Genomic DNA, 57,671 nt, shown 5'->3' with positions numbered 1-57,671 from the left:
TCGGCGTCCACGCCGAAGGTGTTCCGGATGATCTGCGGGTAGGACTCGGCGGTGACCGGGTTGCCCGAGGCGTCGTACTGGATGCTGACGATCATCCGCATCTCGTCGCGGTTGTTGCCCCACAGCATCGGCACGCGGTTGAACTTGCCCTGCCGGAAGGCGTCGATCGGCTGCAGCGGTTGTTCGCTGCCGCCGACCACGGGCCCCTGCGGCAACGGCGGCCACGCCTGCATCAGCGCCTTGACGTCGGTCTTGCCGCGCAGGCAGTCCGCGGCCGCGGCGGCGTCGGCGCAGCCGAACTGCGTGGCCACGGTCGTGCCCATGGTCTCGGCGGCGTCCTTGGTGAGCAGCGGGGAGCCGCAGCTGTAGGTCTCGCCGATCGCGCGCTGGAACAACCCGGCCGAGGCCGGCGAGGCGAGGTGGATGCACGCGGCACCGGCGCCGGCGGACTGGCCGCCGATGGTGATGTTGCCGGGGTTGCCGCCAAAGCCGGCGATGTTGCGCTGCACCCACTTCAGCGACGCGCGCTGGTCCTGGATGCCGAAGTTGCCGGACTGCACGCCGGGCGTCTCGCCGTCGAGGGACGGCAGCGCGAGGAAGCCCAGCACGCCGACCCGGTAGTTGACGGTGACGACCACGACGTCGCCCTGCACGGCCAGGCGGGCGGCGTCGTAGGTGCTGCTGGTGCCGTTCTGGAACCCGCCGCCGTAGAACCACACGACGACCGGCTTGACCCCGGACGTCTTCGGCGCGAAGACGTTGAGGTAGAGGCAGTTCTCCTCGTAGGACTCGATGATCCCGCCGAGCCCGCCGAGCTGCGCGCACTGGCTGCGGAAGTTCGTGGCGTCGAGGACGCCGTCCCACGCCTTCGCGGGCTGCGGCGCCCGCCAGCGCAGCGGCCCGACCGGCGGGGCGGCGTAGGGCACGCCCTTGAACGTCACCAGGTCGGTGGCCGCGGTCCCGCGGACCACACCGGTCTCGGTGAGCGCCAGCTCGCCGACGTACTTCGCCTCGGCGGCGGCCGCCGGTGCGGCGACCCCCGGCACCACGAGCGCCACCACGGCACCGGCCGCGGCGATGGCTCTACCCCATCTCATCAAAAGCTCCGAAGTTCTCTCGCCGGCAAGGACGAACCGGACGCTAAGCGCGCCCACTTCCATTCCGCTTCCCCAAAGCCGTGAAGGCCTCCTTACCGGCTTTTATGACCGGGAAGGAGGCCTTCACGGCGGGTCAGAGGCGGGACAGCACCTCGCGGGCGCGGGTCTGGAGCGTTGGCAGGCCGGTCGCGTGCGCGAGACCTTCCTGGCAGAGGCGGCGTGCCTCTTCGCGTCGTCCCTGACCCGCGTGGGCTCCGGCCAGCGCCAGCAGGCAGCGCACCTCGATCAGCCGCAGACCGCCGCCGCGGGCCAGCTCGAGGGCTTCCGCGCCGACCAGCAGGACCTCCTCGTGGTCGCCGCGGGCGCCGTGGACGGACGCCATGCCGCTCAGCGCTTCCGCGACGTGCCACGGCGAACCCCAGTGCCGGGCCACCGCGACCGCTTCCCGCTGGTGGCGGACCGCCGAGCAGGTCTCCCCCAGCGCCGCCTCCGCCTTGGCCAGCGCGTTGAGCGCGCCGACTTCGGTCTCGCGGTTCTGCTCCTGCCGGGCGATCTCCAGCCCCTGCACGGCTTGCGCGCGGCCCTGCTCGTACTCGCCGAGGTCGATCGACACCAGGCTCAGCCCGCACAGCGCCGACCCCTGGCCGTACGGGTGGGAGTGCGCCTTGTGCAGGTCGAACGCCCGGGTCAGCGACCGCCGCGCGCCCGGCAGGTCGCCCTGCAGCCGCTGGACGACGCCGATGCCGACGAGCACGACCGCTTCGCCGAGCTGGTAGCCCTCGGCGACGGCGAGCTCCAGCGCCTCGTCGAGGCACGCGCGGGCCGCGTCGAGCAGGCAGCGCTGCCGGTGCACCGAGGCCAGGTTGTTGAGCACGCTCACCTGGCCCAGCCGGTAGCCGCACTGGCGCTGCAGGTCCAGCGCCAGCTCGAACTGCGCCGCCGCCTCCTCGAACCGGCCGGCCACCCGCAGCGCGATGGCGGACGCGTTGAGCGCGGCGGCCTTGCCCTCGGGCCAGTCCACGCGCTCGAACACGCGCAGCGCTTCGGTCATCCACTCGACGGCCTGCTCGTGCCGTTCCCGGTGGACGAACGCCAGCCCGATGCTCTGCGCGGTGACCGCCTCCACCGCGGGCACGTCGAGGCGGCGCGCGGCGGCCAGGACCGTGGTCGCGATGTCGACCCACTCGACCCGCCGTCCCCGGTGGTAGAACGCCGAACGCACGGCGTCGGCGAGGTACCAGGCGATCGGGTACGGCCCGTCGGTGACCGCCTGCGTGACGACCGCGCACAGGTTCTCGTGCTCGGCGTCGAGCCAGGCCGCGGCCTCGGCGGAGTCGGCGAAGGAGATGGGGTTCGCCGGCACCACCGCGGGTTCGCGCGGCAGCCGCGGGTCGTGCCGCCTGCCGAAGATCCGCTCCGCCGCGTCCGCGCCGGAGAGGTACAGCTCGACGAACCGGCGCCACGCCCGGGCTCGCGCGGCCGGGGCTTCGTGCGCGCCGGCCTGGCGCAGCGCGTACGCCCGCAGCAGGTCGTGCAGCCGGTAGCGGCCGGCCACGTGCTGTTCGACCAGGTGCGCCGCGGCGAGCAGCCGCAGCTGCCGCGTCACCGCGTCGACCGGGTCACCGGTGAGCGCGGCGGCACCCCGGGCTGTGAAGTCCGGGCACGAGGCCAGGCCGAGCAGCCGGAACAGCCGCCGCAGCTCCGGGGCGAGCGCCTCGTAGGAGACGGCGAACGCCCGCGTCACGGCGCTTTCGTCGGACCCGTCCACGACGAGCTGCTTGAGCCGGTCGCCCTTGGCGAGGTCGGCGGCCATCGCGGCGACCGTGGTGTCCGGGCCGGTGGCGATGTTCGCGGCGGCGATCCGCAGCGCCAGCGGCAGGTGCCCGCACAGCTCGGCCAGTTCCCCGGCCGCCGCCGGCTCGGCCGCCACCCGGCCTTCGCCGAGCACGCCGCCGAGCAGCGCCCGCGAGTCGGACTCGGTGAGCGCGCCGAGGCCGAGGGAGAACGCGCCGAACTCGGCGACCAGCCTGCCGAGCCGGTGGCGGCTGGTGATCAGCACGGTCCCGGTCGGCGGCAGCAGCGGCAGGACCTGCTCGGCGTCGCGGGCGTTGTCGAGCACCAGCAGCACCTGGCGGTCGGCGAGCAGCGAGCGGTAGAGCCCGGCCTGCGCGTCGACCTCCTCGGGGATCCGGCGCGGGTCGGCGCCGAGCGCGCGCAGCAGCTGGGCCAGCGCGACGGCCGGCTCCATCGGCTCGCGGTCGGCGTCGAACCCGCGCAGGTTCACGTACAGCTGCCCGTCCGGGAACCGCTCGCGGACGCGGTGCGCCCAGTGCAGCGCGAGCGCGGTCTTCCCGACGCCGGGGATGCCGTGCACGATCCAGACGTCCGACGCGTACGCGCCGGCCCGCGCGGCGAGCTGCCGGTCCAGCTGCGCCAGCTGCTCGGTCCGCCCGGCGAAGCCCCGCACGTCCCGGGGCAGCTCGGCCGGCCGCGCCGGCACGACGACCTCGCCCACCGGCGCCGGCGGCTCGGGCGGCTCGTCGGCCTCGCCCTTGAGGACCTGCAGGTGCATCGCCCGCAGCCGCTCCCCGGGTTCGACGCCCAGCTCGGCGTCGAGGCGTTCGCGGGTCGCGGTGTAGACCTCCAGCGCCTCCGGCGTCCGGCCGGACCGCTGCAGCGCGAGCATCAGCTGTTCCTGCAGCCGTTCGCCGAAGGGGTACTCGTCGACGAAGTGGCGCAGCTCCCGCACCACGTGCGTGTGCCGGCCGGTGGCGAGCTCGGCGTCGAAAAGCACCTCGAGCGCGGTCATCCGCTGCTCGGCGAGGATCTGGCCGCTGCGCCGCACGAGCACGTCGGTGACGCCGCCCAGCGGCGGTCCCTGCCAGAGTTCGAGGACCGCGCGCAGGCGCTCGACGCCCCGGCGCGGCTCGCCGCCCTCGATGAGCCGCCGGGCGTCCTTGGCGACGTCGTCGAAGAGCTCGGTGTCCAGTTCGCCGGGCCCGACCTCGATCAGGTACCCGGGTTCGCGGCGCACGATCACTTCGCGGCCCAGCAGCTTGCGCAGCTCCCAGACGCGCACCTGCAGCTGCCCGCGCGCGCTGGCCGGCGGGCGGTCTTCCCACAGCAGTTCGATCAGCTGGTCTTCGGAGACGACCTGGTTGGCGTTGAGCAGCAACGCGGCCAGGACGGTCCGCTGCTTCGGGCCGCCGAGCCGGGCGGGCCCGTCGACGCCGACCGCGGAAACCGGGCCCAGCAGCCGGTATTTCAGGTCCGTGAACGCCGGGAGCGTCAGCACGGGTGCCGGCCGGGTCCGCACCGGCGCGGCGCGGTACGAGACTTCGTCGGCCGTCATCGGCGACCGCCGGCGCGCCGGAGGATCCGCGCTCTGCGTGCGTCGTTCGTCATGCGGGAGTCCGCCTTCCCCAGTAAAGTTCAGCCCCAGTGACGGAATGTGTTCAGATCGTCACCGCGTCATCCCCCAGCCGGGTGACGGCACTCTCCGTCGAGCCGAACGTGCCAGCGGCGCGCGAGCAGCGTCAACCGGGTTGAAATCGTTTCGCGCCAGCCCGAAACGTCCACCCGGGACCCGGATCGCGGAACCTCTGTGACGTCGGGCCCGTGCCAGCGAAAACCCGCTCCACCAGGGCTATCCTCAGCCGGGAGAGGAGCGGTCGGCGTTGTTGAAAATTCACTTCACGGAAGCGGACCTGGCGCGGGTGACCATCGCCGAGGACGCCGACCCGATGTGGGAACTGCTGATGAGCAGCTACCGGATCCGGCGCCCGGAAGGCGAGCCGCTGTTCGGCCGCTGGCGCCGGGGGTCACGCTCCGCAGTCCCCGAGTCCGGCCGGTTGCTCATGTCGGCGGTCCCCCCGTACGGCTACTGCCCCGACTTCCTGACCCCGGCGGGCACCCGCACCATCGGCGAAGGCGTCTCGGCGGTCCTCGAAACGCCGTCGCCGGTGCTGGCCGCCGACGTCGCCGAGCTGGCGGCGCAGGGCACCCGCGTCCCGCCGTGGCTGCGCCGCCTCGCCGAGGGCGAGCCCCGCGAACTGCGGCGCCTGGGCACGGCCCTGCACGACTACTACCGCCAGTGCGTGGCCCCGGACTGGCCGTCGGTGCGCCGCGCGGTCGCCCGCGACCGCCGCCGCCTCCAGTCCAGCCTCGACCGCGGCGGCCCGCAGCTGCTGCTCTCGACCTTGCACCCGGACATCACGTGGACCCCGCCGGTGCTGCGGGTCCGCTTCCCGATCGACCAGGAACTGCACCTGGACGGCCGCGGTCTCCGGCTGATCCCGACGTTCTTCGCGCACGGCATGCCGACGACGTACAAGGACCCGGGCCTGCCGCCGGTGCTGGTGTACTCGATCAGCCACACGCGGTTCGAGAGCGACGCGGAGCCGGGGCCGTCGCTGGCGGCGTTGCTGGGGCACACGCGGGCGCGGGTGCTGATGACGGTGGCGATCACGCGGTGCAACACGAGCGAGCTGGCGGAGCTGACGGGGATTTCGCTGGCTACGGCGAGTCAGCACGCGTCGGTGCTGCGGGCCAGCGGGTTGATCACGAGCGCGCGGTCGGGGAAGTCGCAGATCCACGAGATCACGCCGCTGGGGCTCGGGGTGATCCGGGCCAGCTGACCCCGGCGGCCCGCGCCGGCCGCCCTCGGTCCGACCCCACTGGCGCCGGGCGGCCCTGCGGTGTCTTGAATGAGTCATTCAGGACCTCCGAAGACCTGAATGAGTCATTCAAGACACCGGCGAAACCGCCGCCGGGCAAGCCGCCGCGACTTTGCCGGAGCCCTGGCGCCGGACGACATGAAAGAGTCGTTCATGACATCCCGGCCCCCCGGCTCACCCGGTCGTGGCTTGCCCTCTCGGGCCCGGCCCGTGTTAGCCTGTCGCCGTGCAGCGCCCGACGATGTTCACGCGACTCGTAGCCCGGCGCGCCGGCTGAACCCAGGTCGCCGGCGCGCAGCCTTGGCGATCGCGGATTCCGCGGCACCTCTTTCGGGACCTGGCCCCGATCCCATCCGCACTTCCCCGTGGAGATCACGCCATGTCCAGCCCCACCACGTTCGCCACCCGTCCGGCCATGCTGCTGCGGCGCCGCATCGCCACCTACTTCACCGGTGGTGCCGAAGAAATCCCCGCTCTCGTCCGCGCGCTCGACGGCACGCCGGTGCACGAGCTGTCCGTCGACATCAAGGACGGCGTCCGGGAGAGCAGCATGGTCTGCGCCGTTCTGCTGGGCACCGACGAGATCGACGCGCTGCTCGGCCGGCTCCGCGCGCTGCCCGCGGTCGTCTCGGCCGAGCCGGCCTGACGCACCGCGTTCGCGACCATCGCCACGCCCGACTCGGTGAACAGCGACTCCGGGTGGAACTGGACGCCCTCGATCGGGAACTCGCGGTGCCGGACGCCCATGATCTCGCCGGTGTCCGACCACGCCGTCACCACCAGTTCGGCCGGGAGGGACGCCGGGTCGAGCACCAGCGAGTGGTAGCGCGCCACCGTCAGCGGGTTCGGCAGGCCCGCGAAGACGCCGGAGCCGTCGTGGGCGAGGGCGGAGCACTTGCCGTGCATCGGCTCGGCCGCGTGCACCACCTTTGCGCCGAAGGCCGCGCCGATCGCCTGGTGGCCCAGGCACACTCCGAACACCGGCACGCGCCCGGCCAGCCGGCGGACCAGCTCGATCGAGATGCCCGCGTCCGCCGGGTCGCCGGGACCGGGTGAGATCAGCACCAGCTCCGGGCCGAGCGCGACGACGTCCTCGACGGACACCTCGTCGTTGCGGTGGACCTGGCACGTCTCGCCGAGGTCGCCCAGGTACTGCACCAGGTTGTAGACGAACGAGTCGTAGTTGTCGAGCACGCAGATCACGCGGCCGTCCCTTCCACCGTCACGCCGAGCGCGCGGGCGCCCGAGCCGAGCTTCGCCAGGCATTCCGCGTACTCCTCGGCCGGGTCCGAGTCGTGGACGATGCCGCCGCCCGCCTGCAGCCGGATTTCGCCGTCGCACCAGACCACGCTGCGGATCGTCAGGTACAGGTCCACATGGGACACCCCGAACGAACCCACCGCGCCGGAGTAGAGCCAGCGCCGCGACGGCTCGAGCGCGTCGATGATCTCCATCGCGCGCACCTTCGGCGTGCCGGTCATCGTGCCCGCGGGGAAGGTGGCGCGGATCAGCTCGTCCGTGCCCCGCTCCAGCGCCGGCTCACCCCACACGTCGGACGTCAGGTGCATCACGTGCGAGTACCGCTCGACCGCCATCAGCCGTTCGACCGAGACACTGCCGGGGCGGCACACGCGGCCGAGGTCGTTGCGGGCCAGGTCGACGAGCATCCGGTGCTCGGCCAGCTCCTTCACCGACGAGCGCAGGTCGTCCTCGGCGAGCCGGTCGGCGCGGCCGTCGCGGCCGCGGGGGCGGGTGCCGGCGAGCGGGCGGATCAGCGCGCGACCGCCGGACAGCGTCAAGCACGGTTCCGGGGACGCGCCGACGGCCTCGAACCCCGGTCCGCCGTACCAGAAGTGGTACGGGGACGGGTTGATCTCCGTCAGTCTCCGGTAGACGCTCAACCCGTCCACAGTGGCCGGTGCGGTCCAGGCGTTGGACAGCACCAGCTGGAAGACGTCGCCGTCGAGGATGTGCTGCTGCGCGCGCCGTACCGCGTCGACGTACTCGTCGTAGGCGAAGCCGAACCGGCCGGTGCCCACGGCGACCGTCCCCAGTGGAGCGACGACGAGCCGGTCCAGCGTCCGGGCGACCTGCTCGGCCGCCGTGCGCGCGGCCGCGGGCGTGGTGCCCCGGCCGATCACGCGGCCGTCGGCGACCAGCACCTCGGGCAGGAAGAACTCGTACGACGGCCGGCCGGACGCCGGGTGCCGGCTCGGCAGGCGTTCGAAGTCCCGCGCCGCGTCGTAGGCGAGGAACCCGAACCAGGCCGCCTCCGCGTCGGTGCCGTCCGGTGGCAAGTCCAGGCCGCGCACCAGGTCCACGGCGGCGGTCAAGGGGGCACCGCCGCCGGGGTGCGAGAGGACGGCCAGTTCCCCGACGGCCAGCACCGGGGACGAGCCACCGGACCCCGCGGTCAGCATGACCCGCCCGGCGGGCCGCAAGGCCGCCGCGGCCGCCACCGGATCGACCGCCGTGGCCAGGGGAACCACGTGACGGTACAGCCGATCGCCCGGTGCCAGCGAAGTCGTGATCATCGCACGCCCGCCGGCACCCGGAACTGCGTCCGCTCGTGGTCGCCGACCGGCTTTCCCATGGCGTAGCGGAACGCGGCCAGCTGGATCGCCCGCGGCGGGCAGCCTTCGACGAAGATCCCGAGGTCCCGGCTCTCGTACAGGCAGTTGCCGACGAGCACCACTTCCCCGCGCAACGGCGGCAGCTCCACCTGCGGCCCCGAGATGACCGTCATTTCCCCCTCCCACTCGCACAGCTCGCCGGCGAGCGCCTTCATCGCCCCGGCGACGAACCGGCTGCACGCCGGGCACGCGTTCTCGGCGTAGACGTGGATGCCGTCCCGCGGCACGACGATCTCGACCGGCGCCTTGACCATGTCGAAGGCCACTTCGGACAGTGGCGTGCCCAGCAGCTCGATCTCCCCCAGCGACAACGGTCCCATGCCCCGCGCGTGCGCGTCCCGCAGGTACGCCACGCTGTCCGGGTCGAACCCGGCCAGCGTGCCGACGGCGACGTCGAGCGCGACGGCGTTGCGGCTCGCCGCGAGGAACCCGGCCTCCCGCGCGCGGCCGTCCATCGGGTAGTTGCCCTCGATGACCGTGGTCCCGTCGCACACCACGAGGTCCTGCGGCCGCATCACGTTCAGGTCCACAGTGGACTCGTCGACGCCCGCCATGTGCACGATCCTCGTGGTGTACCCGGGCAGCAGCCCGACGAGGTTCTTCATCGCGTTCGAGTAGACGACGCTCGCGTGCGTGCGCAGCTGCGGGACGCCGATGAAGAAGTCGCAGTCGAGGATCAGCTCGGGGACGGCGATCGGCACCCGCAGCGACGTCGCGCCCGGGATGCCGGTGATCCGCAGCGGCAGGTCGTCGAAGCTGACGATCCGGGCGTACTTCGCGGCTTCGTGGTCGTTCAGCAGCTCGTAGATCGCGTGCGTGCGCTCGGCGATGACGGGCCGGGCGCCGTGCTCGGCGACGACGCGGGCGATCGCCGCCAGCAGCGCCGGGCTGACGTGGAACCCCGGCCTGGTCTGGAACAGGTTCGGCTTGATCAGCACCTCGTCGCCGGCCCGCAGCCCGGCCAGCGGCGCGCCGAGCAGGTCGAGCAGCCGGTCCAGGCCGTCCGGCACCCCGGCGTCGCCGCCGACCGCCGTGAGGGCGACCTGCTCAGTCATCCGTCTCCTCCATCGCGATCACCCGCGCCGGCGCGGCCTCGGCACCGGCCACCTTGGTCGGCAGCGCGAACAGCCGGACGACCTGCCGGGTCAGCTCGTGCATGTTGGTGACGTACTCCAGCAGCGGGATCCCGGCGGCCAGCAGCGCGTGGTGCACGGGCGACTCCGCGTCGCCGGGGCGTTCGGTGAGGCAGTCGAGGCCGAACAGGCTCGCGCCGTTGTCGATGGCCCACTCCGCGGCCGACGGCGTCAGGTACGGCGGGCGGTCCCAGTAGTCGGGCCGGCCCCAGTTGTGCCGCAGGTAGTCGGTGCGCACGAGCAGCCGGTCGCCCGGCTGCCACACCGGCCGCAGCGTCTTCTCCAGGTCCTCGCCGGTCACCGGGTCCAGCTCGCCCTTGTAGGACAGGTCGGCGACGCAGGCGCGACCGATCAACGTCTCCAGCGGCACCTCGTCGATGCCTTCGGTGCCGGGGAAGAAGTGCAGCCGGTACTCCATGTGCGTCCCGTTGTGCGGGAAGACGTGCAGGTACGAGAACGTGCGCTCGGTGCCGTACGGGTCCGTCTCCGGCGTCATCGAGCGCTCGCTGACGAACTTCGGGAACCAGTCGGCGGGGTAGGACGGCATTCCGTCGTAGAAGCCGTGCGTCAGGTCGACGAGTCGGGAAGCCACGGGGTTCTCCTTGCTCAGCAGGTGAAGAGGCAGGTGTTGCGGACGTTCGCGTTGTTGATCATCGTGATCACCGTCGTCCCGCCGGGCGGGATGGCGCGGATCCCGCCGCCGGACAAGCCGGACGGCGTCATGAAGGCGGCCCAGAGGGCGTACCACTCGCTGCGCTCGCCGGTCTCGGGGTCGATCACGGTTTCGACGTTCGGCGGCACGATCTCCTGGACGAGCGACCCGGCGCGCGAGCCCGCTTCAAGGGTTTCCCGCCACGTCGCCGCGTCGACCTCCTGGCCGATGACGACCCCTTGGCCGCCGTACAGCCCGGCCGGCTTGAACACCAGCTGGTCCTTCCGCGCCACGCAGTCCTCGATGCGCCGGGTGTCCGGGCCGGCGCCGGGGCGCCCGAGCATCCGGCACCACGGCAGCACGCGCTCGATCACCGCGCGTTCGTCCACTGTGAACAGTTCCGCGAACTCCGACAACATGGCCAGGGTTCCCTTGTTGCTGAACACGTTCGTCGGCGTCCACACCACGACCTGACCGGCTTCGTGGGCGCGGAAGACCGGCTCCAGCAGCTCGTCGCAGTCGGGCTGTTCGAGCATTTCCTCGAGCCCGTAGTACCGCAGGACCACGTCGACGCCGGTGCCGTGGAGGTGCGGCTTGCCGTGGCGGAACTTCAGGTCGCCGATCTCCCCCACGAGGCAGTCGATCTCGTTCTCCGCCAGGAGTTCCGCGATCGCGCGGCGCTGGTGGCCGTAGCGCGCCATCCCGCCGGGTCCTTCGAGGATCGCGACCACCGGCTCGCCCGCCCCGATCGTCTTTCCCGCGCCCCGCAACGCCTCGGCGAGGTCCGAACCCATGTCGAGGAAGCCGAGGCCGTGCTCGGCGGCGAACTCCGCGACCGACGGCACCTTCAGGTACGCCTTGGGCAGCGTGCCCACCATGTCCAGGCCGCCGAGCGCGCTGCCGATGTTGTATTCGAGCAGCTTGAACGCCGAGCCGTCGAAGTAGACGTCCGCGCGGCCGTACAGCGGCGGCGGTCCTTCGCCGAGCAGGCGGCACATCAGCGCCGCGTGCCGGTCGTCGATGCCCAGCGCGGTGCGGAACCGGTCGAAGTCGCCGCCGTACATCCGTTGCGGCAAACCGGTGACGAGCTCGTAGATCGTGACCAGGTCCCGGCCGAACGCCCGGTACTCGGCTTCGTCGACGAAGATCGGCCGGGGCAGCAAACGCGGCCAGGACAGGCGTTTCGTTTCCGAGAGCTCCAGGCTCGCCCGCGCGTGGCGGAGCGGGCCGTCCGGCGCCTCGCACCCGGCGAGGTAGGCCTCGGTGATCCGATCGGACCGTGCCGACATGGTTACCTTCCCAGGGTTTCGGGGACGGGGACGGCCGCGGGCGTCGCGCGGCGGGCCAGGATCACCCGGTACTGCAGGATGACCACGAGGCCGAAGAGCAGGTAGATCGCGGCCATCCCCTGCGTGGCGAGCACCGCGCTCAGGCTGACCAGCACCGAGTTGACGACCTGGCCGAACCGGATGTGCAGGTAGTACGCGGCCAGGTAGCGCGGCCGGCCCTCCTCCGGCGCCAGCTCCGCGAGCAGCGCCTGCTGCACCGGCAGGTTCATCAGCTCGCCGACGGTCAGCACGACGACGGCGGCCAGCAGCAGCCAGGCGTCGTCGGTGACCGCGAGTACCGCGAACCCGCCCGCGTACAGCGCGATGCCCGCGTAGAGCCGGGCCCGGTCGGGCATCCGGCGCAGCAGCGTGTTGACGACCAGCGCGAAGACGACGACCAGGACGGTGTTCACGGCCTTGAGCACGCCGAGCATCTGCACCCCGGTGACGGCCCCGAACGGGACCACCTCCTGCGTCGGGAAGTCCGTGGCAAGCCGGATCCCGATCGCCGTGCTCAGCTGGCCTTCGAGGGTGAGGATCAGGGTGGCGGCGATGATCAGCCGCCGGAACGTCGAGTCGGCGAGCACCACGCGGTAGCCCTCGGCGAACTGCGCGAGCCCGGTCAGCTTCGCCGGCGGGCGCGGGGTGTCCGGTTTGGTCTCGGCCACGAGCGTGACCGTGATGGTGAGCGCGAACGCCATCCCGATGGCACCGCCGAGGATCACGGCGCCGAAGTGCTCGCTGTACAGGAAAGCCCCGAGCAGGGCGCCGGTGCCGAGCGCGATGTTGATGACCCAGTAGTTGACCGTGTAGACGAACTTGCGTTGCCCGGGCGGAGTGACGTCGATGATCGTCGCGTCGTTGGCGGGCAGCGCGAGGTTCGTCCCGAACTTCACGATCGCGTAGCTGAAGTAAACGGCGAGCGCGCCCCAGCCGGCGTAGTAGGCGACCGCCATCAGCGCGAGGAAGGCCGTGCCCACGAGGTCGCCGGCCACGAGCACCGGCCGGCGTCCCCAGCGTTCGGACAGGTGCCCGCCCGCCAGCATGCCGACCACGGCGAAGGCGGCGAACACGAGGATCAGCGCGCCGGCGACGGCGACACCGACGTGCGCGGCGAGGTAGATGGCGATGAACGTGAGGATCATCGCGTCGATCAGCTTGTGGACGAACGCCAGCCCGATCCGGAGCCGGACGTTGCGGTGCAGTGCGAAGAAGTTCCTCATCGGACCTCCACCTCGATCAGGTCCCGGACGCGGGCGGCGCGGGCGTGGGCTTGCGCGGTGTCTTCGGAGCCGGTGAGGATGACGAAGCCGTGCCGGGTCTTGGAGCTCACCGTCTCGGGGAGCACGTCACCGGGCTCGAACGGGAAACTGAGGGTGTCCACGAAGTCCAGTGCTCTCGCTTCGTCCACACCGGACACCTTCCGCAGTTCTCCCGGCGGGAAGCCGAAGTACGCGATGTGGCCCACCTTCCGGGTCGGCCCCGGCAGCGAGGTCCGGCCGGCGAGGGCGGCGAACATCGCGCGCTTGACGTCGAAGTCCCGGGCGTGCTCGATCAGGTTCGGGATCTTGTCCCCGCCGAGCCGGGCCTGCGACTCGACGATCCGCGGCCCGTCGTCGGTCAGGATGACCTCGGTGTGCGCGGGGCCGCAGTGGTACCCGGCGGCGTCGAGCAGTTCCACGGCGAGCGCGGCGACCTGCCGGGTTTCGGGGGTCTCGGGTTCGCCGTGGACGTGCCCCCGCTCGACGAAGTGCGGCAGCGGGCCGAGCAGCTTCCGCGTCACGCCGATGACGTGGTGCTCCCCGCGGACGGTCATCGTCTCGACGCTGAACTCGGTGCCCCGCAAGTACTCCTCGACCAGCAGCGGTCCTTCGTAGCCGTCGAGTTCGCGGTGCCACCGGGGCAGCTCGGCCGGGTCGGTGAGCAGGAAGACCCCGCGGCTGGCGGACAGCCGGGTCGGCTTCACCACCACGGGCAGCGTGAAGTCGTCGAGCAGCGCGGGGATTTCGGTCCAGTGGTCCGCCGTGGCGAACCGGACCGCCGAGATCCCCTTGTCCCGCAGGAGGGTGCGCATCGCGAGCTTGTCGTTGAGCAGGGCGACCGAGCGGGGCGAGTTGACGGCCTTGCCGAGTTCATCGGCGACCTCGTAGGCGAGCTGCATGCTCTCCTCGCTGCCCACGTGCCAGACGAAGTCGGCGTCGGCCGCCGCGTCGCGGATCGTCTGCGCGTAGGCCGCGGAATCGGTGAAGTCGGTGAGGTGGAAGCCGTCGGCCTGGGCCTCGACCTCGCGGAGGTACTCGGGGGCCTGGGCGCCGAACAGCCGCCCGGCTTCGGCCGGGTCCCAGATCGCGGTGATCCGGAAGCCCTCGTCCTGCGCCTTCCGGAGGTACGCCTGGTACGGCATCACCATGACCAGGTTCGGCATGTCGGTTCTCCTGTCCGGGGTTCGGTGGGTCCAGCTTGGCCGCCGCGGCCATCGGCGGGACATCGAACGAGCATCGGTCACGACGGGCGGGTGGTGACCACGATCTGCTGCGCCGCCGCCTCGGCGATCCGGCCCGCCAGGTACGGGTCCGGCGCGGTCGCCAGCACGTGCCCGACCCGGTCTTCGTTGACCCGCAACGCGTCGACGTGCCCGCCGGGAGCGACCGCGACCACCGCTTCGAGCACCCCGGGCACCGCGGCCGCGATCTCCACCCCGCTCACGCTCGCCACCACCCCCGGGGCCGCGGTCAGGTACCGGATCGCGGCGCCGCCGGCCGGCACCGGCGCGGCCGGGACCGGCTCGCCGAGGTACTGGCGGATCAGCAGTTCCATCGTCGAGAGCCCCAAGCTCCGGTCCATCAGCTCGGTGATCCGGTCGCCCGCCGGCCGCGGGTTGATCTCGATCAGCTTCGGGCCGTCGGCGGTGTACTTGAGCTCGACGTGGGCGATCCCCAGGTCGAAGCCCACGGCGGTGGTCGCCGCCACCGCGGCCGCCTCCAGCGACGAGCGCACGTCGGCCGGGAGCGCCGTCGGGAAGCTGTGGCCCAGCTCGACGAAGCGGTTGCCGCCGCCGAGGATCTTGTCGGTCACCCCGAGCACGCGGACGCCGCCGGCCGACGCCAGGATCTCCACGCTCACCTCGAAACCGACCAGGCACTCCTCGACCAGCACTTCCGCCGCCCGGGGCTGGCCGCGGCGGTTGGCCGGCTCCGCGCGAATGGCCTCGAACGTCGAGCGCACCTCGGCCGGGCTCGCGCACCGGACGACGTGGGTGCCGCTGGTCTCGTCCACCGCCTTCACCACGCACGGGAAGCCGATCGCCGAAGCCGCCGCCACCGCGTCCGCGGCCGTCGTCACGACGCGGAACGCGGGGATCGGCACCCCGGCCGCGGCCCACCGGCGTCGTTGCAACGCCTTGTTGCGGGCCATCCGGATCGCCGCCGGGTCCGGGCCGGGGAGGCCGAGCTGGCGGGCCGCCTCCGCGGTCTGGACCACCTCGTACTCGGCCACCGACAGCAGCGCGTCGAGCGGCGCGGACGCGTCGACCGCCTTGACCGCTTCGAGCAGCGGCTCCAGCTCGTGGGTCGGGCACAGCACGATCTCGTCGACGCAGCCGTCGAGGACCTCGGTACCGCCCGGGGTCGCGTGGTAGCGGTCCAGCCCGCTGCTGAAGAACGTGACGTGCAGCCCCAGCGCGCGGGCCGCGCGCAGGGTGTCGAACCCGGACCCGGAGCGGTTCGACTCGACGATCCCGATGCGTTTCATGACCGTTCCCTCACTCGTAGTCCAGGCCGGGCGTGCGTGCCCGCTTCAGCTCGAAGAAGTGCGGGTTGCGCGCGAGCGCCACCGCCCCGTCGAACAGGCTCACCGCCTCCTCGCCCCGCGGGATCGCGTTCAGGACCGGGCCGAAGAAGCCCACGCCGTCGAGGTGGATCGCCGGGGTGCCGAGGTCCGCGCCGACCGGGGCCAGCGCCTCGGCGTGGCTCTTGCGGAGGGCCTCGTCGTAGTCACCGCTCGACGCCGCGTCCGCGAGCGACGCCGGGAGCCCGACCTCGGCCAGCGCCTGCGCGACGACGTCCGGGTAGTCCTTGTTCCGTCCGTGGTGGATCCGGGTGCCAAGCGCGGTGTAGAGGTCCCGCAGCACCTCTTCACCGTGGTGCTGGGCCGCGGCCACGCAGACCCGCACCGGGCCCCACGCGCGGTCGCAGAACTCGCGGTACCACGGCTCGAGCTCGCGGTCCTCGTTGAGCACCGCGAGGCTCATCACGCGGAAGCTCAAGGTGATGTCCCGCCGCTGCTCCACCTCGAGGATCCACCGCGAGGTGATCCAGGCGAACGGGCAGGCGGGGTCGAAGTAGAAGTCGACCTTCACGGATTTCCCTTCTCAGACGGCGTGGAGCCAGCGGAACTCGTCGGGTGCCTGGCCGTGCTGGACGTCCAGCAGCGCGCCCAGCACGCGGCGGGTGACCGGGCCGGTCGTGCCGTCGCCGACCGTCCACTCGCGACCCGGGGTGGCGGCGGACCCGACCGGCGCGACGGCGCGGGCGGTGCCGCAGGCGAACGTCTCGGTGATGCGCCCGGACCGGCAGCCGCGCTCCCAGTCGTCGATCGTGACCGGCTCCTCCACGACCTCCAGGCCGAGCCGCGGGGCCAGCGCCAGGATCGAGTCGCGGGTGACGCCGGCCAGCAGCGTGCCGCTCAACGGCGGCGTGACCAGCCGGCCCGCCTCGACGAAGAACAGGTTCGAGCCGCCGACCTCTTCGACGTACCGGCGTTCGCGCGCGTCGAGCCAGACGACCTGGTCGCAGCCGTGCTCGGCGGCTTCCCGCTGGGCCAGGTAGGACCCGCCGTAGTTGCCGCCGCACTTGACCGTGCCGGTGCCGCCGTCGACCGCGCGGACGTAGTCGGGCGAGGCCCACAGCCGGATCGGCGCCGGTTCGGCGGCGGGCCGGGCGGGACTGCCGATGACGGCGAAGAGGTACTCCTCGGCCGGCCGGTTCGACAGGTGCGTCTCCGCGGCGATCATGAACGGCCGCAGGTAGAAGCTGTGCCCGCGGGTTCGAGGCACCCAGTCGCGGTCCACGCGCACGAGCGCCGTGACGGCGGCCAGGAAGTCCACTTCGGACAGTTCGGGCATGGCCATCCGCCGGGCCGAGCGCGCGAACCGGCGGGCGTGGTCGCCGGGGCGGAAGAGCGCGTGCCGGCCGTCGGCTCGCCAGAACGCTTTCAGGCCTTCGAAGATCGTCTGTCCGTAGTGGAACGCCATGGTGGCCGGGTGCAGCGAGAACGCGGCGAGCGGGCCGGTGCGGGCGTCGTGCCAGCCGTGCTCGGCGTCCCACCGCGCGGTCACCATGTGGTCGGAGTAGAGCGAGCCGAACCCGGGCATCCGCAGCAGGGCCTCCCGCTGCTCGGCCGGCATCGGGTCGATCCGCTCGGGGGTGAACTCCAGGGTCGTCATCGGTGCCTCTCACGTTCGAAACGGGCCAGCGCCCGGTCGGCCAGCGGGCCGGACAGCCCGAGGTAGCCCGCCGGGTCCAGCAGGTCGGGGGGAACGTCGACGTCGAGCACGTCGACCAGGTCGGCGCCGGTCCGCTCGGCTTCGGCGGCCGCCGCGGCGAGCAGCCGCTTGGCCGCGCCTTTGCCCAGCACCGGCGCCAGCACGGCGTTGACGCGCTCGGAGACGATCGCGCCCCTGGTCAGCCGCAGGTTCGCGGCCATCGCTTCGGGCGAGACGCGCAGCGACGCGGTGAGCCGGGCCGCGTTGGCGGCGGCCCCCGCCGCGGTGCGCAGGCACTCCCGCAGCGGCTGCCACTCGGCGTGCCAGCCGCCGGCGGACCGCTCGTCTTCGGCGGTCATCGACTGGAACAGCACGACGGCGAGCGGCGGCAGCTGCCGGGCCGCGGTCGCCACCAGCGTCGCGAACACGGGGTTGTGCTTCTGCGGCATGGCCGAGGACGCGCCCCGCCCCGGCGCCCGCTCTTCGGTGACCTCGCCGATTTCGGTGCGGGACAGCACGAGGACGTCGTTGGCGATCTTGCCGAGGGCACCGGTGGTGACGAGCAGCGCCGAAGCGACGTCGGCGATCGGCGTGCGGATCCCGTGCCACGGCGCCACTTGCGGCGCGAGCCCGAGCTTCGCGGCCACCCGATCGGGCAGCGCCGAGCCCGCACTTTCACGTGAAAGTGCGGCCTCGGCGTACTCGTGGTAGGCGGCCAGGGTGCCGGCCGCGCCGCCCAGTGAGACCGGCAGGGCGGCGCGGGTCCGGCGCACCCGCTCGACCGCGTCGAGCACGCCGTGCAGCCAGGTCGCCGCCTTGAGCCCGAAGGTGACCGGGACGGCGTGCTGGGTCAGGGTGCGCCCGGCCATCGGCGTGTCCCGGTGCGCCTCGACCAGCCCGGCCAGGCTTTCCGCGGTGGCCAGGAGGTCGGCTTCGACGCGGTCGAACGCGGCCGCGCACAACAGCACCAGCGCCGTGTCGAGGATGTCCTGGCTGGTGCTGCCGCGGTGCACGTACTCCGCGGCGCTCTCGTCGACCGCCGCCGTGAGCTGGGCGACGAACGCCACCACCGGGTTCGCCGTCTCGCGCACGCCGTCGGCCACCGCGGCCACGTCGAGGCGCTCCGGCACGGCCGCGGCCCGGATGGCCTTCGCCGCTTCTTCGGGGATCACGCCCAGTTCGGCCTGCGCCTCGGCGAGCGCGACCTCGGTGGCGAGCATCGCGGTCAGCAGCGCGTGGTCGTCGACGAGCGCGCCCGCGCCCGTCCCCGCCCACGCCGCGGCGAGCAGCTCGGTCACGCGGTCCTCCCCAGGTCGTCCCGTTCCGCGGCGAGCCGCAGGCACGAGCGCGCGATCGCGTCGGCGTCGCCGAGGATCACGGAGTTGACGCCGGGCCGGATGCCCGCGGCGGTCACCCAGTGCACGGCTTCGGTCGGCACGCCGAACGCGAACCGCCGCGGGTGCGGCCGGTCGGCGGCGTCGAGCAGGTGGTACGGCCGCCGGCTGACGGCCAGGCCGCCGGTGACGTACTCGCCGATGCGGTACGGGCGGCACTCGCCGCGCGCGAGCAGCGCCCGCAGCAGCGGGTCGGTCGTGCGCCGCAGGTCGGTCTCCGGCAGGCGGGCCTCGATCAGGGTGCCGGCCCGCACGGTGACGTCGGGGCAGGCCGCCGACCACGCGGTGAACCGGCCGCCGTCGCCTTCGACCCGCAGGTCCGGGCCCAGCACTTCGAGCACACCCGCGTCCAGCAGCGCGGCGAACTGCTCGACGCGTTCGGCGGGCGGACCGATCGACAGGTACGCGTTGAGCGGCATGTACCAGCGCCGCAGGTCGTCCCGGTAGGACGCACCGGACAGACCGCGGTGGTCGACGACCAGCCGGATCTCGTTGCGCAGGTCGCGCAGGACGTCCGTGGCCGCCTTGAGCGGCCCGCTCACGTTGCCGCGGCGGGCCTCCGCCAGCTCCTCGTCCACATAGGACCGCAGCCACCCGCGGAACGCCTCCGTCGAAGCGAGCGCGGCGGCGGGGTACGGCGTGGCGACCCGGCGCCAGTCCCAGGTCTCCTCGACGCCGAACTTGGCCAGCACGATCCGCTGCGCCTCGGTTTCCCGCACCGCCAGGGGGTTTCCGGTGAACTCGGCGAACCCGGCGGCCGCGAACGTCTCGGTGAACTCCTCGACGTCGCAGGCGCAGCCCCGCGCGCGCACCACGGCCGCGTAGAAGACCGTCCGGACCTCCTGGTCGATCAGCGGCCAGACGTCCCGGCGGAAGTCGGCACCGCCCAGGGCGCGCAGCCGCGCGATCACCTCGGGCGTGAGGTACTGCGGCTCGTGCCGGCCGGACGCGCCCTTTTCGTTGCGGGCGCGGGCCTGGTACGGCACCCCGCGCCGCGAGCCGGCGATCAGCTTCGGCTCCCGGCCGGACGGCACGTAGGCGAGCGTGCCGTCCGGGGACCGGGTGAACTCGCCGCCGCGGCCGAGCGTGAGCAGGGCCAGGTGGTCGAAGAAGTTCAGGCCCATCCCGCGCAGCAGCACCGGCTCGCCCGCGGGGACGTCGGCCAGCGCGACGTCGGCCGGGTTGTCCGGCGCGAAGTACCGCAGGCCGTGCCGCTCGGCGTACCGGCCCAGGTCCGCCTCGGCCGGGCCGGGCTCGTGCGGCAGGTGCCCCAGCGAGAGGACGACGGCGGCCAGGCCGCCGATGCTCGTGCCGTCGTCCAGCACGACTTCCTGCCGCCCGCCGCCGGTGTCGCGGACGTCGACCGCGCGCGCCGGGTGCGTCACGAACTCGAGCGACGGCGGCGCGAGCCGGGTGATCCGCCGCCGCGTCCACCGCAGGTAGCTGCCGTAGAACGCCCGTGACGGGTAGTCGTCCGGCCCCAGCGCGGCGGCCTCGGCGCGGACGGCGTCCGGCACGTCCGGGCTGCCGAGCAGCGCGATCGACCGCGCCCACTCGTAGAGGCTCGGGCCGCGCACCACCGGGCCTTCGCAGTCGACAGTCTCGTCGACGAACATGGTCACCTGGGCGGCGACGGTGTTCATCAGCAGCAGGCGGTCCTGCGTGCTCCGCCACACCTGGCCGCCGTCGGCCACGCGCGGGTCGACGAGGTGGACGACGAGCCGTCGTCCCGGTGGCACGAGCGCTCCGGCGTTGGCGCCCAACCGCTCCGCCACCGACAGCCCGCGCGGGCCGAGCCCGACCACGGCGATCTCCGACGTCTCCCCGAACACGTTCTTCCCACTCCTCAGGTCAATACCGCTGCAAGGTGCGGCCGAGGCCGGCCGCGGTGGCGGCCAGCCGGGTCATCAGCCCGGCGAACCGCGCCGGCCGGATGGCCTGGTTGCCGTCGCAGAGCGCCTGCTCCGGCTGGACGTGGACGTCGATCAGCAGCGCGTCCGCGCCCGCCGCGACCGCGGCCAGCGACAGCGGCTCCACCAGCTCCGGCCGGCCGCCCGAATGGCTCGGGTCGACGATCACCGGCAGGTGCGTCCGCTGCTTCCACAGCGCCACCGCCGTCAGGTCGAGCGTGAACCGCGCCGACGGCTCGAACGTCCGGATGCCGCGCTCGCACAGCACGACCTGGTCGTTGCCCTCCAGCAGCAGGTACTCGCCCGCGGCCAGGGTTTCCTCGACCGTGCACCCGAACCCGCGCTTGAGCACCACCGGCAGCCCGCTCTGGCCCACCGCGCTCAGCAGCGCGAAGTTCTGCATGTTCCGGGCCCCGATCTGGAACCCGTCGACGACCTCGGCCAGCCGCTTGACGTGCTCGGGGTCGACGACCTCGGTGACGAACGGCAGCCCGGTCCGCTTCCGGGCCTCGACGAGCAGCTCGAGCCCGGTGAACCCGAGACCCTGGAACGAATGCGGCGACGTGCGCGGCTTGAAGACCCCGCCCCGCAGGGCGACCGCGCCGTGCTCGGCGACGACCGCCGCCGTCGCCAGCATCTGCTCCGGTGTCTCGACCGCGCACGGCCCGGCGATGACCGCGACCGAGCCGTCGCCGATCGTGGCCGGCCCGATGCGCACCTCGGTCCCGGCGGGCCGCAGCTCCCGGCGGCCCAGCCACGCTTCCCCGCCGCGCGGCACGTGCCGGCTCGGCAGCGGCAGGTCCGCCGCCGCGGCGAGCAGCTCGGGGTTGTCCACTCCGGACACCGGGAGCACGTGGCTGCCGCCGAGCCGGTACATCTGCGTCGGCGCCCCCGCGGATTCGAGGTAGCGCAGCCAGCCGTCGACCCCGGCGCGGGTCACGGTCTCGTCGAACACGAGCAGCAGGTCTTGGTCGGTCACGGCGATCGTCTCTTCTCGGCTGGTCACGCGAGCGCGTCGCTCGTCGCGAGGTTCTTGCCCCGGCGGTCACGGACGTAGACGGCGAGGTCCTTGTACTTGTCGCGCAGGAAGCGCTTCAGCGACTTGCCCGTGACGCCGAGCGGGAAGTCCCCGTCGGCGGTGGCCACCTCGACCACGGACAGCTCGGGTTTCCCGTGCGCGCGCAGGGTTTCGTTGGCGGCGAACAGCACCTTCTCCGGGTCGACGCCCTCCCCGGTCACGACGGCGACGGCGACCTTCTCGTCCCCGAAGCCCCCGGCCACGACCGTGCAGTCGTCGACGCCGCCGACCTCGTTGAGGATCAGCTCCTCCATCTGCACGGAGTAGCCCGGCCCGCTCGTCGTGTGCACCACGTCGACGGCGCGGTCGACCTGGTAGAAGTTGCCGTCCTCGTCGCGGTAGGCGACGTCGCCGGTGAGCCAGTAGCCGGCCAGCTTGCTGCGGTAGTACGTGTCCTGGTTGCCCCAGTACCCGACGGTCATCGACGGCGGTTTCGCGCCGAGGAAGCCGATTTCGCCGGGCTCGGCGAGCGTGCCGTTCTCCCGGACGACGGCGACTTCGGCGTACCCGACGGACTTGCCGACGCAGCGGTCGTCGCGCTCGGTCGCGAGGGTGCGCGGCTTCATGAGCACGCCCCAGCCGAGTTCCGTGGTGCCGAGCCGGTCGAGGAACGCGGCCGGCGGCAGCTCCGGCGACCGGCGGCCCAGGATGTCCTTGAGGTGCCGCTCGTGGATGGCGTCCGCCATGGACACCCAGATGTTCACCGAGTCCAGCGCGCCCTTCGGCGTCTCGATCGCGGAGAGCTCCGGGTAGGCGTGCCCGAAGGCCATCACCATGGTCGGCTGGTGCTCCTGGACGGCGCGCGCCAGCTCGGCGCCGGAGACGTCCCGCCAGACCACCATCGGCTGCCCGCCCAGCACGGCGTAGGCGTTGAACGAGACGCAGCCCTGGTGGGACTGCGGAAGCGCGTTCAGGATGACGGCGTCCGGCTCTTCCTGGTAGTTGACCGCACGCCACTTCGGACCGTCCAAAAGGGTCTTGTGCGTGTGGATGACCGGCTTCGGCAGCCCGGTGGTGCCCGAGGAGTGCATCAGGCCGACCGGGTCGTCCGGGTGGTGCCGGAACCGGTTCGCGTCCGGCAGGACGGCGGACGGCGGTCCACTTTGGTCGGTGTGGACCCAGCTCAGGTCCAGCCGGTCGAGGTCCGGGGTGAGGCGGCCGAGCCGCGTTTCGTCGGTGTAGAGGGCGGTGGCGCCGCTGCGTTCGATCAGCGCGGCGGCGCTTTCCCGGGGCGCGTTGCTGTTGATCAGCATGGCGATCGCGCCGATCTGCGCCAGCGCCGAGAGGTGGATGAAGTACTGGATGGAGTCCGGCGGGAAGACCGCGACCCGGTCGTGCGGCCGCACCCCGCGCTCGAGGTACCACACCGACCAGCTCTGCACGAGGTGGTCCAGGTCGCGCAGGCTGAACCAGTGCCGCGTTTCCCCGTCGGTGTACGGGATCGGCGTCAGCGAATGAATGAACGGCTCGTCCGGGCGGGGGTTGAGCGCCAGCATGGCGGGCAGCAGGTTCCCGCCCCCGATGGCCGGGTCGTCGAGAACCCGCGCCCGCAGCTCGGGGCTCAGTACGGTCTGGTGCGTGAACTCCATGGCATCACTTTCCGGTGCAGGCCCAAGGATCCGCGGTCCGGACCCGAAGACGAGCTTGCCGGATCCCGCCATCGGCCCGGCCTTCCCGGCGCATCGGCCGTGCATCGGCCCGGAAACCCGTTCCGGGCACGAAAAAACCGGCTCCCGCACGGGAAGCCGGTTCGCGCGCCGGTTCAGCCGAAGCTGCACTCCAGTTCGGTCACCGCGGGCAACGTCGTCCGCCCGAACGTCTTGAGCAGCGCGTCGTCGAGATCCGGCTCCTCCGCCTTCGCCCGCGCGTGCTCCTGGACCAGCTCGTGGAAGTGGTACTGCCCCGCGGTCCGCTGGCGGAGCAGGTGCGCGTCGAAGAGCTCCTCCAGTGCCCGCTCGGCCTCCGCCGCCTGCTGGTTGACCAGCAGGGCCGCCGTCCCCGCGTCGAACTCTTCGCCCGGGTGCGCGGTCGCGCCGAGGATCCGGAACAGCCGGCGCTGCCCGGCCGTCAGCTTCCGGTACGACACTTCGAACTGCGAAGCCACGCTGCGGTCGCCCAGCCTCAGCTCGGTGAGCCGCTTCGCCGGGTCGCGCAGGCGGAACACCAGGTCGTCGAGCGACCACGCCTGGCGGTTGTGGAAGCGCCACGCGGCGATCCCGACCGCCAGCGGCAGGTTCCCGCACCGGGCCACCACTTCGGCGACCGCGTCCGGCCGGTGCGCGGTGCGCTCCGGGCCCGCGATGCGCGTGAACAACGCCGCCGCGTCCGCCGCCGGGAAGACGTCGAGCGAGCGGGACGTCACCCCGTCGAGGCCCGCGAGGCGGCGCCGGCTGGTGAGGATCACCTGCGCCTTGCCCGTGCCCGGCAGCAGCGGGCGGACCTGCTGGGCGTCGAGCGCGTTGTCCAGCACGACGAGCACGCGCCGCTCGGCGACCACGGCCCGCCAGCGCGCGGCTCGCTGGTCGGCTTCGCGCGGGATCTGCTCCGGCGGGAGGCCGAAGTCCAGCAGCAGCCGTTCCAGCGCCGCGGCGGGTTCGAGGGGTTCCTGCCCCGCGGTGTGCCCCTGCAGGTCGAGGAACAGGTGCCCGTCGGGGAACCCCTGCGCCAGCTGGTGGGCGAGCCGCACGGCCAGCGTCGTCTTGCCGACGCCCGCCATGCCGTCGATGGCGAGGATGCTCAGCGCGGTCCCGGCCGATCGGCTGGCGGCCAGGAACCGCAGCTCCTCGGCGCGGCCGGTGAAGTGCGCGGTGTCGTACGGCAGGAAGGATCGGCTCGGGGCCGGCGCGGCCTCGGCCGGCTCGGCGGGCGGCTCCGGCAGGTCGTCCCGCAGGATCCGCTCGTACAGCTCGCGCAGGCTCGCCCCCGGGTCGACGCCCAGCTCGTCGCGCAGCAGCCGCCTGCCCTGCTCGTACGCGTTGAGCGCGTCGGCCGTGCGGCCGCACCGGTGCAGCGCGAGCATCAGCAGCTTGCGGGTCTCCTCCCGCAGCGGGTGCCGCGAGACGAGCTCACCCAGCTGCGGCACCACGGCGGCCGCTTCGCCGCCGTCCAGCCGCAGCCCGATGAGCCGTTCGGTCGCGGTCAGCCGGTTCTCCTCGAACCGCGCCGCGACGATCTCGAAGACCGGGCTGTTCAGCCCGGAAAGCGCGGGCCCGTCCCACAGGGCGAGCGCCGCCTCCAGGTGTTCCGCGGCCGCCGCGGTGCGCCCGACGGCGGCGGCCGCGGAAGCCGCGGCGACCATCCCGGTGAAGCGGTGGGCGTCGACGTCCTGGGCGTCCACGGTGACACGGTAGCCGGGACCGTCCTTGACGACGATGTGCTTGGCCGCGCCGAGGCTGCGTCTCAGCGCGGCGACGGCGTTGTGCAGCTGTCTTCGCGCGGTCACCGGCGGTTCGCCGTCCCACATCGCCTCGAGCAACCGGTCGGCGCTGACCACCTTGCCGGCGTTGAGCAGCAGCATCACCAGGAGCCGCTGCTGGCGCAGCCCGCCGAGGTCCACCCGCTCCCCGTCGTGCTGGACCCGCAAGGTGCCGAGCAACTTGAAGTACACTTTCGATCCTCCCCCGCCGTCTCACCGGAACATAGCGAAAAAATGCGCGCGGCAAAACGGAAAAAGCAGCACGGTGTTTTGGGCGACCGCGCTCCGCGACGAAGGTGAATCACCTGTCGCCGGTCCGCGCGGTCGAAAGTTTTTCCCGGACCCGATCGGCGGCGGCACAATTCACCGCACGCCGGAAAAGCGCGGTCAGCCCGGCGGTGCGAGCGCCGGCGCGCGGTAGACCGAAAGCTCCCCGGTACCGGCCAAGCCCAGCCCGGCCAGTTCCGCGACCACGGCCGCGGCGAGCCCGGGCCGCGCTTCGACGGCCTCGTGCGAAGGGGTATCCACCTCCACCCGGAATCCCCGGCCGAGGAGCCGGACGCGCAGGTCGCGGGGGCGGATGCCCGCCTCGGCCAACCGCGCGCCCACGGCGATCTCGGCGCGTTCCACCAGTCCCAACCTCCGTAAAGAGACCGGCACGCCGACCTGGATACGTGACGCGAGACACGGAGTCGACGGCTTGTCGGACACGGACAGTGACCAGGCGGCCGCGAGCGCGCGAACGTCGTGTTTCCCCAGGCCGGCGTCGGCCAGCGGCTCGGCGACATGCAGCTCTCGCGCGGCCCGCAGGCCGGGCCGGTGCAACGCTCGGTGGTCGTCCGCGTGCGTCCCGGTGGCCACGTGCGCGAACCCCCGCCGGGAAGCGAGCGCGCCGATCGCGCCCAGCACGGTCTGCTTGCAGAAGTAGCAGCGGTCGCCGGCGTTGGCCCGGTAGCCCGGCGACGCCAGTTCGGCGACCGGGACCTCGGCCAGCTCCGCGCCGATCCCCGCCGCGAACTCCCGCGCGGCCGCGAGCTCGGCCCGCGCCAGGCTCGGCGAGTCGGCGATCGCCGCCAGCACGCGCTCCCCCGGCAGTGCCCGCACGGCCGCGGCCAGCACCAGCGCCGAGTCGACCCCGCCGGAAAAAGCCACCACCACACTCCCCAGCTCCCGCACCCCGCGCAGCAGCCGATCTTCGATTCCGGCGGTCATCGCCGCATTTCCCCTGGTCGCGCCGACCCGGTGATCAATTGTCCAAAAGAAAGGCGCACCTGTTCCCCCGATCAAGGCATTGGTTCGCGCCGCGAACTCCCCTCGGCGCAGTTTACACAGGGAGCGGAAGAACACTAACGTGTCGAACGTGGAATCGACAGAGGCAATCGCGGATCTCGGCTTTGCCCGGCTGGACCTGGACCGGGCCGTCCGAACGGGGGATCCGGAAGTGGTGTTCGGCGCGGGGAAGACGCCCGAACAGATCAGCGCGGCGCTCGCGCGGTTGTGTCAAGCCCATCCCACCCGCGCCGTGCTCGCCACCCGCGTCGGCGAGGAAGCGCGGGCCCGGTGTCGGGAAACCTTGCCGGGCGCGGACATCGACGACGTCGGGCGCACGGTGACGCTCGGCCCGCTGCCCGCACCGCGCGGCCGGGTCGCGGTCGTCTGCGCGGGCACCTCCGACCTGCCGGTCGCGCGGGAGTGCGCGACGACGGTGGCGGTCTTCGGCGCGGAACCGGACCTCGTCGTCGATGTCGGGGTGGCCGGGCTGCACCGGCTGCTGGCCGAACGCGACCGGATCGCCGCCGCCGACGCCGTGATCGCGATCGCCGGGATGGAGGCCGCGCTGCCGACCGTCCTCGGTGGACTGTGCGGGGCGCCGTTGATCGCCCTGCCGACGAGCGTCGGCTACGGCTGGCATCTCGACGGGCTGACCGCGTTCCTCACCATGGTCAACAGCTGCGCCCCCGGCGTGGTGACGGTCAACATCGACAACGGCTTCGGCGCGGGCGTGGCCGCCGCGCGCGTGGCCCGGCAGTCGGTGCGGTCATGACGGTCGCGTGGATCGACGCCGGCAACGGGTGCGCCGGCGACATGCTGCTGGCCGCGCTGGTCGACGCGGGCGCGGACTTCGACGGGATCCTCGCCGGCCTGTCGCGGCTGCCGGTCGGCGACGTCGCGCTGCGCACGGAAGTGGTGCGGCGGCACGGGTTGCGCGCGCGGCGGGTGGTCGTCGACGCGCCGGAGACGCGACATGCCCGGCACCTGCCGGAAATCCTCGAGCTGATCGCCGCCGCCGGGCTGCCCGCCGCCGCGGAAGGCTTTGCCACCAAGGTGTTCGGCAGGCTGGCCGAAGCGGAGGCCGCCGTGCACGGCATCGAGCCGGCGCGCGTGCACTTCCACGAGGTCGGCGCGCTGGACGCGATCGTCGACATCGTCGGCTGCGCGCTCGGCCTGGAAATGCTGGGGCTGCTGGGAGCGACCGTCACGGTGTCGCCGATCGCGGTGGGCGGCGGCACGGTGACCGCGGCGCACGGCAGGCTGACGGTGCCCCCGCCGGCGGTGCTCGCGCTGCTCACCGGCGTTCCCGTCGCGGCCCACCCGGCCGCCCGCGAGCTGTGCACCCCGACCGGCGCCGCCCTGCTCGTGACGCTGGCCGACGCGTACGGCCCGATGCCGGCGTGCGTCCCGCGGCAGGTCGGCGTCGGCGCGGGCACGGCCGACCCGCCCGGGCACGCGAACATCGTCCGCGTGGTCGTGGGCGAAGAGTCGGCGCCGGCGCCGTCGTGGGTGCGCTCGACGATGACCGTCGTCGAGACGACCGTCGACGACCTCGATCCCCGCCTCTGGCCCGAAGTGCTGGCGGCCCTGCGCGGCGCGGGCGCGGCGGACGCGTGGTGCACCCCGGTGACCGCCCCGAAGGGCCGGCCCGGCGTGGTGCTCACGACGCTGGCGCCCGACGACCGCGTCGACGGCGTCTGCGCGGCGATCTTCGCGCACACGTCGACCCTGGGCCTGCGCCTGTCCCCGGTCGAGCGGCGTTCCCTGCCGCGCGACAGCGTCACGGTCGACTACCGGGGCACGCCGGTGAGCGTGAAGCGCGGCTACCTCGACGGGGTGGTGGTCACGGCGCAGCCGGAGTACGAGGAGGTCCGGGCCGCGGCGGAGGCGACCGGGCAACCGCTGCGGCGGGTGCTGGAGGAGGTGCGCGCACTGGCGCCGGTTGCCGAGGCCACCGCGGGGTAGCCGGACCGCATGGCGGACGTGCGAGTTCGACGCAGTACCGCCCGGACGGCCGCGCTGCTGTTCGGGGTCGCGTTCCTGGTGGTGGGGGTGCTGGCCGCGCGCGCCAACGCCGCTTCCCGGGCGTTCCAGATGTTCGGCGGCGGGGTCTACGTGCTGCTGTGGGTGTTCGGCCTGGCGATGGACCACGACAGCCCGGCCGACTTCCTGCCCGTGGACAACGCGGACCTCAGCCGGGCTCCGTCCGGGGACCGGCTCACGGCTTCCGGCCCACCCCCGTGGCGATCTCGCGCAGCCGGTGGCGGTCCGGGGCCAGCGGCGCCGTGTCCCCGCCCGCGCCTTCGCGCAGGCCGGCGAAGAACTCCTTCAGCGTGGCCTCCGCGTCGTGCCGCGGCCGCCAGTCCAATTCGGACTCCGCGCGGCCGGTGTCCATGACCGGGAGCCGCAGCACCGCGTCGAACAGGCCCGGGGTCGCCGGGACCGCGTGCAGGCGCCAGGCCGCGTCCACCGCCGCGCGGGCCACGCGCGCGGGGACCGGGATCGTGCGGGCGCCCAGCAGCGAAGCCACGAACCGCGGATCCACCACCGGCCCGGTCGCGATGTTGAACGGCCCGCGCACCGGCCGCGTCACCGCGCGGCGGACGGCGTCGCCCAGGTCGGCCGTGTGCACCACCTGGAAGCGGAGCCCGCGGACGTCCGGCACCACCGGGAGCAGCCCCGGCCGCACCAGGGAACCCGGCACGAACGGACCACCGAACAACCGCCGCTGCTCGGTGGCCGCGCGGCGCTGGAACACGAAGCCCGGCCGCATCCGGACGACGTCGACGGCCGGGTGGCGGGCCTCGAACGCGTCGAGGTAACGCTCCAAATAGGACTTTTCCCGCGGGTAGGCCGCTCCCGGCCAGCCGTGCGTCGGCCAGTCCTCGGTGACCGGCTCGTCGTCCGCACGCGGCGAGTACGCCCCGATCGAAGACGTGTGGACGAGCTTGGGCACGCCGGCGGCGGCCACCGCCTCGAACACCCGCATCGAGCCGAGGACGTTCGCGCGCCAGGTGCGTTCCGGCCGGCGGGCCGGCTGGAACAGCCACGCCAGGTGCACGACCGCGTCGGCGCCGTGGAAGAGCGGCGCGAGGTCGGCGCGCTCGACGTCGGCCACGACGATCCCGTCGGCGGGCCGTCGCGCCAGCCCGACGACGCTGTCGACCTGCGGGTCGGCGCTCAAGGCGCCGACCACGCCGGTCCCGATGTTGCCGGTCGCCCCGGTGACCACGATGCGCATCCGGGGCGGTTACCCGGCGCCCGGGCGATCAACCCTGCTATGTTCGGGGTGTGGCAGGTGACCTCGACATCTCCGGATAGCTCCGGAGCAGCAGGCCCCCGGCAGTGCCGGCGCGGGCCGCTTTCGTCGACCATTTTTCCCGCCACACACCGCAAAGGTCTCCAGCGTGTCCGAAATCGTCCTGTCCGGCCTGTCCTTCTCCTGGCCGGACGACACCCCCGTCTTCGACCACCTCTCCGCCACCATCCCCGCCGGCCGCACCGGGCTCGTCGCGCCGAACGGGTCCGGTAAGACGACGCTGCTCAAGCTGGTCGCCGGGGTGCTGCGGCCGACGGCGGGCAGTGCCACCGCCGACGGCGTCCTCGGCTACCTGCCGCAGGACCTGCCCCTGTCCGGCGAGCCCTCCGTCGCCGAAGTCCTCGGCGTCGCACCGGTCCTGCGCGCCATCGCCGCCGTCGAGGCCGGGGACGCCGCCGAGGAGCACTTCACCACCATCGGCACCGACTGGGACGTCGAGGAACGCACCCGCGCCCAGCTCGACCGGCTCGGCCTCGACGTCGCACTCGACCGGTCGCTGAGCACGCTGTCCGGCGGACAGATCGTCTCGCTCGGCCTGGCCGCGCAGCTGCTGAAGCGCCCCGACGTGCTGCTGCTCGACGAACCCACGAACAACCTCGACCTGGCCGCGCGGCACAAGCTGTACAGCGTGCTCGACGACTGGTCCGGCTGCCTGCTCGTGGTCAGCCACGACCGCGCGCTGCTCGACCGGGTGGACCGGATCGCCGAGCTCGACCGCGGCGAAATCCGGTTCTACGGCGGGAACTTCACGGCGTACGAAGCCGCCGTCCGAGCCGCGCGCGAGGTCGCGGAGAAGAACATCCGCAGTGCCGAACAGGAAGTCAAGCGCGAGAAGCGGGAGATGCAGCAGGCGCGGGAACGGGCCGCGCGCCGGGCGAGCACGGCGTCGCGCAACCTCGGCAACGCCGGGCTGCCCAAGATCTTCGCCGGCACCATGAAGCGCAACGCCCAGGAGTCCGCGGCCAAGGCGGACGGCACGCACGCGGCGCGCGTCGGCGCCGCGAAGGCCAAGCTCGACCAGGCCGAGCGCGAACTGCGCACCGAGCAGAAGCTCAGCCTGGAGCTGCCGCAGACGGTGGTCCCGGCGGGCCGGACGCTGTTCGTGGGCGAGGGCCTGCGGGTACGCGACCTCTTCGGCGACGGCGTCGACCTGGCGATCCGCGGCCCCGAGCGGATCGCGCTCACCGGCCCGAACGGCGCCGGGAAGTCCACGCTGCTGCGGATCCTGCGCGGCGACCTCGAGCCCGACGGCGGTTCGGTGACCCGCGCCGACGGCCGGATCGCGTTCCTCTCGCAGCGGCTCGACCTCCTGGACGACGACCGTTCCGTGGCCGAGAACCTGGCCGCGGCCGCACCCGCGTTGCCGACGGCGCAGCGGATGAACCTGCTGGCGCGCTTCCTGTTCCGCGGCTCCCGCGTGCACCTGCCGGTCGGCGTGCTCTCCGGCGGGGAACGGCTGCGCGCCACGCTGGCCTGCGTCCTGTTCGCCGAACCGGCGCCGCAGCTGCTGCTGCTCGACGAGCCGACGAACAACCTCGACCTGCTCAGCACCGGGCAGCTGGAGAGCGCGCTGACCGCGTTCCGGGGCGCGTTCGTCGTCGTCAGCCACGACGAACGGTTCCTGGCCGCGATCGGCGCCGATCGGTGGCTGCGGCTGGAAAACGGTGACTTACACGGGTGACGTCGGGCGACGGTCGCCGCGGCGGCGGCCGGATTCCTAGCGTGGTGGCGTCACCCGCTGAAAGGAACACCATGTCCGAAGTGACCTACACCGCCGTCGCCACCTCCACCGCGGAGGGCCGCAACGGCGGCCGCGCGACCTCCGACGACGGCGCGCTCGACGTCACCCTCGCCGTCCCGAAGGCGTTCGGCGGCGCGGGCGACGGCACCAACCCGGAGCAGCTGTTCGCGGCGGGCTGGGCGTCCTGCTTCGTCGGCGCGGTGCGCCGGGTCGCGGGCGCGAAGAAGGTGCCGCTGAACGACCTCGCCGTGGTCGCGGAGGTCACCCTCCACCACGACACGGACGCCGGCGAGTTCCGGCTCAGCGCCGTGCTGCACCTGGAGGCGACCGGCATCGACCAGGCCACGGCCGACGAGCTCGTCAACGGCGCGCACCAGGTGTGCCCGTACTCGAAGGCGACGCGCGGCAACATCGAGGTCACCCTCGACGCGACGGTGGCGTGATGAAGCGCGCGCTCGGTGCCCTGGGCGTCGCGGCGGTCGTCGGGGCGGGCGTGCTCACCGCCGCCACCCCCGGCGCCGCCGTGACGTCGCACCCGAAACCGACGGTCGTGCTGGTGCACGGCGCGTTCGAGGACGCGTCGGCGTGGGCCCCGGTGACCCGGCGGCTGCTGGCCGAGCACTACCCGGTGCTCGTGCCGGCGGTCCCGCTGCGCGGCGTCGCGGCGGATGTGGCGTCGCTGCAAGGGGTTCTGGACGCGGTGCCCGGGCCCAAGATCCTCGTCGGGCACTCGTACGGCGGCTTGCTGATCAGCGAGCTGGCGGGCTCGACGCGTGAGGTGAAGGCTCTGGTCTACGCGGCGGCGTTCATCCCGGAGGCGGGTGAGACGGCGGGGCAGCTGAACGCCCAGTTCCCGGGTTCGCTGATCGGCCCGTCGACGACGCACGCGGTCGGCCCGGAGCTGTTCGTGAACGCGGCGAGCTACCCCTCGCTGTTCGCCGCGGGACTCCCGGCCCTGGACACCGCGGTCGCCGCGGCGGGCCAGCGCCCGATCCTGGCGGCGGCGTTCGACGAAAAGATCCTCGCCACGGCGCCCGCGGGCATCCGGAAGTACGCACTGGTGGCGACGCGCGACAACGCGATTCCCCCGGCGGCGGAACGCTTCGAAGCCCGGCGCGCGCACGCGTCGATCACCGAGGTGGACTCCCCGCACGCGATCGCGTCGGCGGCTCCCGACGCCGTCGTCGACGTCATCCACCGCGCGACCCGCTGAAAAGGGGCCCGGTCTTCCGGGCCCCTTTCTCACATCCGGTCGGCGTCCAGGATCGCCTGGGCGAACGGCCGCGGCGCTTCCTGCGGCACGTTGTGCCCGATGCCGTCGAAGACGCGGTGTTCGTACTTGCCGGTGAACTTCGCGCGGTACGCCTTGCCGTCCTTGGCCGCGCCGTCGAAGTCGCTGCCGATCGTGATCGACGGGACGCCGATGGTCGCTCCCGCGGCCAGTTTCTGTTCGTACGCCTCGTACTGCGGCTCGCCCGGAGCGAGGCTCAGGCGCCAGCGGTAGTTGTGGATGACGATGGCGACGTGGTCCGGGTTGTCGAACGCCGCCGCGCTGCGGTCGTACGTCGCGTCGTCGAAGTGCCAGGCTGGGGACGCCGTCTTCCAGATCAGCTTGTTGAAGTCGTGGCGGTTCGCCGCGTAGCCCGCCCGGCCGCGCTCGGTCGCGAAGTAGTACTGGTACCACCAGCCGAGTTCCGCCTGCGGCGCCAGGGGTTTCTGGTTCGCCGCCAGGTTGGTGACGATGTACCCGCTCACCGCGACGATCGACTTGCAGCGTTCCGGCCACAGCGCGGCGATGATGTCGACGGTCCGGCCGCCCCAGTCGTAGCCGCCGAAGACGGCCTTGTCGATCTTGAGCGCGTCCAGCAGCGCGATGACGTCGAGCGCCACGGCCGTCTGCTGGCCGTTGCGGACCGTCGCGGCGGACTTGAACACCGTCGGGCCGTACCCGCGCAGGAACGGGATGATCACCCGGTAGCCGGCGGCGGCCAGGATCGGCGCGACGTCGACGTAGCTGTACGGGTCGTACGGCCAGCCGTGCAGCAGCACCACCGGCTGCCCGGTCGCCGGGCCGGACTCGTGGTACGCCATGCTCAGCACCCCGGCGTCGGCGTGCTTCACCTCGCCGAGCGAAGTGTGCTCACCAGACCCGGCCCGCAGGTCGGGGCCCGGGGCCGCGGCGGGGGCGGCGGCCGGGGACGAGCAGGCCGCCAAGGAGGTCGCCGCCAGTCCCGCCGCGAACGCCTGCCCGAACCTTCTCCTGCTGATCATCTTGACTCCTGTGCGAAAGACCGTGGGACTTTCACGACGTTAAGGAGTGCCCGGTGAACTTCGCGCCCGTCAGGTGACGCAGCGGGTGTAAGTCACCCTTCGAGGGTCTTCAGCATCCCGGCGAGGTCGGCGCGGGAGCTCACGCCGAGCTTGGGGAAGATCCGGTGCAGGTGCGTGCCGACGGTCCGGTGCGAAAGGTACAGCCGCTGCCCGATCTCCCGGTTCGTCAGCCCCTCCGCGGCCAGCTGCGCGATGCTCAGCTCGTGCGGGGTGAGCTTGTCCCGGGCGTCCGGCCCGCGGTTCGGGCTCGACTCGCCCGCGCTGCGCAGCTCGCGCCGGGCCCGCTCGGCCCACGCCGTCATGCCGAGCGCGTCGAACGTCTCGCGGGCGGTGCGCAGGTGGGTGCGCGATTCGACGACCCGCCGCTGCCGCCGCAGCCACTCGCCGAACGCCAGGTGGACGCGGCCGCGTTCGGCGGGCCAGCCGGCCAGGTCGGCGGCCAGCGCCTCGGCGAACCGGTCGTCGGACGGGTCGAGCACGGCACGCGCGTACCGCAGCCCGGCGTGCAGCGCGGGCGACGGCGTTCCGAGGCACTCCAGCTCGGCCAGGACCTCCCGCATGGCGTCGGTCTGCCCGGCCCGGACGGCGGCTTCGGTCAGTTCGGCGACGCAGTACGCGCGCAACGCCAGCTGGTAGGCGGGGTCGGCGGGATCGAGCAGGCGCCGCAGGTCGGCGAAGGCGTCTTCGAAGCGGCCTTCGCTCAGGTTCGTGAGCCCGCGCGCGAGCTGGACGGTGGCGAGCACCGGCCGCGCCCCGGCGGCGAGCCCGGCGCGTTCGGCCTCGGCGGCCAGCGCCCCGGCCTGCCGGTGGTCCCCGCGCAGCGCGGCGATCTCGGCCTGGACGGCGGTGGCCAGCCCGCCCATGAAGGGCTGCCCGGTCTCCCGCGCGAACCGGACCGCCTCCGCCGCGGCCGGCCCGGCACCGGCCAGGTCCCCGAGCCGGGCGCGGCTCCACGCGAGCACGGCGAGCGCGCGCGGCAGCAGCCCGAGCCGTCCCTGCGCGCGGAGCCCGGGCGCGGCGGCCGCGGAGAACCGCGCGGCAAGGTCGAAGGCACCGACCTGGAGCGCGGCACTGCCGAGGTACCGGTCGACCTCGGGATCGGCGCCGGTACGGGCGGCCAGCGCACGAAGGTGCTTCAGGACGGCTTCGCCACGCTCGAAGGGGGCGACGTACGCGGTGACGGCCACGATCCGCGGGTCGTCGTCCGGGACGGGCAGCAGGTCGGCGACGTCGAGCAGCGCCTGCCGCGCCTGGGGCCCGGGCTCGGTCCAGAAGCAGCGCATGGCGGCGCTCCAGAGGATCCGCATGGCGGCGTCGTGCTGCCCGTCGGCCGCGACGGACCGGGCGACCCCTGCCAGCTCGGCGACGCGGGCGGGATCCTCGCGGACGCCGTCTTCGAACTCGCTGAGCAGCCGGCTCGCGGTGGCCCGGCGCCGGGGGTCGGCGGGCCGGGCGTCCCGCACCAGGCGTTCGGCGGTCTCCCGCCGCCCGGACTCGACGGCCAGCTCGGCCGCCTTGAGCAGCCGATCGGCCCGCGTCCCCGGTTCGGAGGTGAGGCGGGCGGCCTGTTCGAGCGCGGCGATGGCGGCAGCGGCCCCACCCCGGTACCGCGCCCGCTCGGCGGTGCGCTCGAGTTCTCCGGCAACGGCTTCATCGGGCCCGGCGGTGGCGGCGGCCTGGTGCCAAGCACGGCGGTCCGGCTGGTCGTGGAGCGCGTCGACGAGGGCGAGGTGGGCCCGGCGCCGCTCGAGCGCGTTGGCGGCGGCGGGGATGGCGGAGCGCATGAGCGTGTGGCGGAAGGTGAGGACGCCGGAGGTGAGTTCGACCAGCCGCGCTTCGACGGCGGGGGCGAGGATTTCGGGATCGGCGCTGGTCAGTTCAAGGAGCGTCGCGGTCGCCGCGAGGGTCTCCGCCAGCGACGTCGTCTCGTTCAGCGCCGCCACCAGCAACGCCGTCCGCGTCGCGGCCGGCAGTGCCGAAACCCGGGCCGTGAACGTGCGCTCCAACCGTTCCGTCAACGGCAGCACGGGGTCCAGCCCGTCGAGGTCGGCGGCCGCCGCGGGCAGTTCCGTCAACGCCAGCGGGAGCCCCGCCGCCTCCGCCAGCAGCCGGGTCCGGACCGACGGAGCCAGCCGCGGGGCCACCGAATCCAGCACCTCGGCCGCCGCGTCGGCGGGCAGGCGGTCCAGCGGCATCGGCGCCAGGCCCGCGTCGAGCAGCGGGGACTCCGCGCCGTCCCGGAGCGTGGCGACCAGGACGATCGGCTCGGTTTCGATGCGCCGCGCGACGAACGAGAGCACGTCCGCGCTCTCCCGGTCCAGCCACTGCGCGTCCTCCGCGACCAGCAGCAACGCCTTCGCCGCGGCCTCCTCGGCCAGCAGCGTCAACACCGCGAGCCCGACCAGGTAGGTGCTCGGCTGGTTCCCGTCCGCCAGCCCCAGCGCCGTCCGCAGCGCGTCCCGCTGCGGCGCGGGCAGCTCCGCCGCCCCGGCGCGGACGGGGTAGAGCAGCTGGTGCAGCCCGGCGTACGCGAGGTTCTGCTCGCCCTCGGCGCCGGTCGTGCGCAGCACCCGCAGCCCGGCGACCGACGCCGCGGCCGCCGTCTCGGTCACCAGCGCGGACTTGCCGATGCCCGCCTCGCCGCGGATGAGCACGCCCGCGCGGTCTTCCGGGCCGTCGACGAGCTCGCCCAGCTCCTTCAGCTCGGTTTCCCGGCCACGCAGCACCATGGAAACGACCTTACCCAAAGCACGTTTCCGCAGTTCACGGCCGAGTGACGTACACCGGCAGCGTCACCCGACGGGCGCGGCGCCATCGGTCACGCACCTAGCTTTCCCCACGAAAAGACGCAAGCGATCAGAGAGACCGATGAGACGCACACTCCTGGCGGCCGCCGTGCCGCTCCTGCTGACCACCGTCACGCAGCTCGCCCCGGCCGCCTCGGCAGCACCGGTGCCCACCTGCGCCGCCGTCGCGGTGCCCGCCCCGCCGGGCGCGAAGATCGAGTCCGTGTCGGCCGCGCCCAAGACCGGCTTCTGCCAGGTCACCGTCACCCTCACCCACGACGGCAGCGACCACGTCAAGGTCGTCGTCGGGCTGCCCGACACCGGCTGGACCGGCCGCCTCCAGGCCCTCGGCGGCAGCGCCTACGCCGCCGGCGAGTTCGGCGCGCCGTTCACCCAGGCGGTCGAGGACGGCTACAGCGCGGTCACCACGGACGCCGGCGTGTCCGAGAACGCGCTGGACACCTCGTGGGCGCTGACCGACGGCAAGGTGAACCGGACCCTGCTGACCAACTTCGCCACCCGGTCGACGCACGACGAGGCCGTGATCGGCAAGGCCGTCACGGAACGCCACTACCAGCGGCCGATCACGTACTCCTACTGGACCGGCTGCTCCACCGGCGGCCGCCAGGGGTACTCCGAGGCCCAGAACCACGCCGGCGACTTCGACGGCATCCTCGCGAACGCCCCGGCCGTGCAGTGGACGCAGTTCGCGGTCGCGACGCTCTGGCCGCAGGTCGTGATGAACAACGAGCACGACTTCCCCAGCAACTGCGTGCTCTCGGCGTTCCAGAAGGCCGCCGTCCAGGCGTGCGACGCGCGCGACGGCGTGACCAACGGCATCGTCGACCACCCGGACGAGTGCAGCTACGACCCGCGCAAGCTGGTCGGCACGAAGGTCGTCTGCGACGGCCGGGAGTTCACCGTGACCGCGGCCGACGCCGAGGTCATGCGCAAGATCTGGGCCGGGCCCACCGACGAGCGCGGCCGCAAGCTGTGGGCCGGGCTCCCGAAGGGCGCGGACTACACGTGGGTGGCGGGCACGCAGGCCGGTCCCGACGGCACGCTGACCGCGCCGGGCTTCAAGGTGGCCGTCCTGTGGGCGCAGTCGTTCCTGGAGAAGCAGGCGGACTTCGACACCTCGACGCTGACGTACGCGCAGTACACCGCCCTGTTCCGGCAGTCGGTGCGCGAGTACGACGGCGTCATCGGCACCGCGGACCCCGACCTCTCGGCGTTCCGCCGCTCCGGCGGCAAGCTGCTGACCTACGTCGGCACGAACGACCAGCTCATCCCGCCCGGCGGCACGCTGTACTACCGCCAGCAGGTCGAGCGGGCGATGGGCGGCTCGCAGCGGGTGAACGACTTCTACCGGCTGTTCCTGGCCCCGGGCGTCGAGCACTGCGGCGGCGGCCTCGGCCCGCAGCCGTCGAACCCGCTGGGCGCGCTGGTCGACTGGGTCGAGCACGGCAAGGCCCCGGCCACCCTCGCGGCGGCGACCGCGGACGGCACGGCGACCCGCGACCTGTGCGCGTACCCGCGCGTCTCGCGCTACACCGGCCACGGTGACCCGGCCACGGCGGCGAACTACCGCTGCCGCTGAGTCCACGCGCCCCGATGCGGCCGACCCCACCGCATCGGGGCGCCTGCCCCGGCGACGTACGGCGACGGCGTCGCCCGACGGACGCGAAGCCGATCATGGAAAACCTAGCGTCGGAGCCATGACGCACTTGATCCGCGCAGCCGTCCTGACCGCCGTCGTCGCGCTCGCCACCGCCTGCTCGGCGAGCGCGACGCCGCCCCCGGCACCGGCCGCGCCACCCGCCGCCCCGGCCGGCTGGTCCCCGGCGCCGGTCGTCCCGCTCGCATCGCAGCCGCCGCCCGCGCTCGTCGTCGACGCGCCGCTGCCCGAGCAGCTCGCCATGGGACTCGTGGTGCTCCGGTACCGCGCGGAGAACCTGCGGATCGTGCCGGTCTACGGCCCCGCGGCCCTCGACGTCTCCCCGCGCGTCGGCCACATCCACGTGACGGTCGACGACGCGCCGTGGCACTGGGCGGACGCCAGCGGCGAACCGCTCATCATCCAGGCGCTGCCGCCGGGCCCGCACAAGGTGTGGATCGGGCTCGCCGACCCCACGCACAAGGTGCTGGACAGCAAGACGGTGAGCTTCGTGGTGCCCCCGGGTGGCGGCCACCACTAGTGGACTTGCGGGTCCAAAATCTCCGGAGCACGGTGGGGAAGTCAACGGATTTCCCCTGCCACAGGAGCACTTTCCCATGCCTCTCGACCAGTACTACCTCCTCGGCCGTTCGGGTCTGCGCGTCAGCAGGCTCGCCCTCGGCACGATGAACTTCGGCACCGGCGGCTTCCACGCCGCGTACGGGAAGACCGAGGACGAAGCCCGCCCGATCTTCCGCAAGTACCTCGACGAAGGCGGCAACTTCGTCGACACGGCGGACTTCTACACAGCCGGCGAAAGCGAAACGATCCTCGGCAAGCTGATCGCCGAAACGGGCGCGCGCGACCGCGTCGTCCTGACCACCAAATTCACCAACAGCGTCGACCCGGCCGACCCCAACGCGGGCGGCAACGGGCGCAAGCACATGATCCGCGCCCTGGAGGCGTCGCTGCGCCGCTTGGGCACCGACTACGTCGACCTGTTCCTGCTGCACACGTGGGACCGCCTCACCCCGGTGGAGGAGGTCGTGCGCACGTTCGACGACCTGATCCGCGCGGGCAAGATCCGCTACCCGGGCCTGTCCGACGTCCCGAGCTGGTACGCCGCCCGCGCCCAGACGTACGCCGAGGCGCACTCGCTCGCGCCGATGATCAACCTCCAGCTCCCGTATTCCCTGGTGCAGCGCGAGATCGAAACCGAGCACGTCCCCATGGGCCGCCAACTCGGCCTCGGCATCACGGCCTGGAGCCCCCTGGCAGGCGGCTTCCTGACGGGCAAGTACCGCAACGGCGGCTCAGGCCGGTTCAGCGACACGGACACGGCGTGGACCGAGCGCGACTGGCAGCTGCTGAAGCCGCTGGAGCAGGCGGCGGCCGAACTGGGCGTGACAATGGCCCAGGTGGCGATCAACTGGGTCGCCACCCAGCCGGGCATCGCGTCGGCGATCGTGGGGGCCAGCAGCGCGGACCAGCTGGGCAAGAGCATGGCCGCGCTGGACTTCGAGATCCCGGCGGAGCAGCGCAGGCTCCTCGACGAGGCGAGCGCGGTGGCACCGGCGTCGGTGTACCGGATGTTCACGCCGGAGTACCAGAAGTGGATCGTGAGCCCCGGCTTGAAGGTGGGCGACAAGCCCGTGGGGTACGCACCGGTGGTGCGGAACTGGTGACGACGGACGGGTGATCGGGCACTCAACCCGGTCACCCATTGGTCTCAACCCGCTCCACGGCCGGGTGATTCGCCAGGAAACCTCCATCGGGATCCTACTGCGTTCACTTGTAACACCGACCCAAACGGCCCACTTTTTCGTTTCCACAGAAGGATTTAACTGAAGTCCATTGTGGATCGCAGCGGAACCGGCCAACTCACCCAGCCTCGCGTCTGGTGTCACGTCACCGGCACACCAAAACTTGGTCCATGCCAGTGATGCGCGCAACTGCGAGCTCGATCCCGATTCACCCGACTGGAACACTCGCCTCAACCAGGGGCGTCCAGGACAATGGAAGGAGCCGAGCACTACGCCAGCGACCGCCACGGGAGCACGTGCATGGACACGCCGGAACCTTCTGATCCGGAAGTCGCACGACGCACTGAGCGTAACCGCCGAATGGTGCAGGATTGGGAAAACGGTACCTCCATTACCCAGATCGCACAGCGGTACGGCCTCTCGCCCAACCGGACCGGCACCCTGCTCCGGCAGAACGGTGCCAACCTCCCCACGGCCGGACGCGGCATCAAACGTGACCTCGACACCGCGAAAATCGTGGCCGACTACCTCGACGGCGCCACGATCCGTGAAATCGCCGATGCACAGCAGGTTTCGTACGGAAAGGTCCATCGCTTACTGCGACAGCAGCAGGTTCCCATGCGGCCACGTGGGGGAAGAGGACGCTCCAAGTAGCAGAATCGCCCACGAAAATACACACACGGTAATAGTCCATAATGGACAGCGTCTGGTGTGAAAATTCACAATCTCCCCCGCTTCGGACGGCGAACCGGTAAACCGGAAGGTCGGGGTGGCAGCGGGAGGGGAACCATGACGCGTCCTCAGCCGAAGCGCAACACGGCGCCGCAGCAGCAGTGGGCGGATACCGGACCGATTCAGTTGCCACCGCCACCTCCGGAGTTCGTCGGCAGGGAACACGAACTCGGCCAACTCGACGCCCTCCGGGAAGCACCGCGAGTGCATCCGCGAATCGCTGTGCTGACCGGCATCGGAGGAGTCGGGAAGACGGCTCTCGCCCTCCATTGGCTCACCGCGCGCCAGGCTTCCTTCCCCGACGGCGTGCTGTACACGAGCTTCGCATCGGAAACCGCGGACGAGAGCCCGGAGTCGCCCGACATCGCACTCCACGGGTTCCTCACCGCCCTCGGGATTCCCTCGGCCGAGATTCCGGCTCGCGCCGGTCAACGCGCCGCGCTGTTCCGCGCCCGCACCGCAGGACGCACGTTCGCTCTCCTGCTCGACAACGTTGTCTTCGCGGCGCAAGTGCGCGCACTGCTCCCTGCCGCCCCCACCGCGTTCGTGCTCGTCACGAGCCGGTCCCAACTGAGCGGGCTCGGCCTGGACGGCGCTGACATCATTCCCGTCGAACCACTCGGTGACCGGGCTGCACGTGCACTGTTGGCTTGCCGGGCCGGGGCGGGAAGACTCGAGACCGACGACGCGGCCGTGCGGGAGCTCTTGCGGTCTTGCGGCGGTCTGCCCCTGACGATCGCGGTCGTCGGCGCCCGCCTGCGGGCACGCCCCGAGCGCAGTCTCGCGAGAGAGGCCCGAACCCACGGGCCTCGGGGAGGACCGCCCGGAAAGGTGTTCGACGCGTCGTACGAGACCTTGTCGCCGGCCTCGGCGCAGCTCTACCGCCTGTGCGGCCTCCTCCCCGGCGGGCACGTCGCCCTCGACGTGCTGGCCCACGTACTCGCCGTCCCGGCCGACAGCCTCGACGGCCTGGTCGACGAACTCGTCGAGGCCAATCTGCTCGGCGAACACGGCGACGTCGTCAGCCAGCACGACGTGATCCGTGAGGATGCTCGAACGCGATGCGAACGCGAGACGACACAGGCGGAGCGGCTCGAGCTGATTCGCTCGTTCACCCGCTGGTACGTCGATCGGGTACTGGCTGCTGACGAGCTCATTCACCCGTTTCGTCCGCGGTTCGGCGTCCGCGCCGAGCCTGCGGTCCAGATCTTCGGCGACCGCGAGCGGGCGGTTCGCTGGTGGCGCCGCGACCAGCAGATCATCCGGGCAGTGACGCGCGAAGCGATGTCGCGTGGCTGGTACACCGAAGTGTGGCAGCTGAGCGAGGCCTCCTGGGGGTACTTCATCCACAACCGCGATTACGAACCCTTCCTCGCACTCACGGAACTGGGCATCGAGGCGGCCCAGCGGTGCGGCACGCCCCTGGTCGAGGCTAGGTTGCGCAGCCAGCTCGGCTTCGCGTTCGACCAGCTCGGCAGGTTCGAGGAAGCCGACGCCCAGCACGCCATCGCCTTGGAGATCGGTGAGCGCGAAAACGACGGCCCAACTCGCGCCACCGCGGTCTCACGGCTGGCCAGGGCAGCCCGTCGCCGCGGCGACTTCGAGCAGGCACTGCGCTTGTACGAGCAGTCCGCGGAGCTCCACGCCGCGATCGGCCGCCCGCGCGGCGTCGCACTGGCTCGACGCCGCCGGGGCGAGCTCCTCATCGAGCTGAACCGGGACGAGGCGGCCGCAGCGGAACTCACCGCGGCCGCCCGGACGATGGCCGAAGTCGGCGACGCGAACCAGCACGCCCGCGCGGTGACGGCCCTCGCCCGCCTGCACGATCGGAACGGCCGATACGACGAGGCGCGGAACCGCTTACTCGCCGCGCTCGAGGTCGTCCGCGCACTCGATTCGCCGTTCTACACCGCCAAAGTCCTCACCGTCCTGGCCGACCTGGAGATCCGCCACGACGACTTCGAGCAAGCGCGTGATCATCGTGCCGAAGCGAGAAGCCTGTACACCCGGATGGGAGATCCTCGCGCCGCCGAACTCGGCGGCTCGGACTGACCCGATGATGCCCGAACACCGTCCTCGCACGGTGAGCCGGGCGAAGACCACCGTTTCCCGGTACCAGGCCAAAATGGCGACAGCGCCGGGGAATTCGGCGGCTTGGCGGTGCACCGCGGTCGTCGCGGCAGCCGAAGAGTCGTAGACGCCCGTCAAGACGACGTCGGCGCACGCCGTCCAGACCCCCGACGCCAACTCCGCGTCCGCCACCAGGACCGACGCGCTTCTCCCCGCAGCCCACGGGACTCGCAACCGCCACACCCCGGGGGCGAGCACACCCGTCATTCCGACCACCTCGGCAACGGCCGCGGGACAGGCAGCAGCGGGAATGACGCCGGTGTCTCCGGAACGGCGAGCTCCAGCAGCCGGTACATCGCGTCTCGCAGTATTTCCGCCGAGCGATCAGCACGGGACGTGATCGCCTCGGTGGCCGCCCCGGCGAGCGCGGCCGTCCGAGTTCCGGCGGCGGCCGCCTGCTCGGGAAGCGGGCAGTTCCAGCTCAAGGACAGGGTGTGTGCGCGGACGACGTCGGCGACGCTGCCTTCCTGCGGTTGCCCGCACATCGAAGCGAGCGTCACCGGGCACCCCATCGCTGCCGCGTACCCCGTCGTCGAACCGTGGTCACCGACCACCCAGTCGGCCGCGAGCATCGTCGCCTGCCAGCCGGACTCCGGCGGAATCAGCACCAGCCCGCCGGCCAGTGCTCCGGACAACCAGGCGCTGACTTGGCGGCTTCCGTGTACCGCCCACACGTTCGGGTGCAGCACCGCCGCGACCGCGAACCGCTGAGCGGGCAGCGCGTCCACGACTGCCTGGTACAGCTCCGGCAACCGGCCGAACGCCGAATCGGTGAACCAGGTCGTGCTGATCACGACCAGCCTTCGCTCTGGCGTCAGACCGAGTACGGACCGGTACACCTCTCGCAGGTGCCGGCTCATCCGCATCCGGTCGAGGCAACTGTCACCGGCCACGATGGTGTTCGGGGTCGCCTCGGGACACCGTTCGCGCACCAGCTCCACTTCGCTGTCCGTGCCAAGCGCCAGCACGTCGGGCAGCACCCGCCCGCGAAAGGTCAGCAGTTCGCGGTCGACAGCGGTCGTGGGCTCGGTCGCCCCGCCCGCCTTCCTGCTGTGCCGACGGGGCTTGACCCGGCCGGCACCGTGTCCGATCAGCAAGATCGGTCCGTGCACTTCAGCGAGGTGACGGTGACTCGCCGCCAGGACGAGGTCGAACCGGTGTGCCACCGCCTGGTCCCACGGCAGGACCACACCGTGCAGGCCGCGCACGAACTCTTCGACACCGTGCCACCGCTCCGTCGTGTGGGGCACCGTGAAGACCACCTGCACCCGCAAGTCGGTCTCGAGCAGGGAAACCAGATCGAGCAGCCGGGTCCCGGCAGTCATCGTCGGGACCACCACCAGCACCGCACGGCACCGCGGCCGAGTCACCCGCGTGCCGGCGTCGAGTCCGACGGGCCCCCGCACCCACAAATCCGCAGCCATTTCGTCCCCTCGCGTGGTCGTGACGTCGATGAACCGACAATGCGGCCGACGACTTCCGACTCCCTTCCCGTTCGACGGACAAAGCCCGGACAAACCATGGCCAGTTCGCCGACACCGGCGATCGTTATCGCGCTGTCGTCGCCGATTCATCAAATCGATGCAAGGCTGACAACGGGAGAGGGAAGGACCAGGAAATGGAGATCGCGTACGGCATTCTCGGGCAGACAACAGTGCGGATGCACGGGATTCTGACCGAGGAGTGGGGTTCCCGGCAAGCGCGCAACCTGCTCACCACCCTCCTCGTCGAACCCGGAAAACGCTGCTCACAGGAGAGACTGCTGGACTGGGCCTGGAGCGAGGAGGCGCCGCCCGTCAACCCCAAAGAGGCTCTGTACAAAGCGATCACCCGACTACGACAGTCTCTCGAAGAGACCGATACCCCACCACCTATCCGCGCACTGAACGGCGGCTACATCCTCGACATCGCTCCCGATCTGGTTGATTTCCACTGCTTCACCCACGAAATGCGTCGCGCCCGGAAATTCAGCGGCGACGGTGAACACGAAAGCGCATGTGAAGTCGCACGTGCAGCGCTCGCGCTCTGGCGCGACGTTCCACTCGCCTGCCTGGACACCGAGCAGGCGCAGAATTGGCGGCGGAACGTGATGGCCGCGGACTGGGCGCCTGCACACAGTTTCCTCGCCGCCGAGCTGCTGGCGGTCGGCCGTCCGGACGAGGCGTTGCGCCAGCTGGGCCAACTTCCCCACCCGTACGCCGCCGAACCCACCTTCGTGAAGCTCCGCGCCTCGGCTCTGTACGCGCTCGGCCAGTCCCACGAAGCACGCAGCTACGTCGACGCGGCGCTCAAGGAGTACGCGGAAAACGGCAACACCGACGCGGCCGCCGACCTGCAGATGCATGACGCACACCTGCGAGGCCGCCGTTCGGCCGTGTCCCCGGAGCCGGCGCCTCGAGCCGCGCCGGTACCCGCCGTCGGCGCGATCCGCATCGGGCTGCCCCGGAACCTTCGCGGGTTCGTCGGCCGAGCGGACGCGCTCCGCACCCTCGACCTGCACTTGCTGTCCCCGGAGGACAACCACGCCCCGGCAGTGGTCGTCAGCGGCCCCCCTGGCATCGGGAAAACCAGCCTCGCCGCGTACTGGGCGCACGCCGTCGCCGACCGGTTCCCCGGCGGAATCCTCTGCATCGACATGCAGGGGTTCGGGCCGGCCCCGGCCCGGAAGCCCGCCGAAGTGGTCGACCTCGCGCTCACCGCCCTCGGCTACCCGATCGACCACCTGATCAGTGCGGCAGCCCGCGCGGCGAGGCTGCGCTCGCTGCTCCGGCAGGGGAAGCCGTTGCTCTTGATCCTCGACAACGTGGGCAGTTCCGAACAGGTCGACGAGATCGTCGAACTCGCGGAACCATGTACCGTACTGCTCACTTCGCGCCGGTCACTGCACGCACTCGCCCGCCGCCACGACATCCCCACGATCAGGCTCGGCCACCTGGACGAGCACGACTCGTTCGCGCTCCTCAGCAAGCGCATGCGCGGGCGCGCCGACGAGGAACCGGACGCGGCGCACGCACTCGCCCGGCTCGGCGATGGCCTGCCGCTCGCGTTGACTCTGCTGGCCCAGCGCGCCGTTTGCCGACCCGGCGTCCGTCTCGACACCATGCTGGAGGAACTGCGCGACCCGGAGATGCTGTTGAGCATCGGGGACGACGGGGACGATGTCGGCCTCCGCACCACGTTCTCCGCGTCGTACCAGGCACTCGACCCCACCGCGCAGGACGTGTTCCGGCTCTTCGGCCACCACCCGGGTCCCGAGATCCAAGCCGACACGGTGCTCTCGGCGAGTTCCCACTCCCGGGCCGCGACCCGTCGCGCCCTCGAAAACCTCGTCGCCTGGCACCTCGTCGACCAGCCCGGCGAACCCGACCGCTACCGCATCCCCGACATCTTCCACCGCTACGCGCGCTCGCTGCTGCCGGACAGTGACCCGCAGCCGCTGCGACGGCTGCTGTCGCACTACTTGCAGACCGCGCTCCGCGCGCACTTGACCGCGCACCCCTACCGCGGTCGCCCACCGATGCTCCCGGCCGAACCCGGGGTCGTCCCGCTCACGTTCGACTCGGCCGCGGCGGCCACGCAGTGGGCCGTCCGGGAGCGCGACAACCTCTCGGCTCTCATCAGCGAGGCGGAACGGCTGGAGCAGTACGACTACGCCGCCTACTTGCCGCACCTGCTCACCGACAGCTGGGAGCGCCACGGTTGCCTTACGACCGCGACGCAGGGGCTCGCGGTCGCCGTCCGCGCGGCCAGAGCGGTGCACGACGTCATCGCCGAAGCGTCGTCCCTCAACGACCTCGGCGAACTTCACCTCATCCTCGGCGACAACGAGAAGGCACGCTTCTACCTCAGTCGCGCGCTGGACATTGCCACCGAGTACGACGAGACCGTCGGGATCCTGACGGTCAAGATCAACCTCGCCCGCCTCCACCGGCGCCGCGGCGAGCACGCCGAGGCCATCGGTCTCCTCCGACGCTGCATCGACCTGGCACGTGCGGCACACGACCCGGTGCGCGAAGGCATCGCCGAGCAGTACTTGGGTGACGCGTTCGCCGACCTCGACCAGCGCGAACAGGCGTTGCCGCACTACAACCGGGCCCTCCACGTCCGCACGGTCTTCGGGGACACGACGGGCCAGATCGCGACCCACACGGCACTGGCCGCCCTGCACACCCACGAGCAGCGGCTGGAGCTCGCCCACATGCACTGCCGGCAGGCGCTGGCCAACCTCGACGGCTGCGACGACCTCACCGCCACGATGAAACTTGGTACCGTCCGCGCCCGGCTCGCACTCGCGGACGGCAACGCCCGCGAGGCACTCAGGCTGTCCCGGCACGCCGTGGTGCTGGCGCGTCGGGCCCACACCGCCACCGGACAGGCTCGTGCGCTGGAGACACTGGGCGAAATCCTTGGCAGCCTGCGCAACCCCGGTGCGGCGATCGAAGCCTGGACCGAGGCCATCGCGTTCTTCCGGGGCCGCGGCAGGGACATCAAGGCCGATCGCTTGCAGGCACGGCTCGACGAGATCGCCGAGGTCGACGTCGACGGGCTCATCCCCGGTGCTCGCAAGGACAGCGAGGACACTGTCGGCATGCCTTACCCGCCCGGAGCACGCGACGACGCTAACTCCAAAGGGTGAACTAGCGCCTCGACCGAAATTGCGTTCACCCCCACCTGAGGTCGAATTTCGCAGCTAGGTGATGCGACGACAGCGCGACTACTTTACGTGGTTCCGATGTAGCGGCCAGAATTGCTTGCCAGCCGCCTCAACGCTCCCTACGATTTCGGTTGATCAAACCTCCGTGCCCAGGTGGGCGGAGATAATCCCCGAATTCGAACGCTTCAAGGGAGCAAGCACGTGCCCGACCCCGCAACATGCGCCGCCATCGCCGCCCTCACCCTACTGGCGGTCAAGAACTGGTGGCGGTGCTGACGCAGGGTGACAGTGGTGCCCCGTGTGTATCCCCGGGGCACCACCCCACCCGGCTCAGGCGGCCGTTCCCCCAACCACCTCCCCGCCCTGCACGATGTACCTGAAGTTCTTCGGCTCCGCCAAAACCCCGACGTCGTCCAGCGGATCCCCCTCCACCACCAGCAGGTCCCCGTACGCACCCACCGCCAACGTCCCGATCTCCCCCGTCAAGTCCACCAGATCCGCCGCCGTCGAAGTTGCCGAACGGAGGACCTCCAACGGTGTCTGGACCTCCGCCCGCAGCCGGAACTCGTGGTTCTGGTGGCGGTGCATCCCACCCAGCAGATCCGTCCCGTAGACGATCTTCACCCCGCCACGAGCAGCCCGCTCCAGCGCGGCCAGGCCCGCGCCCAGGACCTCGTCCACCTTGCGCCAGCTCGACTCCGGGAGGCCGTGCTCGCGGCCCTCCTCCTTCAGCGCCCAGTACGTCACCAGCGTCGGCACGAGGTACGCGTCGTGGTCCAGGAACAGCGAAACGCTCCGGTCGTCCAGCAGGTTGCCGTGCTCGATCGAGCGGATGCCCAGCTCCAGAGCGCGGTTGACCGCTCGGGCCGTGTACGCGTGCGCGGCCACGTAGCGGTTCGCCGCCGACGCCTCTTCGACGATCGCGCTCAGCTCGTCCGCCGAGTACTGGGTCGAGTCGATGCGGTCGGTCGGGGAGGCCACGCCGCCCGAGGCCATCACCTTGATGTGGTGGGCGCCTTTCCGCAGCTCGTCGCGGGCGGCCGCGCGGACCGCGTCCACGCCGTCGGCCACGCGGCCGAGGCCGGCGCAGCAGGGGTGGTCGTCCTTCGCGTTCGCGCCGCGGGTGCGGCTGTCGCCGTGGCCGCCCGTCTGGCTCAGTGCCCGGCCGCAGAACAACAGGCGCGGGCCGCGGAACAGGCCTTCCGACTGGGCGTCCGCCAGGCCGTAGTCGGCGCCCGACGCGTCGCGGACCGTCGTGAAGCCGCGGTCCAGCATGCGGCTCATCGTGCGGGCGCTGTGGGCGGCCACATAGGACGGTGACGTCGACGGGAGCGAACCCAGGTCCGCCGTCGACGCCGTGACGTGGACGTGCGCGTCGACCAGGCCCGGCAGCACCACCGCGCCGCGGACGTCGATCGACCGCGCGTCGGGTGCGGACAGACCCGGGCCCGTCTCGACGATGCGGCCGGACTCGCACCGCAGGTCGCCTTCGGTGTACTCGCCCGACAGCGGGTCGAGCAGGCGGGCGTTGCGCAGCACCAGGTTCACCGGGTCACCTCCAGCAGGGCCGGGACCGCGAGCGGCGCCAGGGATTCGGCCGCCGCGATCGACTTCTCGTCGTACGCGCCTTCCGCGTCGAGGATGTTCAGCACCCCCAGGGTCCGGTCGCCGGAGACCACCGGGACGTTGATGATCGAGCCGCAGCCGAGGGATTCGATCAGCTCGTGGTCGGCGAAGATCTCGCGCACCGCCGCGCGGTCCGGGCCGAAGTACGGCTGCCGCGCGGTGATGCAGCGGTCGAGCCAGCCGGCCGCGACCTCCACCGTCTTCTCGCCGCCCACCGGGTACTCCGCCGGGTGGCTGCTGTGCACCCGGCGCAGCGCCCGGCGCTCCGGGAGCCACGCGAGAACCGTGAACAGCCGCACGCCCAGCTCGGCGCGCACCCGTTCCTCCACAGTGGACAAACTCACTTCGTCATCTCCTTCGCGACGGCCTTCGGGGCGCCGTGTTCGGTCAGTTCTTCCAGGGAGCGGCCCGCGGTGGACAGGCCGAAGACGAGCACGCAGAGCACGCCGGCCGCCAGCACCGCCGTCGTCAGGCCGAAGACGCCGGCGAAGCCGAGGCTCGCCGCGGACAGGCCGATGATCGTCGGCGCCAGGATGCTGCCGACCCGGCCGAACGCGCTGGACAGGCCGGTGCCGCTGGCGCGGATCCAGGTCGGGAACACCTCGGGCGTGTAGGAGTACACCCCGGCGTAGGTGCCGTTGAGGAAGAACGACAGCACCGCGCCGGCGAGGGTGATCGACCACGGCGCGCTCGTCTGGCTCAGCCAGAACGCGCTCACGGCCGAACCCGCGAGGTACAGCGCGATCGTGTGCTTGCGGTCGAGCCGTTCGGACAGCCACGCGGCCGAGAAGTACCCGGGCACCTGGGCCAGGTAGATGATGATCGAGAACTCGAAGCTCTTCGTCACCGTGATGCCGCGCTCCACGAGCAGCGTCGGGATCCAGGAGAAGAAACCGTAGTAAGAGAACGTGATCACGAACCAGACGGTCCAGATCACCGCCGTCCGGCGCCGCATCGCCGGGCTCCACAGGAACTTCAGCGCGCTGAACAGGTTGACCTTCGGCGTCTCGGTGGCCGGCGCCGCGTCGGCGGGCGGCACCGGCGGCAGCGCCTTGCCGGTCGCCTTCTCGACGTCGCGCTCGATCTTGGCGACGACGTTCTCGGCTTCGGCCGGACGCCCTTGCGCGAGCAGGAACCGCGGCGACTCGGGCAGGGACCGGCGCCACCACAGCAGCATCACGATCGGCAGCGCGGTGACGAGCTGCGCAACCCGCCAGCCTTCGTCGAACGACGGCACGATGAACCGCCCGATCAACGCCGCGGCGACGAACCCGAAGGAGAAGAACCCGGCGAGCGCGCCAACGAACCAGCCGCGCCGCTTGGCCGGGACGAACTCGGACAGGAACGGCGCGATGATCGCGCTCTCCGCACCGGCGCCCGCGCCGGCCAGCACCCGGGCGCCGAGGAAGACTTCGTAGTTGGGCGAGAAGGACGCGATCACGGAGAACACCGCGTAGAACGCCAGCGCGTACATCATGACCTTCTTGCGGCCGATGCGGTCGCCGAGCAGGCCGGCCGCGATCGCGCCGAAGAGGAAGCCGAACGGCGTCGCGGAGCCGATCAGGCCGAGCTGGCCGTTGTCGAGGCCCCACGCCGCCTTGGCGCTGGGCAGCAGGAAGGCGACGACGGCCGAGTCCATGCCGTCGAAGGTGTAGCCGAGCCCGCCGATGAGCAGCAGCTTGTAGTGGGGCCGGCTCAGCGGGAGCCGATCCAGTCTCGCGAGCAGGGTCATGGGGAACGCCTTCCGTGTCCGGGCGCCGGGGAGTGCGGACAACGTATACTGCGTTTTTGTCATTTTGCAATGTTTGTTGCAAGACGACATCGCTGCGTTACGGTCTACGCGGACGAGGGGAGGCGCCGAAGTGGCGGAGACCGACGACGGTTTCGAGGCGTGGCTGCGCGACCGGCTGCCCGCGCGGGGGCTGCGGCCGAAGTCGGCCGCGGTGCTGGAGGTGCTGGTCTCCCAGCCGCGGCGGGCGTCGTTCGGCTCGACGGCCGAGCTGGCGCAGCTCGCCGGCGTCAACGTCGCGACCGTGACGCGCACGGCGCAGGCGCTGGGCTTCGCCGGGTGGCCGGCGCTGCAGCAGGAGCTGCGGGCGCGGTACATGTCGTCGCTGAGCGCGCCGCAGGTCGCGGAGGAGCACCGCGGGGTCGGCTCGCCGGGCTCGGCCGCGCTGCGCCGCGACCTCGACAGCCTGGCCCTGCTGAACCGCCGGTTCGACGAGGACGTGCTGCGCGAAGTCGCCCAGGCGATCGGAGCCGCGCGCCGGACGCTGGTCATCGCCGACGGCAGTTACGCGGCGGTCGGGATCGCGATGGCGCACAACGCGCGCCTGGCCGGTTACGACGTGCACGCGGTGACGGCGGGCGACGCCGAACTCGCCAACCAGACGGCGAAGCTGACGGGCGACGACGTGCTGGTCGCGATCAGCTTCTGGCGCCTGTACGAGAGCACGGTCCTGGCGGCGGACGAGGCGAAGAGCCGCGGCGCGCGCGTCTTCGCCATCACGGACGCGGCCAGCCCGGCGCTCGCGGACGCGGCCGAGCACGTGCTGATGGTGCCCGCCGAGGGCGTGACGTTCTTCCCGTCGCTGACCGCGGGCATGGCGCTGGCCCAGGCGATCGTCGCCCAGCTGGCGGCGGTCGACCCGGTCCGCACGAGCGCGTCGATCGAGGCGGCGGAGGCCATGTGGTCGCGGTTCGACCTGCTGCACCGGAGGCCCTCCGCCAAATCCGGGTAGCCCGCAGGCATGGACCTCGGACTGCTGTACCCGACGCGTGACCGCGGCGAAGCCGACTTCGCCGAGCTGTGCCGCCGCCTCGACCCGGCCATCGGCCTCACCTTCGCCTACCCGGAGTGGGGCGAAGCCGCCGACCCGGCCGCGGCCGTGCGGGAGATCGGCGCGCCCGAACGGCTCACCCGGGCCGCCGACCGCTTCCCGGCCACGCCCGACGTCGTCAGCTGGGCGTGTTCCAGCTGCAGCTTCACCCGCGGGCTCGACGGCGCCCGCGCCCAGGCCCGGGCCCTCACCGGGCACCTCGGCGTCCCGGCGAGCAGCACGTCACTCGCCTACCTCGCCGCGCTCGACCGGCTCGACGTCGGCCGCGTCGCCCTCGCCTCCGTCTACCGCCCGGACCTGACCGCCGTCTTCGCCGCGTTCCTCGCCGAAGCGGGCGTGACGACCGTGCACGCCGTCTCGGCCGACGCCGGCTCGGACCGCGCGCTCGCCGCCTGGGGCCCGGCGCGGATCTTCGAGCTGGCCGAGGCGGCCGGGCACGAAGACGCGCAGGCCGTGCTCCTCCCCGAGACCGCCCTGCACACCACGCCGCTGCTCGCCGAACTGGAGACGCGGCTGGGCAAGCCGGTGCTGACGGCCACCGCCGTCACCGTCTGGGACGCGCTGGACCGGCACGGTGACGAGCCGGTCCAGGACGATCTCGGGACGTTGTTCAGTGGCGCGGCGGGGCGCCGTCGGCCGAGCTCATCCTCCTCGTGAAGCGGGCCGCGACGTCGCGGAGCTTGATGTTCGTGTGCTGGGACTCCACGATCAGCCGGTGCATCGCCGCGTCCTCGCTGACCCGGTGGATCAGCATCAGCATGCCCTTCGCCTGCTCGATCACCGCGCGCGTCTCCATCGCGTTGCGCAGCTCGTCGGCCAGGCGCCGGGCTTCGCGGTAGCGGCGGGTCAGGCGCAGGACCGTTTCCACGCACAACGTGAACAGGCGCAACACCTTCGTGTCGAACTCGTGGTAGCCGTGCGCGCCGAAGCCGAACAGCGTGACCGCGCCGACCAGGGTGTCGTCCACGCGCAGCGGGACCGCCAGGTAGCTGCCGACGCCGATTTCCTTCGCCGCGGCCACGAACTCGGGCCACCGCTCGTCCGTCTCGCCGACCGTCACGCGCACGACCTCGCCCGTCAGCGCCGCGAGCAGGCCGGGGCCGTCACCGGCCGCGTACTGCACGTCGTCGATGCGCCGGGCGCGTTCGTCGGTGAAGGCCGCGGTCTGCGTCACGCCGTCGCGGACCACCATGATGCTGGCCAGATCCGCGTCCGGCACCACGCGGACCGCTTCGCCGCAGACCGCGTCGAGCAGCCCGGGCGTGTCGGACACCGATTCGAGGACCCCGACGAGATCCGCCAGTACGGCGTTCAGCTCGTCGACCCGCTCCGCCATGCCGTCGCCAGTGGTCGGCAAGGCCCACCCCTCCCATGCGTCGAGCGGCGAGCACGGGGATGGGCTCGCCAGCAGCGTCAACCAAGACCACCGCTGGCGTTTCAACGGGTCCGGGTGAACTCTACCGGCCCAGTGCGCCCGGTTTGGCGAGGGCCGCGCCGGGTAGCCGAGGAAGATGGACGATCCGGCTGTCGATGACGAACTGTGGGCCGAGTTCCACCACGTGGTGAACATGACGTCGCGCGAGCTGGCGGACTGGCTGCGCACGCGCGACGCGAGCCCCGAGACCGAACCGCTGCCCGACCAGGCGGGCCCGCCGACCGGCCACCAGGTGCTGGCCATCCTGCGCAAGCGCCGGTCCGACGTGGACCGCGCCGACGCCGACGTGATGCGCAAGGTGATCGACCGGGTGCGCGCGCAGCGCCGTGCCGACCTCGAGCCGACGGCGGGCGAAGAGCACTGGCGGCACCGCCTGATGTCGATCGGGCACGACCCGCTCAAGCCGGCCTAGCGAGCCACCGCCTGCCACCGCTGGTTCGGGCCGTTGGTCGGCCGGTACAGGCCGATCCGCGCACCGTCCTCGCGGGACTCGCCGATGACGTCGAGCAGCTGCCCGGTCGCCGCGTTGACGAACGTCCAGGTGCCGTCGCCCGTCGTGGACAGCGTCCACAACGCGGCGGCGTCGCACGTTCCCGCCGGGGCCAGCGCCACCGCGCCGCCTGCCGTGCTCAGGACCTGGCCGGTGCCCGCGTTGGTGATGGTGAAGCGGTCGCGGTTGCCGTAGCGGCCGGTGCGGTCGGTGAGGGTCCAGCGCTGCGCGGGCGCCGACGCGTCGGTCGTGCGCTGCACCAGCGTGCCGTTTTCCGCCGCGAGCGACTTGCCGCTCTGCACGCCGGTGAACGCGAACGGCTTGCCCGAGCCGAGGCCCGTGCCGGCCGCCGTCGCGGAGACGCCGTCGACCAGGAAGCTCGTCACCGAGCGCGCGGGCACCCGCAGCGTGGCGCGCGCCGAGGTCACCTTCACCGGCTTGCCGCGCTTCAACGCGCCCGTGACGTCGGTGACGACCGGCGTCACCGACGCGCCCGGCCGGATGGTCCGGAACCCGGACAGGTCGAGCGTGACGTCCTGCTCGTCCGTGCCCGCGTTGGTGTGCACGACCGTTGCCAGGTCCTCACCGCGCATCGCGGCCGTCGACGCGGTGTCGTCGACGCCCACCAGCCGGTCACCCGGCCGGATGTAGTGGGTGAAGTTCCGCATGGTGTCGAACTTGGTGTTGGTGCGGATCTGGCACGTCTGCGGCGTGGCGGACGCCGGGCAGTCGAACGGGACCTGGATCTCGCCCCAGTTCATCCCGGCCGCGGACTCGCCGCCGGGCTTCATGTTGTTGTAGTCCTCGATCGGCTGCCAGCTCACCCACGCGCTCGGCTCCAGCAGGCGGAGGTCGTCGGTGATCTGCTTGGCCATCCCGAGCCCCGGGTCCATGGACGTGAAGTCCTGCCGGTCCAGCCAGCTGCCGCCGACCTCGCTCATCCACAACGGCTTCGCGGCGCCCTTCGCCAGGTCACGCGGGATCGGCCGGTTGCCGGTGCCGTAGGTGTGCACGTTGAGCCGTCCCGCCGCCGCACGGGCGTCGGCCGACCAGCCGGCCCAGTCCGCGGCGAAGATGTCCGGGTTGGTTTCGTCGGGCGCGGAGACGACCGTCTTCGACCCGGCGAGCGCGGCCGCCATCGCCGGGATCAGCTGCGACTGGACCGACGGGCCGATGTGCGCGCCCTCCTGGCGCCCGCCGGTCGGGTTGCCGTCGGCGCCGAGCGTGGTCTTCCAGTAGTTCGTGTTCGGCTCGTTGAGCGGGTTCACCGAGGCGAACTTGATGCCGTGCGCGCTTTCGAGCGTCCGCACGACCTGGGCCAGGTACGCGGTGAAGTCGCCGATCTTGTCCGGGCGCAGCTGCTCTTCGGTGGCGTTGAAGCCGCCGGAGACGTACCCGGAGACGGTCTGGAAGTACGGCGGCGAGTTGCTGAACGCCTCCCACTTCGTGACGCGGTTCTTGATCTTGTCGACCCACCAGCGCTGGTTCGGGTCGGCGGCGGTGTCGAACTCCGCCGGATCGCCCGGGGTCCACCAGTCCTTGTCGGCGCGCGTGGTGCCGGCCGGCGCCTTCCACCAGCCGGGGACGGCGCCGCCCGCGCGCAGGTACGGCGGGACGTCGGGGGCGTTGCCGCCGCCGACGTTGAACCGCGCGATGTTCAGGTTCAGCCCGTCGGCGCCGAAGACCAGGTCGGCCAGCCGGTTGCGGATCGAGTCGGGGTAGCCGCCGGTGGCCTCGGCCATCCAGGCGAGGCTGGCGCCCCAGCCGTCGAACGGCTGCTGCCGGTACGCCGGATCCGGCTTCACCGTGACGGCGGTGGCCGCGGCCGCCGGGGCCGCGACGACCGCGGCGCCGATCAGGGGTACACAAAGGACGGTGAGCAAACGCTTGCGGTTCATCGTCGAACTGCCCTTCGGTGCGGTGGGGACTTCTCAGGCTTCCGTGTGGCCCAGGAGTGGCCGCGGCGCGAACCGGGCCGCCGGGTCGAGCATCGTGCCGAGTTCGAGCACGACCAGTTCGTTCCGGCCGGCCCGGACCACCGGGCGCGGCACGTACAACGTCCGCTGCGGCCCGCGCCGCCAGTACCGGCCGAGCGGGAAGCCGTTGAACCACGCCAGCCCCTTGCCCCACTCCCCGGTGTCGAGGAAGAGGTCGGCGGACGCGTCGACGTCGATGCCGGCGCGCAGCAGCACCGGCCCGGCCACCGGACCGGCCACCGCGGCGCCCGGCGACGGCCGCGCCGACGGCACCTCGGTCAGGTCGAGCGGCAGCACGTCCCAGCCGGTCAGCGGCTCGCCGTGCAGCTCCGCGCCGCCGACGATCCCCTTCGCCTCGCCGATCCGGGGGCCGTAGTCGACGCGGCCCTGGTCCTCGACCAGCACCAGCAGCTCACCCGCCGCGCGCGGCAGCGCGATCGCGCGGTCGTGGTGCTCGCGGGAAAGCGTGCCGATCGGGTCGCCGTCGAAGAACACCGTCGCCCGGTCGCGCACCTCGCCGAAGGTCAGCACGCCGGGGGTGTCCCCTTCGACGGCGCAGCGCAGCAACGCCAGCTGCGGCATCGGCGTCAGGTCGTCGAACGCGGGCAGTTCCTCGTGGAACTCCCAGGTGCCCCAGAGATCCGGCGCGTCGAGCAGCCGGACCGGGTCGCGCAGGACCCCGTGCGGCGTCGGCGCCGGGCGCGCCGGCGGCGGGACGGTGTCGGGAACCTTGTGGTAGCGCGCGATCACGTCGCGGAAGGCGTGGTACTTCGGGGTCGGGTCACCGGCCTCGTCCAGCGGCGCGTCGTAGTCGTAGGACGTGACGATCGGCTGGTAGACGCCCTTGTCGTTGGCCCCGTTGGTGCAGCCGAAGTTGGTGCCGCCGTGGAACATGTACAGGTTGACCGACGCGCCGGCCGCGAGCAGCGCGTCGAGCTCGGCCGCCGAGTCCGCGGCCGGGGTGGTGTGGTGGTGCGCGCCCCAGTTGTCGAACCAGCCGTTCCAGAACTCGCTGCACATCAGCGGCCCGGTCGGCTGGTGCGCCCGCAGGATCGCCAGCCGCTCCCGCGCGCCGGAGCCGAAGGAAGCCGTGCGGTGCAAGCCGTCGAGGCTGCCCGCTTCGAGCATCTCCGGCGTCGGCTGGTCCACTGTGGTCAGTGGCACGGTGACGCCGGACGCGCGCGTGTGCTCGGCAAGCGCTTTCAGGTAGCGCTTGTCGTCGCCGAACGCGCCGTACTCGTTCTCGATCTGGACCAGCAGCACCGGTCCACCGCGGTCGATCTGGTGCGGCACCACGACTTCGTAGACGCGCGTCAGGTATTCGCGCACGGCGGCGAGGTACCGCGGCTCGAACCGCCGCACCCCCACCGCCGGGTCGCGGAACAGCCACGCCGGCAGGCCGCCGTTGTCCCATTCGGCGCAGATGTACGGGCCGGGCCGGACGATCGCGTACATCCCGGCCTCGGCGATCAGCCGCAGGAAGCGGTCCAGGTCGAGCCCGCCGGTGAGGTCGAAGACGCCGGGCTCGGGCGCGTGCGCGTTCCACGGCACGTACGTTTCGATGGTGTTGAGGCCCATCCGCCGGGCCTTGTCGATCCGGTCGGCCCACAGGTCCGGGTGCACCCGGAAGTAGTGCAGGGCGCCGGAAAGAATCCGGAACGGGCGGCCGTCCAGCAGGAAGTCGGTGTCCCCGATGGCGAACTCAGGCATGCCCGCCGGCCTCCGGGCTCAGCTGGAGCACGGTCCAGGACAAGGGTGGCAGTGTCACGGTGATGGTGGTCCCCCCTGGGTCGGACGTCACGGCGGTGCCGGGCAACGGCACCGGCCGGACCGGTTGCGAGACGGCGGTGTTGACGGCGTGCCGGGATTCGCCGTCGGGCGCGGTCAGGGTTTCGGCGGCGTAGACCCCGAACCGGGCACCGCGCAGCCGGAGGCGGACCTCGGTCGGTGCCGCCGTGGCGCGGTTGGTCAGGAACACCGCGCCCCGCCCGGAATCTTCGACCGTCGCGGCGACGTCGACGAGGTCGACTTCGCCGTGCTGCGCGGTGCGCAGCCGCGGTCCCTCGACCGACAGGCGCAGGCTCGACCCGCCGGCCAGCGCGGCGACCCGCTGGAACGGGT

Annotated in this window: 44 protein-coding genes and 2 pseudogenes (2 of these 46 running past the window's edge); 17 read left to right on the top strand and 29 right to left on the bottom strand. The window is 72.3% G+C overall.

From position 1 onward, the window contains the following. Positions 1-1,097, bottom strand: partial view of a carboxylesterase/lipase family protein gene (locus tag EIY87_RS30545; protein WP_158641381.1) — the 5' portion only. Its footprint begins 505 nt before the window's first position; only the first 1,097 of its 1,602 coding nucleotides appear in the window; the start codon lies at positions 1,095-1,097; its stop codon lies off the left edge, out of view. Positions 1,098-1,230: 133 nt separating this feature from the next. Further along, on the bottom strand, positions 1,231-4,449 hold the full coding sequence (locus EIY87_RS30540; protein WP_125313270.1) for an AfsR/SARP family transcriptional regulator: 3,219 nt from the start codon (positions 4,447-4,449) through the stop codon (positions 1,231-1,233). A gap of 325 nt (positions 4,450-4,774) precedes the next feature. Between EIY87_RS30540 and EIY87_RS30535 the strand changes: the two genes are divergently transcribed. Beyond that, positions 4,775-5,734, top strand: coding sequence for an ArsR/SmtB family transcription factor (locus EIY87_RS30535; RefSeq protein WP_125313269.1), 960 nt, complete (start codon positions 4,775-4,777; stop codon positions 5,732-5,734). Positions 5,735-6,152: 418 nt separating this feature from the next. Next, positions 6,153-6,419, top strand: coding sequence for a hypothetical protein (locus EIY87_RS48535; RefSeq protein WP_125313268.1), 267 nt, complete (start codon positions 6,153-6,155; stop codon positions 6,417-6,419). A gap of 11 nt (positions 6,420-6,430) precedes the next feature. On the opposite strand, the pseudogene EIY87_RS30525 reads toward EIY87_RS48535, so the two are convergent. From EIY87_RS30525 to EIY87_RS30450, 16 genes and pseudogenes are all read right to left on the bottom strand, one after another. Continuing rightward, positions 6,431-7,039, bottom strand: a pseudogene (locus EIY87_RS30525) (anthranilate synthase component II); the annotation flags it as partial. Continuing rightward, complete coding sequence (locus tag EIY87_RS30520) at positions 6,973-8,307, bottom strand: anthranilate synthase component I family protein (RefSeq protein WP_225440116.1); 1,335 nt, start codon at positions 8,305-8,307, stop codon at positions 6,973-6,975. The pseudogene EIY87_RS30525 and the gene EIY87_RS30520, both read right to left, overlap by 67 nt. After that, a complete protein-coding gene (locus EIY87_RS30515) occupies positions 8,304-9,461 on the bottom strand; it encodes a DUF362 domain-containing protein (RefSeq protein ID WP_125313267.1) in 1,158 nt (385 codons plus the stop codon). Before EIY87_RS30515 ends, EIY87_RS30520 begins: the two co-directional genes overlap by 4 nt. Next, entirely contained in the window at positions 9,454-10,131 is a 678-nt protein-coding gene (locus EIY87_RS30510) for a cyclase family protein (protein WP_225440115.1), read from the bottom strand. Before EIY87_RS30510 ends, EIY87_RS30515 begins: the two co-directional genes overlap by 8 nt. 14 nt (positions 10,132-10,145) lie before the next feature. Beyond that, complete coding sequence (locus tag EIY87_RS30505; RefSeq protein WP_125313266.1) at positions 10,146-11,480, bottom strand: hypothetical protein; 1,335 nt, start codon at positions 11,478-11,480, stop codon at positions 10,146-10,148. Between the two features lie 2 nt (positions 11,481-11,482). After that, the gene (locus EIY87_RS30500) at positions 11,483-12,742 is read right to left on the bottom strand and encodes an MFS transporter (protein WP_125313265.1); all 1,260 of its coding nucleotides are present in this window, start codon (positions 12,740-12,742) and stop codon (positions 11,483-11,485) included. Beyond that, complete coding sequence (locus tag EIY87_RS30495; protein ID WP_125313264.1) at positions 12,739-13,944, bottom strand: ATP-grasp domain-containing protein; 1,206 nt, start codon at positions 13,942-13,944, stop codon at positions 12,739-12,741. Before EIY87_RS30495 ends, EIY87_RS30500 begins: the two co-directional genes overlap by 4 nt. 77 nt (positions 13,945-14,021) lie before the next feature. After that, the gene (locus tag EIY87_RS30490; protein WP_125313263.1) at positions 14,022-15,269 is read right to left on the bottom strand and encodes an ATP-grasp domain-containing protein; all 1,248 of its coding nucleotides are present in this window, start codon (positions 15,267-15,269) and stop codon (positions 14,022-14,024) included. Positions 15,270-15,279: 10 nt separating this feature from the next. After that, positions 15,280-15,876 (bottom strand): mycothiol-dependent nitroreductase Rv2466c family protein, encoded by a 597-nt coding sequence (locus EIY87_RS30485; RefSeq protein ID WP_125313262.1) that lies wholly within the window; start codon positions 15,874-15,876, stop codon positions 15,280-15,282. Positions 15,877-15,888: 12 nt separating this feature from the next. Further along, positions 15,889-16,962: a branched-chain amino acid aminotransferase gene (locus EIY87_RS30480; protein ID WP_125313261.1), complete on the bottom strand. Its 1,074-nt coding sequence runs from the start codon at positions 16,960-16,962 to the stop codon at positions 15,889-15,891. Further along, on the bottom strand, positions 16,959-18,299 hold the full coding sequence (pcaB, locus tag EIY87_RS30475) for a 3-carboxy-cis,cis-muconate cycloisomerase (protein ID WP_125313260.1): 1,341 nt from the start codon (positions 18,297-18,299) through the stop codon (positions 16,959-16,961). The genes EIY87_RS30480 and pcaB overlap by 4 nt, the downstream gene beginning before the upstream one ends. After that, positions 18,296-20,227 carry an FAD/NAD(P)-binding protein gene (locus EIY87_RS30470; protein ID WP_125313259.1) on the bottom strand — a complete coding sequence of 644 codons (1,932 nt, stop codon included), beginning with the start codon at positions 20,225-20,227 and terminating at the stop codon, positions 18,296-18,298. Before EIY87_RS30470 ends, pcaB begins: the two co-directional genes overlap by 4 nt. A gap of 19 nt (positions 20,228-20,246) precedes the next feature. Continuing rightward, entirely contained in the window at positions 20,247-21,311 is a 1,065-nt protein-coding gene (aroF, locus tag EIY87_RS30465) for a 3-deoxy-7-phosphoheptulonate synthase (RefSeq protein ID WP_225440114.1), read from the bottom strand. Then, entirely contained in the window at positions 21,308-22,972 is a 1,665-nt protein-coding gene (locus tag EIY87_RS30460; protein WP_125313258.1) for a class I adenylate-forming enzyme family protein, read from the bottom strand. The genes aroF and EIY87_RS30460 overlap by 4 nt, the downstream gene beginning before the upstream one ends. A 173-nt stretch (positions 22,973-23,145) precedes the next feature. Then, entirely contained in the window at positions 23,146-24,990 is a 1,845-nt protein-coding gene (locus EIY87_RS30455) for an AfsR/SARP family transcriptional regulator (protein WP_125313257.1), read from the bottom strand. Positions 24,991-25,185: 195 nt separating this feature from the next. Then, complete coding sequence (locus EIY87_RS30450; RefSeq protein ID WP_125313256.1) at positions 25,186-26,010, bottom strand: adenine nucleotide alpha-hydrolase family protein; 825 nt, start codon at positions 26,008-26,010, stop codon at positions 25,186-25,188. Positions 26,011-26,158: 148 nt separating this feature from the next. Here EIY87_RS30450 and larB point away from each other — a divergent pair, with 148 nt between their 5' ends. The 3 genes and pseudogenes from larB to EIY87_RS30435 all read left to right on the top strand — a co-directional run. Then, a complete protein-coding gene (gene larB / locus EIY87_RS30445) occupies positions 26,159-26,842 on the top strand; it encodes a nickel pincer cofactor biosynthesis protein LarB (RefSeq protein WP_225440113.1) in 684 nt (227 codons plus the stop codon). After that, positions 26,839-28,035, top strand: a complete 1,197-nt coding sequence (gene larC / locus EIY87_RS30440; RefSeq protein WP_125313255.1) for a nickel pincer cofactor biosynthesis protein LarC — start codon at positions 26,839-26,841, stop codon at positions 28,033-28,035. Before larB ends, larC begins: the two co-directional genes overlap by 4 nt. A 9-nt stretch (positions 28,036-28,044) precedes the next feature. Further along, positions 28,045-28,248 (top strand): annotated as a pseudogene (locus EIY87_RS30435) (DUF4383 domain-containing protein); the annotation flags it as partial. A 40-nt stretch (positions 28,249-28,288) separates the two neighbouring features. Here EIY87_RS30435 and EIY87_RS30430 read toward each other — a convergent pair. Next, on the bottom strand, positions 28,289-29,311 hold the full coding sequence (locus EIY87_RS30430) for an NAD-dependent epimerase/dehydratase family protein (protein WP_125313254.1): 1,023 nt from the start codon (positions 29,309-29,311) through the stop codon (positions 28,289-28,291). 166 nt (positions 29,312-29,477) lie between these two features. Here EIY87_RS30430 and EIY87_RS30425 point away from each other — a divergent pair, with 166 nt between their 5' ends. From EIY87_RS30425 to EIY87_RS30415, 3 genes are all read left to right on the top strand, one after another. Then, on the top strand, positions 29,478-31,070 hold the full coding sequence (locus EIY87_RS30425; RefSeq protein ID WP_125313253.1) for an ABC-F family ATP-binding cassette domain-containing protein: 1,593 nt from the start codon (positions 29,478-29,480) through the stop codon (positions 31,068-31,070). Positions 31,071-31,141: 71 nt separating this feature from the next. Beyond that, positions 31,142-31,573, top strand: a complete 432-nt coding sequence (locus tag EIY87_RS30420) for an organic hydroperoxide resistance protein (protein ID WP_125313252.1) — start codon at positions 31,142-31,144, stop codon at positions 31,571-31,573. Continuing rightward, complete coding sequence (locus EIY87_RS30415; RefSeq protein ID WP_158641380.1) at positions 31,573-32,343, top strand: alpha/beta fold hydrolase; 771 nt, start codon at positions 31,573-31,575, stop codon at positions 32,341-32,343. The genes EIY87_RS30420 and EIY87_RS30415 overlap by 1 nt, the downstream gene beginning before the upstream one ends. Positions 32,344-32,372: 29 nt before the next feature. Here the strand turns inward: EIY87_RS30415 and EIY87_RS30410 are convergent, their stop codons facing one another. Then, the gene (locus EIY87_RS30410; protein ID WP_125313251.1) at positions 32,373-33,401 is read right to left on the bottom strand and encodes an alpha/beta fold hydrolase; all 1,029 of its coding nucleotides are present in this window, start codon (positions 33,399-33,401) and stop codon (positions 32,373-32,375) included. A 92-nt stretch (positions 33,402-33,493) separates the two neighbouring features. Next, positions 33,494-36,190, bottom strand: a complete 2,697-nt coding sequence (locus tag EIY87_RS30405) for an AAA family ATPase (protein WP_125313250.1) — start codon at positions 36,188-36,190, stop codon at positions 33,494-33,496. 139 nt (positions 36,191-36,329) lie between these two features. On the opposite strand from EIY87_RS30405, the gene EIY87_RS30400 reads away from it, so the two are divergent. From EIY87_RS30400 to EIY87_RS30380, 5 genes are all read left to right on the top strand, one after another. Next, the gene (locus tag EIY87_RS30400; RefSeq protein ID WP_125313249.1) at positions 36,330-37,847 is read left to right on the top strand and encodes a tannase/feruloyl esterase family alpha/beta hydrolase; all 1,518 of its coding nucleotides are present in this window, start codon (positions 36,330-36,332) and stop codon (positions 37,845-37,847) included. 118 nt (positions 37,848-37,965) lie between these two features. Further along, positions 37,966-38,445, top strand: a complete 480-nt coding sequence (locus EIY87_RS48530; protein WP_225440112.1) for a DUF6130 family protein — start codon at positions 37,966-37,968, stop codon at positions 38,443-38,445. A gap of 76 nt (positions 38,446-38,521) precedes the next feature. Next, the gene (locus EIY87_RS30390; RefSeq protein ID WP_125313248.1) at positions 38,522-39,589 is read left to right on the top strand and encodes an aldo/keto reductase; all 1,068 of its coding nucleotides are present in this window, start codon (positions 38,522-38,524) and stop codon (positions 39,587-39,589) included. A gap of 378 nt (positions 39,590-39,967) precedes the next feature. Beyond that, positions 39,968-40,321: a helix-turn-helix domain-containing protein gene (locus EIY87_RS30385; RefSeq protein WP_125313247.1), complete on the top strand. Its 354-nt coding sequence runs from the start codon at positions 39,968-39,970 to the stop codon at positions 40,319-40,321. A gap of 135 nt (positions 40,322-40,456) precedes the next feature. Beyond that, positions 40,457-42,451, top strand: coding sequence for a tetratricopeptide repeat protein (locus EIY87_RS30380; RefSeq protein ID WP_125313246.1), 1,995 nt, complete (start codon positions 40,457-40,459; stop codon positions 42,449-42,451). A gap of 281 nt (positions 42,452-42,732) precedes the next feature. Here the strand turns inward: EIY87_RS30380 and EIY87_RS30375 are convergent, their stop codons facing one another. Beyond that, complete coding sequence (locus EIY87_RS30375) at positions 42,733-43,875, bottom strand: hypothetical protein (protein ID WP_318531903.1); 1,143 nt, start codon at positions 43,873-43,875, stop codon at positions 42,733-42,735. A 272-nt stretch (positions 43,876-44,147) separates the two neighbouring features. Here EIY87_RS30375 and EIY87_RS30370 point away from each other — a divergent pair, with 272 nt between their 5' ends. Beyond that, entirely contained in the window at positions 44,148-47,165 is a 3,018-nt protein-coding gene (locus EIY87_RS30370; RefSeq protein WP_125313245.1) for an AfsR/SARP family transcriptional regulator, read from the top strand. 348 nt (positions 47,166-47,513) lie between these two features. On the opposite strand, the gene EIY87_RS30365 is transcribed toward EIY87_RS30370, so the two are convergent. The 3 genes from EIY87_RS30365 to EIY87_RS30355 are packed head-to-tail and all read right to left on the bottom strand — an operon-like array spanning position 47,514 to position 50,541. Then, on the bottom strand, positions 47,514-48,731 hold the full coding sequence (locus tag EIY87_RS30365) for a metal-dependent hydrolase family protein (RefSeq protein ID WP_125313244.1): 1,218 nt from the start codon (positions 48,729-48,731) through the stop codon (positions 47,514-47,516). Next, positions 48,728-49,153 (bottom strand): GAF domain-containing protein, encoded by a 426-nt coding sequence (locus tag EIY87_RS30360; protein WP_125313243.1) that lies wholly within the window; start codon positions 49,151-49,153, stop codon positions 48,728-48,730. The genes EIY87_RS30365 and EIY87_RS30360 overlap by 4 nt, the downstream gene beginning before the upstream one ends. Then, the gene (locus tag EIY87_RS30355) at positions 49,150-50,541 is read right to left on the bottom strand and encodes an MFS transporter (RefSeq protein WP_125313242.1); all 1,392 of its coding nucleotides are present in this window, start codon (positions 50,539-50,541) and stop codon (positions 49,150-49,152) included. Before EIY87_RS30355 ends, EIY87_RS30360 begins: the two co-directional genes overlap by 4 nt. Before the next feature lie 130 nt (positions 50,542-50,671). Here EIY87_RS30355 and EIY87_RS30350 point away from each other — a divergent pair, with 130 nt between their 5' ends. After that, the gene (locus EIY87_RS30350; RefSeq protein ID WP_125313241.1) at positions 50,672-51,550 is read left to right on the top strand and encodes a MurR/RpiR family transcriptional regulator; all 879 of its coding nucleotides are present in this window, start codon (positions 50,672-50,674) and stop codon (positions 51,548-51,550) included. Positions 51,551-51,559: 9 nt separating this feature from the next. Continuing rightward, positions 51,560-52,306 carry a maleate cis-trans isomerase family protein gene (locus EIY87_RS30345; RefSeq protein ID WP_125313240.1) on the top strand — a complete coding sequence of 249 codons (747 nt, stop codon included), beginning with the start codon at positions 51,560-51,562 and terminating at the stop codon, positions 52,304-52,306. Here EIY87_RS30345 and EIY87_RS30340 read toward each other — a convergent pair. After that, positions 52,260-52,985, bottom strand: coding sequence for an ANTAR domain-containing response regulator (locus EIY87_RS30340; RefSeq protein ID WP_191984340.1), 726 nt, complete (start codon positions 52,983-52,985; stop codon positions 52,260-52,262). The genes EIY87_RS30345 and EIY87_RS30340 overlap by 47 nt on opposite strands. A 175-nt stretch (positions 52,986-53,160) precedes the next feature. Between EIY87_RS30340 and EIY87_RS30335 the strand changes: the two genes are divergently transcribed. Then, on the top strand, positions 53,161-53,496 hold the full coding sequence (locus EIY87_RS30335) for a DUF3140 domain-containing protein (protein ID WP_125313238.1): 336 nt from the start codon (positions 53,161-53,163) through the stop codon (positions 53,494-53,496). Here EIY87_RS30335 and EIY87_RS30330 read toward each other — a convergent pair. The 3 genes in view from EIY87_RS30330 to EIY87_RS30320 are tightly spaced (at most 33 nt apart) and all read right to left on the bottom strand, a layout consistent with a single transcriptional unit that may run on beyond the window. Next, on the bottom strand, positions 53,493-55,472 hold the full coding sequence (locus EIY87_RS30330; RefSeq protein ID WP_125313237.1) for a glycoside hydrolase: 1,980 nt from the start codon (positions 55,470-55,472) through the stop codon (positions 53,493-53,495). The two genes, EIY87_RS30335 and EIY87_RS30330, sit on opposite strands and share 4 nt — an antisense overlap. A 33-nt stretch (positions 55,473-55,505) precedes the next feature. Further along, positions 55,506-57,260, bottom strand: a complete 1,755-nt coding sequence (locus EIY87_RS30325) for a glycoside hydrolase family 35 protein (RefSeq protein ID WP_125313236.1) — start codon at positions 57,258-57,260, stop codon at positions 55,506-55,508. Then, positions 57,253-57,671, bottom strand: the final stretch of a protein-coding gene (locus EIY87_RS30320; protein ID WP_125313235.1) for an alpha-N-arabinofuranosidase. Its footprint extends 1,102 nt past the window's final position; the window shows 419 of its 1,521 coding nt (coding positions 1,103-1,521); the start codon falls outside the window, past its right edge; it ends in the stop codon at positions 57,253-57,255. The genes EIY87_RS30325 and EIY87_RS30320 overlap by 8 nt, the downstream gene beginning before the upstream one ends.

Origin of the sequence: Amycolatopsis eburnea (assembly GCF_003937945.1) — a bacterium.
Lineage (GTDB): Bacteria > Actinomycetota > Actinomycetes > Mycobacteriales > Pseudonocardiaceae > Amycolatopsis > Amycolatopsis eburnea.
The sequence above is the reverse complement of the archived record's forward strand: the minus strand, read 5'-3'. Positions and strand labels throughout refer to the sequence as shown.

Coding starts and splice junctions, on each gene's coding strand:
- EIY87_RS30540 (WP_125313270.1), bottom strand. CDS start 4,449: ATGACGGCCGACGAAGTCTCGTACCGCGCCGCGCCGGTGCGGACCCGG.
- EIY87_RS48535 (WP_125313268.1), top strand. CDS start 6,153: ATGTCCAGCCCCACCACGTTCGCCACCCGTCCGGCCATGCTGCTGCGG.
- EIY87_RS30520 (WP_225440116.1), bottom strand. CDS start 8,307: ATGATCACGACTTCGCTGGCACCGGGCGATCGGCTGTACCGTCACGTG.
- EIY87_RS30515 (WP_125313267.1), bottom strand. CDS start 9,461: ATGACTGAGCAGGTCGCCCTCACGGCGGTCGGCGGCGACGCCGGGGTG.
- EIY87_RS30505 (WP_125313266.1), bottom strand. CDS start 11,480: ATGTCGGCACGGTCCGATCGGATCACCGAGGCCTACCTCGCCGGGTGC.
- EIY87_RS30500 (WP_125313265.1), bottom strand. CDS start 12,742: ATGAGGAACTTCTTCGCACTGCACCGCAACGTCCGGCTCCGGATCGGG.
- EIY87_RS30495 (WP_125313264.1), bottom strand. CDS start 13,944: ATGCCGAACCTGGTCATGGTGATGCCGTACCAGGCGTACCTCCGGAAG.
- EIY87_RS30490 (WP_125313263.1), bottom strand. CDS start 15,269: ATGAAACGCATCGGGATCGTCGAGTCGAACCGCTCCGGGTCCGGGTTC.
- EIY87_RS30480 (WP_125313261.1), bottom strand. CDS start 16,962: ATGACGACCCTGGAGTTCACCCCCGAGCGGATCGACCCGATGCCGGCC.
- EIY87_RS30460 (WP_125313258.1), bottom strand. CDS start 22,972: ATGGAGTTCACGCACCAGACCGTACTGAGCCCCGAGCTGCGGGCGCGG.
- EIY87_RS30450 (WP_125313256.1), bottom strand. CDS start 26,010: ATGACCGCCGGAATCGAAGATCGGCTGCTGCGCGGGGTGCGGGAGCTG.
- larC (WP_125313255.1), top strand. CDS start 26,839: ATGACGGTCGCGTGGATCGACGCCGGCAACGGGTGCGCCGGCGACATG.
- EIY87_RS30430 (WP_125313254.1), bottom strand. CDS start 29,311: ATGCGCATCGTGGTCACCGGGGCGACCGGCAACATCGGGACCGGCGTG.
- EIY87_RS30420 (WP_125313252.1), top strand. CDS start 31,142: ATGTCCGAAGTGACCTACACCGCCGTCGCCACCTCCACCGCGGAGGGC.
- EIY87_RS30415 (WP_158641380.1), top strand. CDS start 31,573: ATGAAGCGCGCGCTCGGTGCCCTGGGCGTCGCGGCGGTCGTCGGGGCG.
- EIY87_RS30410 (WP_125313251.1), bottom strand. CDS start 33,401: ATGATCAGCAGGAGAAGGTTCGGGCAGGCGTTCGCGGCGGGACTGGCG.
- EIY87_RS30405 (WP_125313250.1), bottom strand. CDS start 36,190: ATGGTGCTGCGTGGCCGGGAAACCGAGCTGAAGGAGCTGGGCGAGCTC.
- EIY87_RS30400 (WP_125313249.1), top strand. CDS start 36,330: ATGAGACGCACACTCCTGGCGGCCGCCGTGCCGCTCCTGCTGACCACC.
- EIY87_RS48530 (WP_225440112.1), top strand. CDS start 37,966: ATGACGCACTTGATCCGCGCAGCCGTCCTGACCGCCGTCGTCGCGCTC.
- EIY87_RS30390 (WP_125313248.1), top strand. CDS start 38,522: ATGCCTCTCGACCAGTACTACCTCCTCGGCCGTTCGGGTCTGCGCGTC.
- EIY87_RS30385 (WP_125313247.1), top strand. CDS start 39,968: ATGGACACGCCGGAACCTTCTGATCCGGAAGTCGCACGACGCACTGAG.
- EIY87_RS30380 (WP_125313246.1), top strand. CDS start 40,457: ATGACGCGTCCTCAGCCGAAGCGCAACACGGCGCCGCAGCAGCAGTGG.
- EIY87_RS30370 (WP_125313245.1), top strand. CDS start 44,148: ATGGAGATCGCGTACGGCATTCTCGGGCAGACAACAGTGCGGATGCAC.
- EIY87_RS30355 (WP_125313242.1), bottom strand. CDS start 50,541: ATGACCCTGCTCGCGAGACTGGATCGGCTCCCGCTGAGCCGGCCCCAC.
- EIY87_RS30345 (WP_125313240.1), top strand. CDS start 51,560: ATGGACCTCGGACTGCTGTACCCGACGCGTGACCGCGGCGAAGCCGAC.
- EIY87_RS30340 (WP_191984340.1), bottom strand. CDS start 52,985: ATGGCGGAGCGGGTCGACGAGCTGAACGCCGTACTGGCGGATCTCGTC.
- EIY87_RS30335 (WP_125313238.1), top strand. CDS start 53,161: ATGGACGATCCGGCTGTCGATGACGAACTGTGGGCCGAGTTCCACCAC.
- EIY87_RS30330 (WP_125313237.1), bottom strand. CDS start 55,472: ATGAACCGCAAGCGTTTGCTCACCGTCCTTTGTGTACCCCTGATCGGC.
- EIY87_RS30325 (WP_125313236.1), bottom strand. CDS start 57,260: ATGCCTGAGTTCGCCATCGGGGACACCGACTTCCTGCTGGACGGCCGC.